Annotated in this window: 58 protein-coding genes and 1 pseudogene; 35 read left to right on the forward strand and 24 right to left on the reverse strand. The window is 71.5% G+C overall.

From position 1 onward, the window contains the following. On the forward strand, nt 1–1,301 hold a 1,301-nt coding region (locus BGO37_RS00005), incomplete at its 5' end, for a response regulator transcription factor (protein ID WP_291750975.1). A 163-nt stretch (nt 1,302–1,464) separates the two neighbouring features. On the opposite strand, the pseudogene BGO37_RS00010 reads toward BGO37_RS00005, so the two are convergent. The 6 genes and pseudogenes from BGO37_RS00010 to BGO37_RS00035 all read right to left on the reverse strand — a co-directional run. Beyond that, nucleotides 1,465–1,748 (reverse strand): annotated as a pseudogene (locus tag BGO37_RS00010) (cation transporter); the annotation flags it as partial. A gap of 10 nt (nt 1,749–1,758) precedes the next feature. After that, nucleotides 1,759–2,418, reverse strand: a complete 660-nt coding sequence (locus BGO37_RS00015) for a cation transporter (protein ID WP_291750976.1) — start codon at nt 2,416–2,418, stop codon at nt 1,759–1,761. After that, nucleotides 2,415–2,771, reverse strand: a complete 357-nt coding sequence (locus BGO37_RS00020; protein ID WP_291750977.1) for a helix-turn-helix transcriptional regulator — start codon at nt 2,769–2,771, stop codon at nt 2,415–2,417. The genes BGO37_RS00015 and BGO37_RS00020 overlap by 4 nt, the downstream gene beginning before the upstream one ends. Nucleotides 2,772–2,842: 71 nt before the next feature. Beyond that, the gene (locus tag BGO37_RS00025) at nt 2,843–4,117 is read right to left on the reverse strand and encodes an MFS transporter (protein WP_291750978.1); all 1,275 of its coding nucleotides are present in this window, start codon (nt 4,115–4,117) and stop codon (nt 2,843–2,845) included. A gap of 44 nt (nt 4,118–4,161) precedes the next feature. Continuing rightward, entirely contained in the window at nt 4,162–5,340 is a 1,179-nt protein-coding gene (locus BGO37_RS00030; RefSeq protein ID WP_291750979.1) for a cysteine desulfurase family protein, read from the reverse strand. Next, entirely contained in the window at nt 5,340–5,693 is a 354-nt protein-coding gene (locus BGO37_RS00035; RefSeq protein ID WP_291750980.1) for a DsrE/DsrF/TusD sulfur relay family protein, read from the reverse strand. The genes BGO37_RS00030 and BGO37_RS00035 overlap by 1 nt, the downstream gene beginning before the upstream one ends. 77 nt (nt 5,694–5,770) lie before the next feature. Between BGO37_RS00035 and BGO37_RS00040 the strand changes: the two genes are divergently transcribed. After that, nucleotides 5,771–6,382, forward strand: a complete 612-nt coding sequence (locus BGO37_RS00040) for a metalloregulator ArsR/SmtB family transcription factor (RefSeq protein WP_291750981.1) — start codon at nt 5,771–5,773, stop codon at nt 6,380–6,382. Between the two features lie 168 nt (nt 6,383–6,550). Here the strand turns inward: BGO37_RS00040 and BGO37_RS00045 are convergent, their stop codons facing one another. The 4 genes from BGO37_RS00045 to BGO37_RS00060 are packed head-to-tail and all read right to left on the reverse strand — an operon-like array spanning nt 6,551 to nt 9,257. Then, nucleotides 6,551–7,342, reverse strand: a complete 792-nt coding sequence (locus BGO37_RS00045; RefSeq protein WP_291750982.1) for a prolipoprotein diacylglyceryl transferase — start codon at nt 7,340–7,342, stop codon at nt 6,551–6,553. Nucleotides 7,343–7,355: 13 nt separating this feature from the next. Further along, on the reverse strand, nt 7,356–7,988 hold the full coding sequence (locus BGO37_RS00050) for a peroxiredoxin (RefSeq protein ID WP_291750983.1): 633 nt from the start codon (nt 7,986–7,988) through the stop codon (nt 7,356–7,358). Continuing rightward, a complete protein-coding gene (locus tag BGO37_RS00055) occupies nt 7,985–8,965 on the reverse strand; it encodes a cytochrome c biogenesis CcdA family protein (RefSeq protein ID WP_291750984.1) in 981 nt (326 codons plus the stop codon). The genes BGO37_RS00050 and BGO37_RS00055 overlap by 4 nt, the downstream gene beginning before the upstream one ends. Further along, nucleotides 8,955–9,257: a glutaredoxin gene (locus BGO37_RS00060; protein ID WP_291750985.1), complete on the reverse strand. Its 303-nt coding sequence runs from the start codon at nt 9,255–9,257 to the stop codon at nt 8,955–8,957. Before BGO37_RS00060 ends, BGO37_RS00055 begins: the two co-directional genes overlap by 11 nt. Before the next feature lie 167 nt (nt 9,258–9,424). On the opposite strand from BGO37_RS00060, the gene BGO37_RS00065 reads away from it, so the two are divergent. The 12 genes from BGO37_RS00065 to BGO37_RS00120 all read left to right on the forward strand — a co-directional run bounded on the left by BGO37_RS00065 (nt 9,425) and on the right by BGO37_RS00120 (nt 18,741). After that, complete coding sequence (locus BGO37_RS00065; RefSeq protein ID WP_291750986.1) at nt 9,425–10,147, forward strand: response regulator transcription factor; 723 nt, start codon at nt 9,425–9,427, stop codon at nt 10,145–10,147. Further along, nucleotides 10,144–11,244 carry an ATP-binding protein gene (locus BGO37_RS00070; protein WP_291750987.1) on the forward strand — a complete coding sequence of 367 codons (1,101 nt, stop codon included), beginning with the start codon at nt 10,144–10,146 and terminating at the stop codon, nt 11,242–11,244. Before BGO37_RS00065 ends, BGO37_RS00070 begins: the two co-directional genes overlap by 4 nt. A 157-nt stretch (nt 11,245–11,401) precedes the next feature. Continuing rightward, nucleotides 11,402–11,638, forward strand: a complete 237-nt coding sequence (locus tag BGO37_RS00075; protein ID WP_291750988.1) for a hypothetical protein — start codon at nt 11,402–11,404, stop codon at nt 11,636–11,638. Next, nucleotides 11,638–11,991 carry a hypothetical protein gene (locus BGO37_RS00080; protein WP_291750989.1) on the forward strand — a complete coding sequence of 118 codons (354 nt, stop codon included), beginning with the start codon at nt 11,638–11,640 and terminating at the stop codon, nt 11,989–11,991. Before BGO37_RS00075 ends, BGO37_RS00080 begins: the two co-directional genes overlap by 1 nt. 210 nt (nt 11,992–12,201) lie before the next feature. Next, nucleotides 12,202–12,474 carry a DUF2892 domain-containing protein gene (locus tag BGO37_RS00085; protein ID WP_291750990.1) on the forward strand — a complete coding sequence of 91 codons (273 nt, stop codon included), beginning with the start codon at nt 12,202–12,204 and terminating at the stop codon, nt 12,472–12,474. A 155-nt stretch (nt 12,475–12,629) separates the two neighbouring features. Next, nucleotides 12,630–12,758, forward strand: a complete 129-nt coding sequence (locus tag BGO37_RS00090; protein WP_291751032.1) for a hypothetical protein — start codon at nt 12,630–12,632, stop codon at nt 12,756–12,758. A gap of 86 nt (nt 12,759–12,844) precedes the next feature. Continuing rightward, nucleotides 12,845–13,075 carry a hypothetical protein gene (locus tag BGO37_RS00095; RefSeq protein WP_291750991.1) on the forward strand — a complete coding sequence of 77 codons (231 nt, stop codon included), beginning with the start codon at nt 12,845–12,847 and terminating at the stop codon, nt 13,073–13,075. A 679-nt stretch (nt 13,076–13,754) separates the two neighbouring features. Beyond that, nucleotides 13,755–16,541 carry a heavy metal translocating P-type ATPase gene (locus BGO37_RS00100; protein WP_291750992.1) on the forward strand — a complete coding sequence of 929 codons (2,787 nt, stop codon included), beginning with the start codon at nt 13,755–13,757 and terminating at the stop codon, nt 16,539–16,541. Between the two features lie 26 nt (nt 16,542–16,567). After that, a complete protein-coding gene (locus tag BGO37_RS00105; RefSeq protein ID WP_291750993.1) occupies nt 16,568–16,846 on the forward strand; it encodes a metal-sensitive transcriptional regulator in 279 nt (92 codons plus the stop codon). 174 nt (nt 16,847–17,020) lie between these two features. Further along, nucleotides 17,021–18,355 carry a prolipoprotein diacylglyceryl transferase gene (locus BGO37_RS00110; RefSeq protein ID WP_291750994.1) on the forward strand — a complete coding sequence of 445 codons (1,335 nt, stop codon included), beginning with the start codon at nt 17,021–17,023 and terminating at the stop codon, nt 18,353–18,355. Between the two features lie 59 nt (nt 18,356–18,414). Then, nucleotides 18,415–18,591: a YHS domain-containing protein gene (locus BGO37_RS00115; RefSeq protein WP_291750995.1), complete on the forward strand. Its 177-nt coding sequence runs from the start codon at nt 18,415–18,417 to the stop codon at nt 18,589–18,591. A 24-nt stretch (nt 18,592–18,615) separates the two neighbouring features. Further along, nucleotides 18,616–18,741 carry a hypothetical protein gene (locus tag BGO37_RS00120; RefSeq protein ID WP_291750996.1) on the forward strand — a complete coding sequence of 42 codons (126 nt, stop codon included), beginning with the start codon at nt 18,616–18,618 and terminating at the stop codon, nt 18,739–18,741. A 288-nt stretch (nt 18,742–19,029) separates the two neighbouring features. Here BGO37_RS00120 and BGO37_RS00125 read toward each other — a convergent pair whose 3' ends face one another. Then, the gene (locus BGO37_RS00125) at nt 19,030–19,413 is read right to left on the reverse strand and encodes a hypothetical protein (RefSeq protein ID WP_291750997.1); all 384 of its coding nucleotides are present in this window, start codon (nt 19,411–19,413) and stop codon (nt 19,030–19,032) included. A 373-nt stretch (nt 19,414–19,786) separates the two neighbouring features. Beyond that, nucleotides 19,787–20,437, reverse strand: a complete 651-nt coding sequence (locus tag BGO37_RS00130) for a DUF3105 domain-containing protein (protein WP_291750998.1) — start codon at nt 20,435–20,437, stop codon at nt 19,787–19,789. Nucleotides 20,438–20,897: 460 nt separating this feature from the next. Here BGO37_RS00130 and BGO37_RS00135 point away from each other — a divergent pair, with 460 nt between their 5' ends. The 11 genes from BGO37_RS00135 to BGO37_RS00185 all read left to right on the forward strand — a co-directional run bounded on the left by BGO37_RS00135 (nt 20,898) and on the right by BGO37_RS00185 (nt 31,709). Next, entirely contained in the window at nt 20,898–21,122 is a 225-nt protein-coding gene (locus tag BGO37_RS00135) for a hypothetical protein (RefSeq protein ID WP_291750999.1), read from the forward strand. 379 nt (nt 21,123–21,501) lie between these two features. Beyond that, complete coding sequence (locus tag BGO37_RS00140) at nt 21,502–22,308, forward strand: M15 family metallopeptidase (RefSeq protein WP_291751000.1); 807 nt, start codon at nt 21,502–21,504, stop codon at nt 22,306–22,308. Nucleotides 22,309–23,132: 824 nt separating this feature from the next. Then, entirely contained in the window at nt 23,133–23,357 is a 225-nt protein-coding gene (locus BGO37_RS00145; RefSeq protein WP_291751001.1) for a heavy-metal-associated domain-containing protein, read from the forward strand. Further along, nucleotides 23,354–23,521: a hypothetical protein gene (locus BGO37_RS00150; protein ID WP_291751002.1), complete on the forward strand. Its 168-nt coding sequence runs from the start codon at nt 23,354–23,356 to the stop codon at nt 23,519–23,521. The genes BGO37_RS00145 and BGO37_RS00150 overlap by 4 nt, the downstream gene beginning before the upstream one ends. Nucleotides 23,522–23,550: 29 nt before the next feature. Continuing rightward, a complete protein-coding gene (locus tag BGO37_RS00155) occupies nt 23,551–25,797 on the forward strand; it encodes a cation-translocating P-type ATPase (RefSeq protein ID WP_291751030.1) in 2,247 nt (748 codons plus the stop codon). 1 nt (nt 25,798) lies between these two features. After that, nucleotides 25,799–26,074, forward strand: coding sequence for a metal-sensitive transcriptional regulator (locus tag BGO37_RS00160; protein WP_291751003.1), 276 nt, complete (start codon nt 25,799–25,801; stop codon nt 26,072–26,074). 20 nt (nt 26,075–26,094) lie between these two features. Beyond that, entirely contained in the window at nt 26,095–28,506 is a 2,412-nt protein-coding gene (locus tag BGO37_RS00165; RefSeq protein WP_291751004.1) for a cation-translocating P-type ATPase, read from the forward strand. Between the two features lie 136 nt (nt 28,507–28,642). After that, nucleotides 28,643–30,064: a hypothetical protein gene (locus tag BGO37_RS00170; RefSeq protein WP_291751005.1), complete on the forward strand. Its 1,422-nt coding sequence runs from the start codon at nt 28,643–28,645 to the stop codon at nt 30,062–30,064. Nucleotides 30,065–30,126: 62 nt separating this feature from the next. Beyond that, the gene (locus BGO37_RS00175; RefSeq protein ID WP_291751006.1) at nt 30,127–30,924 is read left to right on the forward strand and encodes a PspA/IM30 family protein; all 798 of its coding nucleotides are present in this window, start codon (nt 30,127–30,129) and stop codon (nt 30,922–30,924) included. 56 nt (nt 30,925–30,980) lie between these two features. Then, complete coding sequence (locus BGO37_RS00180) at nt 30,981–31,385, forward strand: DUF302 domain-containing protein (protein WP_291751007.1); 405 nt, start codon at nt 30,981–30,983, stop codon at nt 31,383–31,385. A 60-nt stretch (nt 31,386–31,445) separates the two neighbouring features. After that, on the forward strand, nt 31,446–31,709 hold the full coding sequence (locus BGO37_RS00185) for a metal-sensitive transcriptional regulator (protein ID WP_291751008.1): 264 nt from the start codon (nt 31,446–31,448) through the stop codon (nt 31,707–31,709). A gap of 405 nt (nt 31,710–32,114) precedes the next feature. Here BGO37_RS00185 and BGO37_RS00190 read toward each other — a convergent pair whose 3' ends face one another. After that, nucleotides 32,115–32,522, reverse strand: a complete 408-nt coding sequence (locus tag BGO37_RS00190; RefSeq protein WP_291751009.1) for a hypothetical protein — start codon at nt 32,520–32,522, stop codon at nt 32,115–32,117. Nucleotides 32,523–32,571: 49 nt separating this feature from the next. Beyond that, on the reverse strand, nt 32,572–32,694 hold the full coding sequence (locus BGO37_RS00195; protein WP_291751010.1) for a hypothetical protein: 123 nt from the start codon (nt 32,692–32,694) through the stop codon (nt 32,572–32,574). 299 nt (nt 32,695–32,993) lie between these two features. Here BGO37_RS00195 and BGO37_RS00200 point away from each other — a divergent pair, with 299 nt between their 5' ends. The 5 genes from BGO37_RS00200 to BGO37_RS00220 all read left to right on the forward strand — a co-directional run bounded on the left by BGO37_RS00200 (nt 32,994) and on the right by BGO37_RS00220 (nt 36,313). Next, nucleotides 32,994–33,401: a hypothetical protein gene (locus BGO37_RS00200; protein ID WP_291751011.1), complete on the forward strand. Its 408-nt coding sequence runs from the start codon at nt 32,994–32,996 to the stop codon at nt 33,399–33,401. Nucleotides 33,402–33,434: 33 nt separating this feature from the next. Beyond that, nucleotides 33,435–33,707: a YgaP-like transmembrane domain gene (locus BGO37_RS00205; RefSeq protein ID WP_291751012.1), complete on the forward strand. Its 273-nt coding sequence runs from the start codon at nt 33,435–33,437 to the stop codon at nt 33,705–33,707. Further along, nucleotides 33,704–33,988 (forward strand): hypothetical protein, encoded by a 285-nt coding sequence (locus tag BGO37_RS00210; protein ID WP_291751013.1) that lies wholly within the window; start codon nt 33,704–33,706, stop codon nt 33,986–33,988. Before BGO37_RS00205 ends, BGO37_RS00210 begins: the two co-directional genes overlap by 4 nt. Before the next feature lie 73 nt (nt 33,989–34,061). Further along, nucleotides 34,062–35,006, forward strand: coding sequence for a DMT family transporter (locus BGO37_RS00215; protein WP_291751014.1), 945 nt, complete (start codon nt 34,062–34,064; stop codon nt 35,004–35,006). Next, the gene (locus BGO37_RS00220; protein ID WP_291751015.1) at nt 35,003–36,313 is read left to right on the forward strand and encodes a M23 family metallopeptidase; all 1,311 of its coding nucleotides are present in this window, start codon (nt 35,003–35,005) and stop codon (nt 36,311–36,313) included. The genes BGO37_RS00215 and BGO37_RS00220 overlap by 4 nt, the downstream gene beginning before the upstream one ends. 21 nt (nt 36,314–36,334) lie before the next feature. On the opposite strand, the gene BGO37_RS00225 is transcribed toward BGO37_RS00220, so the two are convergent. Genes BGO37_RS00225 through BGO37_RS00235 form a run of 3 tightly spaced genes read right to left on the reverse strand, consistent with a single transcriptional unit; the run spans nt 36,335 to nt 38,596 of the window. Then, a complete protein-coding gene (locus BGO37_RS00225) occupies nt 36,335–37,096 on the reverse strand; it encodes an amino acid ABC transporter ATP-binding protein (protein WP_291751016.1) in 762 nt (253 codons plus the stop codon). After that, complete coding sequence (locus BGO37_RS00230) at nt 37,083–37,751, reverse strand: amino acid ABC transporter permease (protein WP_291751017.1); 669 nt, start codon at nt 37,749–37,751, stop codon at nt 37,083–37,085. The genes BGO37_RS00225 and BGO37_RS00230 overlap by 14 nt, the downstream gene beginning before the upstream one ends. Before the next feature lie 11 nt (nt 37,752–37,762). Then, entirely contained in the window at nt 37,763–38,596 is an 834-nt protein-coding gene (locus tag BGO37_RS00235) for an amino acid ABC transporter substrate-binding protein (RefSeq protein WP_291751018.1), read from the reverse strand. 447 nt (nt 38,597–39,043) lie between these two features. On the opposite strand from BGO37_RS00235, the gene BGO37_RS00240 reads away from it, so the two are divergent. Next, a complete protein-coding gene (locus BGO37_RS00240) occupies nt 39,044–39,244 on the forward strand; it encodes a hypothetical protein (protein ID WP_291751019.1) in 201 nt (66 codons plus the stop codon). A gap of 478 nt (nt 39,245–39,722) precedes the next feature. Here the strand turns inward: BGO37_RS00240 and BGO37_RS00245 are convergent, their stop codons facing one another. Beyond that, nucleotides 39,723–40,901 carry an NRAMP family divalent metal transporter gene (locus BGO37_RS00245; RefSeq protein ID WP_291751020.1) on the reverse strand — a complete coding sequence of 393 codons (1,179 nt, stop codon included), beginning with the start codon at nt 40,899–40,901 and terminating at the stop codon, nt 39,723–39,725. A gap of 779 nt (nt 40,902–41,680) precedes the next feature. Between BGO37_RS00245 and BGO37_RS00250 the strand changes: the two genes are divergently transcribed. Beyond that, entirely contained in the window at nt 41,681–41,884 is a 204-nt protein-coding gene (locus BGO37_RS00250) for a DUF2752 domain-containing protein (protein ID WP_291751021.1), read from the forward strand. Nucleotides 41,885–42,081: 197 nt separating this feature from the next. Continuing rightward, nucleotides 42,082–42,825 (forward strand): response regulator transcription factor, encoded by a 744-nt coding sequence (locus BGO37_RS00255; RefSeq protein WP_291751022.1) that lies wholly within the window; start codon nt 42,082–42,084, stop codon nt 42,823–42,825. Between the two features lies 1 nt (nt 42,826). On the opposite strand, the gene BGO37_RS00260 is transcribed toward BGO37_RS00255, so the two are convergent. The 4 genes from BGO37_RS00260 to BGO37_RS00275 all read right to left on the reverse strand — a co-directional run bounded on the left by BGO37_RS00260 (nt 42,827) and on the right by BGO37_RS00275 (nt 45,472). Continuing rightward, nucleotides 42,827–44,035, reverse strand: a complete 1,209-nt coding sequence (locus tag BGO37_RS00260; RefSeq protein WP_291751023.1) for a cell wall metabolism sensor histidine kinase WalK — start codon at nt 44,033–44,035, stop codon at nt 42,827–42,829. A gap of 52 nt (nt 44,036–44,087) precedes the next feature. Beyond that, nucleotides 44,088–44,339 (reverse strand): SHOCT domain-containing protein, encoded by a 252-nt coding sequence (locus BGO37_RS00265; protein WP_291751024.1) that lies wholly within the window; start codon nt 44,337–44,339, stop codon nt 44,088–44,090. Between the two features lie 270 nt (nt 44,340–44,609). Then, complete coding sequence (locus BGO37_RS00270) at nt 44,610–45,146, reverse strand: sulfocyanin-like copper-binding protein (protein ID WP_291751025.1); 537 nt, start codon at nt 45,144–45,146, stop codon at nt 44,610–44,612. A 77-nt stretch (nt 45,147–45,223) separates the two neighbouring features. Beyond that, on the reverse strand, nt 45,224–45,472 hold the full coding sequence (locus BGO37_RS00275; protein WP_291751026.1) for an SHOCT domain-containing protein: 249 nt from the start codon (nt 45,470–45,472) through the stop codon (nt 45,224–45,226). Between the two features lie 323 nt (nt 45,473–45,795). On the opposite strand from BGO37_RS00275, the gene BGO37_RS00280 reads away from it, so the two are divergent. Further along, nucleotides 45,796–46,353 (forward strand): DoxX family membrane protein, encoded by a 558-nt coding sequence (locus BGO37_RS00280; RefSeq protein WP_291751027.1) that lies wholly within the window; start codon nt 45,796–45,798, stop codon nt 46,351–46,353. A gap of 482 nt (nt 46,354–46,835) precedes the next feature. Here the strand turns inward: BGO37_RS00280 and BGO37_RS00285 are convergent, their stop codons facing one another. Further along, nucleotides 46,836–47,513: a metalloregulator ArsR/SmtB family transcription factor gene (locus BGO37_RS00285; RefSeq protein WP_291751028.1), complete on the reverse strand. Its 678-nt coding sequence runs from the start codon at nt 47,511–47,513 to the stop codon at nt 46,836–46,838. 24 nt (nt 47,514–47,537) lie between these two features. Between BGO37_RS00285 and BGO37_RS00290 the strand changes: the two genes are divergently transcribed. Then, nucleotides 47,538–47,891 (forward strand): DsrE/DsrF/TusD sulfur relay family protein, encoded by a 354-nt coding sequence (locus tag BGO37_RS00290; RefSeq protein ID WP_291751029.1) that lies wholly within the window; start codon nt 47,538–47,540, stop codon nt 47,889–47,891. A 507-nt stretch (nt 47,892–48,398) separates the two neighbouring features. Here the strand turns inward: BGO37_RS00290 and BGO37_RS00295 are convergent. Beyond that, nucleotides 48,399–50,750: a DEAD/DEAH box helicase gene (locus BGO37_RS00295; RefSeq protein WP_291751031.1), complete on the reverse strand. Its 2,352-nt coding sequence runs from the start codon at nt 50,748–50,750 to the stop codon at nt 48,399–48,401. Nucleotides 50,751–50,934 lie beyond the last annotated feature (184 nt).

Here is a 50,934-nt window from a genome sequence, read left to right on the forward strand (position 1 = left end):
CCCGCGTGGCGATCGCAGCCTCAGTCATGGACGCGACCTTAGGGATGGCCCGATGGGAAGAACGTGAGAGACGTCAGCCGTTCCACAGGCGTCGGAGCATCTCCGGCGTGGCGCCCGGTCCCGCGGGCGATCTGGGTCGCGTCGGCGGCGCGGTCAACGAAGTCACGGGCGGCCGTGGAGGTTCACCCGTCGAAGTCCGCCAGGAGGTTCCCCCGCCGCTCGGTGTTGGCCCGCTCATCCACCCGCGCGGCGGCCCCGCCACCTCAGCGAAGGCTCGCGTGGCCTGCGGCGACCGGCCGCGCTCGGCGTCGTTGGCCGACCGGTCGAGCAACGGCGCATCCGGCGCATTGGTTCTGGCACCTCGCCGGACGCCGACCGGCATGGCGAACACCACCGAGCTCCACGTTCGCGCAGCTCTTAGGTGTCGACCGCGTCCCTGGGGCCTTGATGCGCGCAGCGGTGTCGGCTGGCGACGGCGCCGCCCGAATCGCGCGACGCCATATCACTCGCCTGACTCGGGTTGGACCGACGTCAGCAACGCCGGACGGAACCCGACCACGGGGCTACGGGCCCTCAGCCTCGACGACCATAGTCCCGTGCTGTGGCCAGTCCGGCAGCGGATGCTGCGGGGGATGAACCCGGCAGATCGCCCGCCGCTGCGGGTCGCGGTGGTGGAGGACCAGCCGCTGTACCGCGCCATGCTCACCCGCACCCTGGCCGAACACAGCGACCTACAGGTGGTGGCCTCGGTCGGTACGGCTGCCGAAGCGCGCGACGTCCTGCAACCGGGAGTGGTCGAAGTCGTTCTGCTGGACTTGGACCTGCCCGACGGCAACGGCATCGCCCTGGGCGTCCAACTGCGCCGCACCCAACCCCGCCTCGGCATCCTGCTGCTGTCGGTTCACGACGCCATGGACCTGCTACTCGACCTGCCTCGGGATGTCTCGCGGGGTTGGGGCTACCTGTCGAAGACCACAGCAACCAGCGAACCCATGCTCCTCGATGCCCTGCGCGCGGCGGCTCGTGGCCAAGCCGTCCTTGACCCAGCCCTGCTGGACAGGCTGCGACCGAGACGAGGCACCGCCATGTCGCGCCTGACCGATCGGCAGTTCGAAGTGCTGCGGCTGCTGGCCCAGGGCTTGTCCAACGCGGGCATCGGCGACCGGCTGGTGATCACCGAAAAGTCCGTGCAGAACCACGTCCGCGCCATTTACGCCACTCTCGGCATCGACGCCGACCCCGACCACAACTCCCGCGTCCAAGCCACCCTGCGGCTATTGGCCGACACAGGACCGGCGTGACCCACCACTCGAGGACTCGACCAGCGCGGGCCGGGTGCGTGCCTGGCGGTAGGGGACCCTCACGCCGGTGTTGATGATGTGGTTCTTCTGGGCGAACACGAAAGACGTGCGGATGAGGAAACGAGTCGTCGGTCCAGGCAGGAGGTAGGAGTCGACGTCCTCCTGCTGACAGTACGGGCAGCCCGCCGGCGATCAGGGAGGCATGGATGTCGTGAACCACGCGCACGTGCTCGTGCTCGAGCTCGAGCTCGAGCAGGTGGGGCGGACGTCGTCGAGGTGAGGGCCCAGGGTGGGTCGATTCCAGGAGCACCGACGTCGTTTCCCGCAGCAGCTTGGCAGCGCGGGGCAAGATCAGAAGCCAGATGAGCAGGCCTGCGATCGCGTCGGGCGCTGACAGCCGGTCGTGGCGATGACGATCGCGGCGACGGAGCCGAGGGCGTCGTTGAGAGATCATGGCTCATCGCTCGGGCCCGGGCTCCCCGTCGAAGTTCTGGAGGACCCCGAGCGGTGTCTCCAGCTCTCCGCCCCAGGCCTCGAGGCCTTCGCGTGCGGCGAGTGCGGCGACGACGAGCGCTGCGACGGAGTCGGCCCATTGCCATCCGAACACGAGGTTGGCCAGGAGCCCGATCAGGACGGTGCCCGACAGGTAGGAGCACAGCAACAGCTGCTTTGCGTCGGCCTGCACCGAGCGGGAACCGAGCTCGCGGCCGGTGCGGATCTCCCACTGTGCCAGGGCGGGCATGATCAGCAGGCTCGCTGTGGCGATCACGATGCCGAGGGGGCTGTGATCCACCTCGCCGACGCCGGCCAGACTACGGATCGCCTCGACGCTCACCCACGCGGCCAGGGCGAAGAACGCGATCGCGATGGCCTTGACGGTGACCTTCTCCCAACGTTGCGGATCGCGCCGAGTGAATTGCCATGCCACGGCCGCGGCCGAGGCGACCTCGATCACAGAGTCCAGCCCGAACCCGATCAGCGCGGCCGACGAAGCCATCGACCCCGCCGCGATCGCCACGACGGCCTCGATCACGTTGTACGTGATCGTGAACGCGACGATCAGGCGAACCCGCCGGTGCAACACCGCCCGCCGCTCGGGCCCCACGACGGCGCTCATGCCACGCAATGCCCATCGCAGCCCGGCGTCGGGCACGCCGCCGGCAGGCACGAGGCGTCCTCGCCGACCGCGAGGGTGACGTCGATCAGCATCGCCAACGCACGTGCCAGCCGCGGCTCAGCGATCTCGTACCGCGTTCGGCGACCTTCCGGCTCGGCCACCACGATCCCGCAGTCACGCAAACACGTCAGATGGTTCGACACGTTCGATCGCGTCAAGCCCAGCTCGGTCGCCAGGAGCGCCGGGTACGACGGAGCCGCCAGCAAGCTCATGAGAATGCGCGACCGGGTCGGGTCGGCCATCGCCCGGCCCAACCGGTTCACCACGTCCAGACGGGAAGCAAGAGTCAGCACACACTGAACATACAGTCATGGCTGACCAATTCGTCAACCAGCCACGTCGGCCGGCTCCGGCGCGCTCCCGGTCAGTGCGACGCGGGACGGCCCGCCCCACCCTTCGGCGATCGGGGTGCACTCGGCGGGTGTGTCTCGTACATCCGGGCCAGGACGGTCAGGCCGCTGGCGAGGGACAACCCGGCGGCGACCCAGACGGCGGCGGAGAGTCCGAGGGCCTCGGCGACGAGGCCGCCGAGGAGGGCGCCGACGGCGTATCCGAGGTCGCGCCAGACGCGGTAGATGCCGATGGCTTGGCCGCGCCAGCTGGGGTGGGCGACGTCGCCGACGGCGGCCAGGAGGGTGGGGTAGACCATCGCGGTGCCGAGTCCGAGCACGACCGTCCCGAAGGCCCATCTCTCGGCCGTGCGAGAGGCCGCGATGACGGCGAGGGCGCCGGCCTGGACGAGCATGCCGGCCGTGACGAACGGTTTGCGGCCCCATCGGTCCGACAGCCATCCGGTCAGCAGCTGGCCGGCGCCCCAGACGGCCGGGTAGAGCGCGACGAGCAGGCCGATCTGGGCCACGCCCAGACCCGCGGTGGCGAACAGGAGGGGGAACACGCCCCAGGACAGGCCGAAGTTCAGGTTGTTGACCAGTCCGGCCTGACTTGCCGCCGACAGGGCCGGTTCGCGCCACGTGGTGGTGGCGATGATGGTCCACCGAGATGCGTCGCTGACCGGCAGGGTGCTTGCTTCGAGGCGGGCGTGGTTGCGCGTCTCGCGGATGGTCAGCGTCGAGATCGCCAGCGCCACGACGCTGTAGGCGATGCCCAGCAGGAACGGTGCGGGGCGCAGGCCGTAGTGGGCGGCCAGGTCGCCGGCCAGCAGGGAGGTCAGGGCCACTGCCCCGTAGCCGGAGGCTTCGTTCAGGCCCATGGCCAGTCCGCGTTGGCGGGGTCCGACGAGGTCGACCTTCATCATCACCGTCGTGGACCAGGTCAGCCCCTGGTTGACGCCGAGGAAGAAGTTGGCCAGGACCACCCATCCCCAGGTCGGTGCCCCGATGATGAGCAGCGGCACGGGCAGCGCGAACAGCCATCCGCCGACCAGGACGGGCTTGCGGCCGAAGCGGTCGGCGAGGGCGCCGGCGACGTAGTTGGTGGTGGCCTTCGTGATCCCGAAGACCGCCACGTAGGTGAAGATGAACGCGTATCCGGTCAGGTGGAACGTGCGCTCGGCCAGCAGGGGCAGGGTGGTCTGCTGCTGGCCGACCATGCCGCCGACGAGGGCGTTGACGGCGACCAGGAGCGTGAACTGCGCGGCGTTCTCGCGCAGTCCCAGACGCACCGCCGGACCGTTATCCATCAGCTGTCGACGATCTCGTTGTCGCACGGTGGCGACTCCAGGTGTCAGGCCCGGGTGGCGGCCGAAATGCGTTCGGCGGCCTGGTCGGCCTCTGCGCTCGTGGACCAGCGACCCAGCGACAGCCGCAACGCCGAGAGGGCCTGTTGACGGGGGACGCCCATCGCGGTGAGGACCGGGGAGGGCGTGTCCTGCCCGGAGTGGCAGGCCGATCCGGCCGAGACGGCGGCCCCGTCGAGCCGGTCGAGCACGTTGAGGGCGCGGACACCGTCGATGCTGAGGTTCAGGGTGTTGGGCAGCCGGTCGGTGGGGTGGCCGTTGAGGTGGACCCGGCCCGGCAGGAGCTCGTCCAGTCGGGCGTGCAGCTGGTCGCGCAGTCCAGCCAGCCGGGTCGTCTCGCCGGCGGCCAGCGCGGCGACGGCCAGCTCGGCGGCGCGCCCGAGGCCCACGGCGTATGGCACGTTCTCCGTCCCGGCTCGCAGGCCGCCCTCCTGGCCGCCTCCGCCGACGACCGGGCGCAGGGCAACGCCGGGGGCCACGTACAGGGCCGCAACTCCCTTGGGGGCGTAGACCTTGTGACCGACGACCGTGAGCAGATCGACCCCCAGGGTGCCCGCGTCGACCGCGATCTTGCCCGTGGATTGGGCCGCGTCGGTGTGCATCAGCGCGCCGTGGGCGTGGGCGATCCGGGCGATCTGGGCGATCGGCTGGATCGTGCCGGTCTCGTTGTTCGCGTGCATCACCGACACCAGGACCGTGTCCTCGTCGATGGCGTCCTCGACCGCCTGCGGGTCCACGGTCCCAGTCGCGTCGACCGGGAGCACGGTCACGCGCACGCTGTGCAGCTCGCGCAGCTCCTCGCAGGCCGCCAGCACCGCCGGGTGCTCGGTGGCCTGAGTGATGACGCGGGCGCCGTGGCCCAACCGGGGTGAGGCGAGCACCGCGCCCCGGATCGCCAACGCGTCGGCCTCCGACCCGCTGCCGGTGAACACCAGGGACGAATCGGCCGCTGCGCCGAGCAGCGCCTGGACTTGCCGGCGAGCGGCGGTGAGAGCGCCGTGGGCGGTCAGGCCGTAGGCGTGCGAGCTCGACGGGTTGCCGAACTCTCTGGCCAGGTGGGGCCACATCGCCGCCAGCACCGCCGGATCGACCGGCGTCGTGGCGTTGTAGTCCAGGTAGACAGGCCCGCCTTCGAGTCCAGGGTGGGGTGCCACGAGGGTGCCCATCAGAACACCAGCACCTTGTCCGCGGCCAAGGTGACGTCAGCCAGCTCCTCCATCGACGAACGCCGCGCCCCGGGCAGCAGCATCGCCTCGCCGATCCCGCGAGCGTCCAGGCACGTACCGCAGCACAGGAGCCGGCCGCCCGCGCGTGCCACGCCGCCGAGCATGCGGTCCAGCTTGTAGTACCCGTCCGGGGTCTGCTGCCCGCTGATCGCCGCGGTCACACCATCGCCCATGAGGAACACGGTGACGTCGACCGTGTCCCGCTTGGCCAACGTCACCGCCAGACGCACCGCGTTGTAGGTCACATCCGAGCAGTACGCCGCGCCGTTGACCACCATCAGTACCTCCGTCATGGTCTCACCGTATCCTCTAGTCCATGAAACTCGGGAATACGACGAAGGCCGAGGTCTTCGATGTCCTCGCGACGCTGGTGAAGGCCTTGGGCAACGGCCGCCGCCTGGAGCTGCTCGAACTGCTGGCGCAAGGGGAGCACTCGGTCGAGGACCTGGCACGGATGTCCGGCATGGCGCTGACGACCACCTCGGCGCACCTTCAGCGGCTCAAGGCGGCCAGCCTGGTGCGCACCCGCCGCGAACGCACGAAGATCTACTACCGGCTGGCCGGCGACGACGTGGCCGAGCTGTTCGTCACTGCCACGCGGGTTGGCCTGGCGCGTTCGCCACAGCTGCGCGAGATCGCGCAGCGGTACCTGACCGTTGCCGACGCGCCGAATGACCGCTCGACGATCATGCCCACGGCGATCGACTCGGGTGCCACCATCATCGACGTGCGTCCAGCTCACGAGTTCGCTGGTGGCCACCTTCCCGGCGCCTGGTCGATCCCGCTCGCCGACCTCGGTGACCGAACCGGCGAGATCCCGGCCGGCCAGCCCGTCGTGCTCTACTGCCGCGGCGCGCTATGCCGCCTGGCCCGCCAAGCCGCTCACCAGCTGCGCGAGCAGGGCTTCGATGCGGTGGCGATGGACGAAGGTGTCCTCGAGTGGCGCGCCCGCGGCAGCGCCGCCCTCGAAGGGGCCGCGTGACGCCTCATCGAGCAGTCGGCGAACCAGGGGCCCGCCGGCGAGGCTAGGAGGACCGAGGCCCAGGCGTGCGGATCTGACAAGGGCGTCCCCCCCTCAGGTTCGAGAACGGCCAGGTTTGGACCGGTGGTTCAGTCCCGCCGGGACGTCTGCCGTGTGGTGGACGTCGGATCAAGCCCCGGCGAGGTTCTGGGCCGGAGGGGCCACGATCTCCGGTGCGCCCGGGGCGTTGCGCGACCGCAAGCGCCCTCGGACGATGATCGCGGCGCCGACGATGACGCTGGCGAGCCCCCACAGCTGTGGCTGGGTCAGACCGAGCAGGACGCGTGTGTTGATCCGGAGGATCTCGACGAAGAACCGTGATGTCCCCGAGAGGATGAGGTAGGCGCCGAGGATCTCGAGCGGTGGCCGTGTGTGGCGCTGCAGCGCCCAGAGGATCGCGGCCATCACCAGTGCGGCGAGGAACTCGTAGAGCGGTGTGGGGTGCACGCGCACGACGGTAGGCACCACGCCGTTCGGGAACGCTTCGCCCCAGGGCAGCGATGTGGGCTTGCCGTACGTGCCGTCACCGGCCAGCCAGCATCCGATCCGGCCGATGCCGTAGGCCAGCGTCAGTGGGATGGCGGCGGAGTCGATGACGAGCGCCGCGGGCAGGTGCCGTCGCCGGATGATGACCAGGAACGCCGCGATGCCGCCGATGAGCCCGCCGTACCAGGTGAACCCGGCGCCACCGAGGTGGTGCCACGAGAACTGGTCGGTGTGTTCGAGCAGGAAGTAGATCTTCCCGCCGACGAAGCCCCAGATGGTCGCCCAGATGACGAGGGAGTAGGCGTCGTCGTCCTTGAGTCCGCCCCGCCGGAAGGAGCGGCCGAGCAGCCATGCGGCGACCAACGCGGCCAGGGCCTTGCTGAGCCCGTAGGACTGGACGTGGATGCCCAGGAAGGAGAACAGGATGGGTCGCATGGTCGGCCGCGGCCTACAGGCCGAGCTTGCCCTTGACGATGGTGAGCAGCTGCTTGGGGTCGATCCACATCGACGGGTAGTCGCCCTTCCACACCTGCTTGCCTGACGCGTCGACGAGCACGAATCCATGGCCCGGCAGATCGGCGTGCATGCCGGTGCCGAGGGTGCCGTACTCCCTGGAGACGGTGCCGTCGTCGAGCAGGAACGGGGTCTTGGCGCCAGCGGCGGCGGCGGCCTGCGTGATGTCGGCGGCCTTGTCCATGACGATCGGCCAGACCGTGATGCCGGCGGCGGCGAAGCCGGGTTCCTTCTCGTCCTGCGCCTGCTGGACGATGCAGGACTGGCAGCCGGCGCCCTCGGAGAAGTACAGCAGGACCGGGTGGCCGCGCTCCGCCGACAGGGTGTGAGTGACCCCGGCGGTGTCGGACAGTGTGAAGTCGGGGGCGACGCGGGTGGCGGTGTCCTGCTTGGGCTTGGAGGTGATCAGTGCCCAGCTGACGAGGGCGACGACTGCCAGCAGGAGACCGAGGCTGAGCGAGCGGACGAGGATGCGGCGCTTGCGCCGTGCTGCGTGCTGTCTGGCTTTGATCTCGTCGAGGATCTCCTGGCGTTCCCTGGCGCGCTTGATGGCTGATCCGGAGGTCATGATGCGGTCCTCGATGAGGTCGGGTCGGAGGTGGCGGCGTCGCCCACGACGGCGCCAGGCGCGGTGTTCGAGGCAACCGCGGGGTCGTCGTCCTTGGGGGCGCGGGCGACGACCCCGCGGCGCCGGCCTGTGAGCGTGGCCGCGACCAGCCCGGCGACGACGACGAACAGGAGGAGGGCCTGGAGGACCTCGGGCACGGGCGAGGCCCACTCCTGGATGCGCAGGAACACGCTGGTCAGCCGTTCGGTGAACCAGGTCTGGACCGCAGTGCCGCGGTCCATGTTCTTCTGGTTAGCCAGCGCGATGATGGCGATGCCCATCGCGGTGAAGCCGATGGCGACGGCGAGATTGACGGTGTTGGTCACCACCAGGCGCCCGGCGACGCGGAGGCGCACCACCTTGGCGCGCAGGAAGCGGCGCTCGTTGAGGCGGGCCTTGTCCCAGAGCAGGGCCATGGCGAACAGCGGGAACGCCATGCCGAACACGTAGGCCAGGCCCAGGACGGTCCCACCGGCGGGACTCGCCGACAGCGCCGAGAGCGTCATGATGCCGACGAGCACGGGCGCGCAGCACGAGGAGGCGATGCCGGAGAACACGCCGAGGGCGAAGAAGCTCGCGCTGTCGGCCCGGGTGGTGTCCGGGGCGCGGACGAAGGAGGGCAGGGACCACATCCGTCCGGACAGCGCGAGGACTGCCAGGCCAATCATGAGCGCGCCGCCCGCGTAGTAGAGCGGCGCATGGAACCGCGCGATCGCGCCGGCCAGCAGGCTCGCCCCCAGCGTGAGCGGCAGGAGCACCAGGGCGAGGCCGGCGGCGAAGACGAAGGTCAGTGGCAGCAGCCGCCAGCGGCGGCTCTTGACGGCGGCGGCGAGGTAGCTGGGCGCCAGGAAGACGATGCAGCACGGCGCGAACAGCGCCACGCCGCCGGCCAGGAACGCGGCGACGACGCTGCCCGTGGTCAGCAGGTCAGGCCCCATCGACGCTCACCGCCTGCCGCCGTGCGCCTAGCTGGGTGAGCAGCTGGACGAGCTTCTTGCGAGGCAACCGGCCGGCGCTGAAGTACTCCCCGTCGACGAGCACCAGCGGGGTCAGTGCGGGCCGGTGCACTGCGATGAGCCGCCGGCCTTGTGCGCTCTCGGCCGGGACGTGCTCGAGGTGAAATGTGAACGTGCCCGCGAGTTCGGCCAGGGCCTGCTCGGCGTCCTCGCAGAAGTGGCACGCCTCGGCGGGCACGATCGTCACCTGCACAGTGCCTGAGGGGGCTGTCACGATGTCTCCGATCTGAAGGCGGCGCAGCCTGGCGGACCGGCACCGCTGTCGATCCTCGGGCCGCCGCCCTGCGAGACCCGTTGCGTTTCGGTCAAGGTTCGATGAAGCCGCCGGTCCCGGGCCTGCCGAGTGCCGCACGGGTCGCCAGCGGCCGTCACACTGGCCGCATGGACGCATCGACATCAACCGAGCGGCGCGCGCTCGTCGTGGACGACGAGCAGCCCCTCGCCCGCCTCGTTGCCGGCTACCTCGAACGTGAGGGCTTCGTCGTCGACCTCGCGTTCGACGGGCCCGAGGGGGTGCGTCTGGCCCGCCAGCACGACCCTGAGGTGATCGTCCTGGACCTGGGCCTGCCGGGCCTGGACGGCATCGAGGTGTGCCGACAGGTGCGCACCTTCTCCGAGGCGTACGTCCTCATGCTCACCGCGCGCGCCGAGGAGGTCGACACCCTGATCGGGCTTTCGGTGGGGGCCGACGACTACATGACCAAGCCGTTCCGCCCGCGCGAGCTTGTGGCACGCATCACCGCGTTGTTGCGCCGGCCGCGCCGGACGACGTCGCAGCCCGCACCCGTGCCTGAGGCGGCCCCCATGGTGTTCGGTGCGCTCCGCATCGACCCGGTCGGGCGGGAGGTGTTCCTGGGTGAGAGACCCGTTGGGCTCACGCGCATCGAGTTCGACCTGCTGGCCACGCTCGCGGCCAGCCCGCAGCGGGCCTTCACCCGCCGGGCGCTGATCGGCGCCGTGTGGGGTGACGAGTGGGTCGGTGACGAGCATCTTGTCGACGTCCACCTGTTGCACGTGCGGCGCAAGCTGGCCGACACCACCACGGAGCAACGCTTTGTCCGGACCGTGCGTGGTGTCGGATATCGGATGGGAACCGGCTCGTGAACCGGCTGGCGCGGGCGGGGATCGCCGCTCGGCTCATGACGGCGATGGTGCTGGTGGTCGTCTCGGCCGCGCTGACCGCGTGGCTGGTCGGCGGCGCTGTCGGCCCGGCCCTGTTTCACCGGCACATGCTGCGGGCGGAAGGTTCCCCGGGGACGGTTGTCGAGCACGCCGAGCGCGCCTTCGCGTCAGCCAGCGCCCTGACGATGGCCGTGGCGTTGACCGCATCGGTGCTCACCGCGTTGCTGGCCAGCATGGTCCTGGCGCGGCGGATCGGCGCATCCCTGGGCAGCATGTCGGGGGCGGCCGGCGAGGTCGCCTCCGGCCACTTCGATGTGCAGCTGGCGCGCCCGCGGGTTGGAGCGGAGTTCGACGAGCTGGCCGATGCGTTCAACGCGATGGCCGCCCGGCTCAACGCCGACGAGGCGCTGCGCCGCCGGCTCATGGCCGACGTGGCCCACGAGCTGAGGACCCCGGTCGCCACGATCACCGCTTACCTTGACGCCCTGGAGGACGGTGTCACCCAGCTGACACCCGAGACCATGGACGTGCTGCGCGCCCAGGCCTCCCGGCTCGCCCGGCTGGCGACCGACCTGGCCGCGGTGACGCAGGCCGAGAGCGGCGCGCTGAACCTGCACCTGCATGCCGCGTCACCGATCGAGCTCCTCCAAGCCGCGGCTCTGGCCGCACGGGCGCGCGCTGAAGGATCCGGCGTGCAGCTCGTCGTCGAGGCGGACTGTGCGGCCGCGCAGGTCTGCGTCGACCGCGACCGGTTCGCCCAGGTGCTGGGCAACCTCGTCGACAACGCGATCCTTCACACGCCGCGTGGGGGCACGATCACGCTGGCGGCCTCCGAGGCCGGCGCCCGTGTCCGGCTCAGCGTGATCGACACCGGCGAGGGCATCCCCGCCGAGCACCTGCCGCACGTCTTCGAGCGGTTCTACCGGGTGGACCTCGCGCGTGACCGCGTCCACGGCGGCTCGGGGATCGGCCTGGCAATCGTCCGGGCGCTGGTGCAGGCGCACGGCGGCACGGTGTCGGCTCGCAGCGACGGCCTCGGCGCGGGTTCGAGGTTCGACATCGAGCTGCCCGCCGCCTGAGCGTTCGCGGCCACGCCTGCCGTGGGCCGGCGCATCTCGTGAGGCCGTGGATCTTCAGCAAGCCTTCATCGAGCGCCACCTGGAAGTTGATCGAGGCCTCGCAGGCTAGGTGATGAGCGGTCCTCATGCGCCGCTCGTCCCGCGGCGAGGAGGGCTCATGGGTCTGTGGTGCAGCCCGATGACGGCCGGCGGCTGGGTGCTGATGGCCGCCATCTGGGCCACCGTGTTCAGCCTCGTCATCTGGGCGGTGTGTCGGCTCTTTCCCGCGCAACGGACGCCCGACACGCGCGCGGCCCTCGACGCCCGCCTCGCCGCGGGAGACGTCGACGTGGACACGTACCGGTGGATCCGCGAGCAGATCGACGGGCACGCGCCCGCGACGAAGGGACTGTGATGAAGCATCACCTCAAGCACATGGCGATCGGCGGCGCGGCCGTCCTCGCCGTCCTGCTGCTGCTGCGGGTCGACCTGCGCACGGCGCTGACCTACGCGCTCCTGCTGTCGTGCCCACTGGGCATGGTCGGGATGATGTTCATGATGAACAAGGGCGGGCATGGCGAGCACGACCACGGTACGGGAGGTGGTCACGAACATTGCGGTGGCGGACACCAACAGGGTGCCGACGCCATGTTCGGCGACACGCAGCAGCACGCCGCCGTGCCGACGTCGGGGGCGGAGCACGAGCACGAGCACCGCACGCTTCCGCAGAGCCCGTTGACGCGCGAGAACCACGAGCGCATCCCCTGACCGGCGCTCCCGATCCGGCGAGGGCGCACCGCTGACTCCAGGCAGCGATGCGCCCTCGCTGTTCAGGTGAGGCTTCGCGGGACCTTCATCGGACCTCGACCAGGTTGCAGTCCAGGGTCCGCACCATGGAGTGGTCGCCGACCACTCAGGTCGCCGCCTCGCCGGGCACGTGCAGCACCCGGGACAGCACCGCGGAAGGAGACCCGCATCATGGCCACGCCACACGCTCCCTCTCCGAAGGTCAACATCACCCGGACCGAACGCTTCTCCCGGGTCATCGTCGGCTCGGCCGGCATCGTCGGTGGCGTGCTGCTGCTGGCCGGTGCCCACTCCGTCCTCGCCGTCGTGCTCGAAGTACTGCTGATCCTGGCCGGTGTGGACCTGCTCGTCACCGGCGCACGAGGGCACTGCCCCCTGTACGCCAAGCTCGGCTATGTGCCGGCCGCCCTAGCCCACCCCATGCCGAAGCGGCCTGGGCGATGAAGCGGCAGCAGGACCGTTCGTCCAGACGTCCGGACCCGACGAACGATCGGACCTCGAGCACCACGCCTGTGCCCGACGGCCGCCACTCGCCAGTCGAACCGCCCGCCACGCGGGGCTCGCACCACGGCCACCGGTGGATGATGCTTGCCTGCTGCGTGCCGATGCTGGCCATCGTCGCAGTGCTGCTGGCCACCGGCGCGGCCGGAACCAGCGCCGTCGTCTTCGCGGCGGCCTGCGTGGGCATCATGACCGTGATGATGCTGGCGATGCCCCGTGATCACTAGGCAGCCGATTCGCCTCGGGCCCGGGTCGTGCCTCTGGGTTGGCGTCGCCACCCATCCGTCGTTCCCCAGCGATCCCGGAGGTCCTCGTGCTCACGTTCCTGGCCAACAACTGGTACTGGTTCCTGTTCATCGGCGCCATGGTCTTCATGCACGCGGGCCACGGCGGGCGCGCCGGCCATGGGCGACCCGGCGGGGCGGTCGGCGGGCACTGCGGCGGCTCGGCCCACCACGGTGACCACCCGCAGGACGCCACCCACGGCACGGCCCACGGCACCTCCACCGAGCACGGCCGGCCCGAAGGGTCGACACCACAGTGACCCGCGCACCACGCTCGGCACAGGGCCAGCGGTTCGGGCGCACCACACCACATCGGCCGACCTCCGGCGGCGCGACACGTCCCGGCGGGCGCGCGCGGCCCGACGATGCCCATCAGCAACCAGGGGAGCGCGAGGCGATGAGCACCAGAGCGTTCGCGATCGCCGGACCGGCCTGCGGGACGTGCCTGGCGGAGCTGATGGAGGCGATTCGCGTCGTGCCGGGTGTCATCGGCGTCGGCGTCACCTTGGTCCACGCGGCGCCGGCGGCGGTCGTGGTCACCGCCCGCGGACCCGTGCCCGTCGAGGCGGTCGCCACAGCCGTGAGCGCCGTCGGCTTCGCCCTCGCACCCCAGGTCGAACCAGGACCGGAAGGGCTCGCCGACGACGCGAGCCGAATCCTGACACCCGTTCCACCTGCGGCCGGGACGAGGCCGCGCCAGGCCCCGAAGACGGGCGCCACGTCTCCGGCTGCCCGACCTTCCGCGGCGGCCTTCTTCATCGAATCTCCATCGGCCCGCAAGGTCGGCGCAGCAATCCCGGACCTACCGTAGGCAATACCCCCACCGGGTATCGGGTTCGACGGTCACGCCGCAGTGGACGGCGGAGGCGGCGCTGGACCTGATCCCGTTGGGGGGCCAGCCGCCGCCCGGCGGGAGTGAGCCGAAGGAGACAGGGAGCCATGGACGTCGTCGTCGTCGCGGTCGCGGTGGTGCTGACCGGGCTGCTGGGGTGGTACTTCTTCGGTCCGCGCAGCTCGCACCGGGCCACGGTCGAGCAGGGCAGGCAGTCTCTGACGGTGGCGGTGAAGGGCGGGTACACCCCGGACGTCATCGAGGTGGTCGCCGGCGTGCCGGTGCGCCTGCTGTTCGACCGGCAGGAAGCCGGCGACTGCTCCTCGCGGGTGGTCTTCCCGGACTTCAAGGTCAACCAGAACCTGCCCGCGTACGCGACCACCGCCGTGGAGTTCACGCCCGAGCAGGTCGGTGAGTACGGCTTCGCGTGCGGGATGAACATGCTGCACGGCACGGTCAGGGTCGTCGCCGGCTCCGGACGCGCGGGATCGTCGGCCACGGCCGTGCTCGAGCGTCCGGCGCCGCCCCCGGCGCACGTCCCGGGGCACGACGACCACGGCGGTTCAGGCATGCACGCGGCGGCCGCACCGCACGGTCCGCACGACGAGCCGGGGGACGCCGAGGCCGCCGAACGCGCCGCCGAGATCGCGGACCTGGCGCGCCGTGTCGTCGTCGGCGCCGTGCTGACGTTCCCCGTGCTGCTGGCCGTCATGGCGACGTCGCTGTTCGGTGCGACCTGGGTGCCGGCGCTGCTCATGGAACGGTGGTTCCAGCTGCTGCTCATCGCGCCGGTCATGGTCTACACGGGCTGGCCGATCCACCGCACCGGCTGGCTGGCGCTGGCGCACCGCACGGCCGACATGAATTCCCTGATCACGCTGGGGTCGATCGCCGCCTTCGGGTACAGCCTGGTCGCGACGTTCGCCCCTGGGCTCCTGCCCGCCAGCTCGCAGGAGGTCTACTACGAGGCCGTCGGCGTGATCCTCACGCTGATCCTGCTGGGCCGGCTGTTCGAGACGAAGGCGAAGGCGGGCACCGGGGAGGCGATCCGGGCGCTGATCGGGCTGCAGCCGCGCACGGCGCGGGTGGTCCGCGGCGGGGAGGAGTTCGAGATCCCCGTCGAGGGCGTCGTCGTCGGAGACATCGTCGCCATCCGGCCGGGGGAGAAGCTGCCGGTCGACGGGACCGTGACGGACGGGCAATCGCCGGTCGACGAGTCGATGGTCACCGGCGAGCCGATCCCCGTGGTCAAGCGCGCGGGGGACACCGTCATCGGCGCGACGATCAACCAGACCGGTTCCCTGCGCTACACGGCCACCAAGGTCGGCGCCGACACGATGCTGTCCCAGATCATCAAGCTGGTGCGCGAGGCGCAGGGCTCCAAGGCGCCGATCCAGCGACTGGCGGACAAGGTGTCCGGCTACTTCGTGCCCGCGGTCATCACGATCGCGATCTGGACGTTCGTCGTCTGGTGGCTCGTCGGGCCCCCGCCGGCCGGGGTGTTCGCCCTGGTCGCCGCCGTGTCGGTGCTCGTCATCGCCTGCCCGTGCGCGCTGGGCCTGGCCACGCCGCTCTCGATCACGGTCGGCACCGGCAAGGGCGCCACCTCCGGGATCCTCATCCGCTCGGCCGAGGCGCTGGAGACCGCCCACAAGCTCACGACCGTGGTGCTGGACAAGACCGGCACCATCACGCAAGGCGCGCCGGCGCTGACCGACGTGCGCCCCGCCATGGGTTTCGACGCCGACGACGTGCTCGCGGTCGTCGCCGCGGCCGAGCGGGACTCCGAGCACCCGCTTGCTTCCGCGATCGTCGCCGGAGCGCGGGCGGCTGGGCTCGCCATCCCGGCAGCCAGCACGTTCGAGTCGGTCACCGGGCAGGGCGTGCGTGCCCGCGTCGACGGCGTCGACGTGCTCGTCGGCAACCAGCGCCTGCTGCGCGCCGCGGGCATCGACCCTGCCGGGCTGCTCAAGGCGGCCGACGAGCTGGCGGCCGACGGCCGCACGCCGATGCTCGTGGCCGTGGACGGGCGCCTAGCGGGCGTCGTCGCGGTGTCCGACCCCGTCAAGGAGGGCTCGGCCGCCGCGATCGCCGACCTGACCGCCCGCGGCATCGACGTGGTGATGATGACCGGGGACAACCGGGCCACCGCGGCTGCCATCGCCCGCCAGGTCGGCGTCCGGCGCGTCGTCGCCGAGGTCCTGCCGGAGCACAAGGCGCGCGAGATCAAGCGGCTGCAGGCCGAGGGCCGCATCGTCGGGATGGTCGGCGACGGCATCAATGACGCCCCGGCGCTGGCCCAGGCCGACGTCGGCTCGGCGATCGGCACCGGCACCGACGTGGCCATCGAGTCCTCCGACATCACCCTGATCTCGGGCAACCTGGGCGGCCTGGTCACCGCGATCGACCTGTCGCGGGCCACGATGCGCAACATCCGCCAGAACCTGTGGTTCGCGTTCGGCTACAACGCGATCGGCATCCCCATCGCCGCCGGCCTCTTGTACCCGGCGTTCGGCCTGCTGCTCAGCCCGATGATCGCGGCCGTGGCGATGGCCATGTCGTCGCTGTCGGTGGTCACCAACGCCAACCGGCTGCGCCGGTTCGCCCCCAGGCCGCCCATCGCGCATCCGATGATCCCGACCACCAACCCGGTGGTCGAGCTGGCAAGCGAGCACGACGAAGGACAGGAGAACCCCATGCACGACCACCAGCACCACGACCACACCGCCACGACGACGGTCGTCGACCCCGTCTGCGGGATGTCCGTCGACCCGGCGAGCGCCGCCGCCACCCGCGAGCACGACGGGACGACGTTCTCCTTCTGCTCGCCGGGGTGCGCCGCGGCGTTCGACGCCGACCCGCACACGTACGGCCACCCGCACCCGGCGCACTGACGCCACAACGGACGGGAGGCGACCGGATGAGCACCGGACCCGACCGTGACGAGCTCCTCCTGCGGCTGCGCCGGGTCGAGGGCCAGGTGCGCGGGATCGCCCGGATGGTCGACGAGCAGGCGTACTGCATCGACGTGCTCACCCAGGTCTCCGCCGCCTCCCGCGCGCTGCAGTCGGTCGCCCTGGCGTTGCTCGACCAGCACCTGCGCCACTGCCTGTCCCAGGTGGCCCAGGTCGGGGGAGAACTGCACGAGGAGAAGGTCCACGAGGCGTCGGCGGCGATCGCCCGTCTCGTCCGCAGCTGACGCGGGCGGAGCGCGGCCGGCCCATTCGACGCCGGGCCGGCCGCGCGCAACACGCGCCGCCGGCTGGTCGACGTTCACCGCGTCCCCAGCGGACGCGATAGATCCAGGGGTGGGGCTGACGCGCAGCTCGACCGGCATGCGGCCGGGTACGGCCGCGATCTTGGGGAGGCACTGATGGCACAGCAGAAGAAGCGTCCTGGCACGGCTCGTGCCCATCCGCAGTCTGGCGGGCAGGCGAGCCGCCCCGGCCGCCTGCGCGAGCAGTCGCTGGCGGAGCTGCTCGAGCTGGCGGCCGCCCGGACCGCGCCGGCCGAAGCCGCACCGGCGACGCCGCCTGTTCCCCACAGGCGAACCACCCGGGTGGCCACTGCGCCGGCCCAGCCCATCGATGCGCCGGCCCTGGCCCGGATCGCCGGGTCGCGCCGTCCGGCGGCCACCCGTCTGGAGTTCGTCACCAACCCGTTCCACGCGCTTGCCGACCTCGGCCCCCAGTCGCTCGGCGTCAGCTACTGGTTCACCGCGCCCGACGGCCAAGCTCCCCACCGGGTCGACGTCCGGTTCACCGGGCATCGCCTCGACGTGACCGCGGCACGGAGCCCCGCCGACGACTTCGTCGTGACCGCGGCCGCGACCGACGTCGCCCCCAGGGGCGGCCCGATCGCGTTGACCCAACGAGTGACCGGGGTGGCCCCCGGACGCTGGTCCGTCACGGCGGAGGCGTACGCCACGCCGAACGGCGGGGACCGCGCCGCCGCGATCCGCCTGCCGTCGGCGACGGGGATCGGCCAGTCCGTCTACGCGCTTATCGCCGCCTTCCGTGCCCCGGGTGTCGTGCTCGGCGCCTGGCCGATGATGGTCTCGCTGGGGTTCGCCCTGGGCCTTCTGGTGCAGGGCCTGCTGGCCCGGGTGCACGGCCTGTCCGGCGGCCGAGTGCTGCTGCTCGCGCTGCTGGCAGGCATGCTGGGCCTGTTCGGCGCCAAGGCGTACTACCGGCTCACGCACCTGCGCGAGGCGCCGGCCCCATGGTTGGCCGGCCTCAGCGTGCAGGGATTCGTCCTGGTGTCGACCACCGTCTTCGTGCTGGGCGGCTGGTGGTGGGGCATACCGGTCGGCCACCTGCTGGACGCCTCCATACCCGCGTTGCTGGTGGGTCAGGCCGTGGGACGGCTCGGCTGCCTGCTGGCGGGCTGCTGCGTGGGACGACCGACGACGAGGCATTGGGCGGTGTGGTCCTCCGACCGGACCATCGGTACCCGCCGCATCCCCGTGCAGATCCTGGAATCCGCATCGGCCGGCGCCCTCGCCCTGATCACCGGGTCGGCCGCCTGGCTCACGCCGCCGGAGCACGCCGGATCCCTGTTCCTGGCCGGGCTGGCTTCGTACGTGCTTGTGCGCCAGGTTCTGTTCCCGCTGCGCGGGTTGCCGCGTGCCACACGCTACGGCCGGGCGGTCATGCTCGTCCTGGCCCCAGCCGTCCTGGTCGGGGCGATCGTCGGAGCGATTGCCTGATCTATACCCCTGGGGGGTATGGTGGTCGGTTCAGCAAGCCCCTCGAGAAGGAGACCGCGATGTCCCTGTTCCGCCGCCAGTCTGCCGACGTCCGCGCGATCGATCCGGTCTGCGGGATGACGGTGGAGCCGGCGAGCGCCGCCGCCAGTCGGGAGTTCGAGGGGACCACGTACTCCTTCTGCTCGAAGGGCTGCGCGGCCGCTTTCGAGGTCGATCCCCGCCGATACGTGAGGTAGTCCGCCACGTCCGCACGCACGGTGGTGCCTGACGTCGGGGACCTGCACCGGGCCACCTCGCAGCCGGTCATCGAGCGGCAGCTGCGGCGCAGGCCGGGTGTCCTCGATGTCGCCGCGAACACGGTCGCCCAGACGGCGACCGTGACCTAATACTCCGCGTCGACCTCCTTTGCCGACCTGACGGCGTGGGGTCGCGAGTGGGGCTACCACTGCACCGGCCAGGCGGTCCCCGAGCACGTGTGAGACCCGACCGCCGAGCCCGTCGAAGGCCCGAGTGCCGCGATGGCCCCGAGCCACGAGCACCACGGCGTTTCGCACGACGAGCACGCCGGGCACCAGCACGGAGCGGCCGCCACCACCACCCTCGGGCCCCGGGCACGCCGCGATGGCCGGTGCGCCCGGTGCGCGCGAGGCGATGGGTCACGGCGGTCACGGCGGTCACGGTGGGTCGATGGCGGACATGGCCCGCGGCATGCGCAACCGGTTCGTCGTGGCGGCGGCGTTGTCGGTGGTCGTGCTGCTGTGGTCGCCGATCGGGCGCGACGTGCTGCACGTCGGTGTGCCGGCGCCGTCGCCGTCGCCGTCGGCGCCGGCTGGCTGTACAGCGTCGTCGTCACGCTGACGGGTGGCGGGGAGGTCTTCTACGAGGCCGCCACCGTGCTGACGACGTTCGTGCTGCTGGGGCACTGGCTGGAGATGCGCGCGCGGGGTGGCGCGAACGAGGCGTTGCGGACCCCGCTCCAGCTGGCTCCGCCGCGGGCCGTGGTCCTGCGCGACGGCGAGGCCGTCGAGGTGCCAACCGACGAGGTCAAGGTCGGCCACCTGTTCCTCATTCGGCCCGGCGCGAATCGCCATCGGCGCCGGGCACGGACGTGGCGATCGAGACGGCGTCGGGCGCGCGACCGTCCGCAAGGAGCACCAGAACCTCGGCTGGGCGATCGGCCAACGCCCTGGCCCTGCCCATCGCCGCGGGCGCCCTGTAGGCCTGGCTCGGGTTGTGGCTGCGCCCCGAGATCGCCGCCCTGACCATGTCCGGCTCCACCCTCATCGTCACCGCCAACGCCCTCCTGCTGCGCCGGCTGCGCCTGACCCCGCCGGGCTGACCCCGCCGGGCTGACCCCGCCGGGCTGACCCCGCCGGGCTGACCCCGCCGGGCCCGCCCGGCGAGAACCGCGTGCGAAGCCCGGCGTCCCTGTTACGGCGCGTCGGGCGTGCCGATCCCACCGGAGCAGGCGGCGCCCGGCTCGGGGGTCTGGGGTCCGTTGGCGTACTTGGCCACGAACGCCGCCAGGCGCGGGTCGTCGACCGACGAAAGCTGCAGCTGGACACCCCACGCCGAGGCGACCACGGGTGTGGGCAGACCCGCGCGCGGGGTCACGAGCACGTAGGCGTTCTTCGCTGCCACGCCACGCAAGGTCGCCAGCTGCGCCGCCGGAAGGTTGGCGTCATGGGTGATCCAGACCGCGCCGTGCTCCAGCGAGTGCACGGCGTTCTCGTCGGCCACCGGCGCGGAGTAGAAGCCGCAGTTCTCGTCCACCGCGGAGTGGTCGCCGCCGACGGGCGGGTCCTGGGCGTAGGCGACCGTGCCCGTCACATGGTTCCGCGACAGGCCCGTGAAGGTCTTGACGCCCGCGATCGGCGCCGTTGCCGCGGCCTGAACGCTGGCATTGTGCTGGGCCTGCTGCACGATGACAGCTGCGGTGGTTCCGATCAGACCGAGCGCCACCACCCCGGCGATCGAAGCGATCAGGATGGTGCGCCGGCGCTCCGTCCGCTTCTGGGCGGCCTTGACGGCCGCCAGGCGCGCCTGACGCTGGGTCGGCGCGGGCTTGTGCTTGCTGTTCACGCGTGCGGTGCCCTTCGAGGACGGTGTTCGGCATGCCCGACGGCCGAGCCGGAACACGAGGTCGGATCTGGTCGGACGGCCGCGCGGTGGCCGCCCACCCACCAGGATGACAGACGGCGCCGAACCGACCCCTGCCAGCCGCGGCGGGGATCGCCACCCGCCGTTGGCGAGACTTCGCGGGACCTTTATCAGACCTCGATCAAGCCCACAGTCTGCAGCGGCGACGATTGATCCCATGACCGACACCTGCGCCCGGCTCGGGGAACTCGCCACGGCACCCGAGCCCGGGTCTCGCCGCGGACCCGAGGCGAGTCCGGGACACCCAAGGGACCGACCCAGACGCAACTCCCTGCGGGCCATCACCAGCACCATCGCTGATGGGACGGCTGCTCTGCGCACGCCCTCCAGGCGGCGTGGCACGCCTGGCGCTCAGCCGACGGGACGAACAAGGACGCGACGCATGAACGCCATGACGAGCACTCCACCACAGAAGTCGTTCGCGCCACTCGAGCCGCCGAACGGAGTGGCCTCGGGCCTGCTCGGCGTGGTCGTCGACGCCATCCTTGTGGCGGGTGCGGCGCTGCGCTTGGCACTCGTCGTCGCATCGGTCGCGGTCAGGAAACTCTTGCCGGTCCTTCGTCACCTTCGTCGCCGACGACAGGACACGGCCGTCGGTACTTGGTGAATGACCACTTGTGGCCAGAAATCGAGCTGCCACCGGCGTCAGTCCAGCAAGGCGACGGCCCGCTCGCCGGGATGTGGCGGTGGGAACCTCCTTCCGGCGCTGGTGCCCCGCACCGGTGTGTCTTCATCGAGGCTTCATCCGTCCCCAGTCGGGACTTGACGAACGCCGCCGAGGCTGGAGGGCGAAGCGGTAGTCCGAGGGCGCGGCCCGCACCAGGTCCAGCACGGGAAGAAGTGGCGATGAACCACCGCAGTGAACGTTCCACCCCTGAACCGCGACCGGCCGGCGACGCCCGCAGGTCGATGGTCTGACGGGTCAGCGGGTCTCGTCGGCCGACCGTCGTCGACCGACCGGACGCGCGCCTTCCGCCAGTAGCAGCATGGGACGACACTCCACCACCGACGACGCCGCCGCGGCGCGCCCCGCCCGCCTGCCCTTCACCGTTCGCCGTGCAGCGCGTCGACGGCTCGTGGTCGCCTCCGGCCGCGTCGTCGTGGCGGTGGTGCTGCTCGCGACGACGACCGCCTCGGCATGGGGTGCCGATGCGCGTGGCGCGCAGTCGGGTTCCGGGATCACGACGATCGAGGCCCTGACGGCGAACGCCGTCATCCCGTCCCCGCCGGCCGCGCTCCTGCCCCGTGCCACCGCCAGCAGTCCGGCATCACCCCCCACGTCCACGCAGAGGACCTCGCGTTCCCTGCCGCGAGCGGAGTTCCGCACGGACGACGGCAGAACGGTTGTCTGTTCCGGTCTCGTGCCCGACATCGGCACGAACGGCCACGTCCCCGACGCCTCGATGTGTGACCTGTGGCAGGCGCCGTACCGGGATCGGGCAGACGCGGTCGTGACCCTCACGCAGCTCAACGACATGTACACCGCCAGGTTCGGCGAACCGATGTGCCTGACGTCGGGATATCGCACGCTGGAGGAGCAGGCGGCGCTCCGACGCAGGACGCCGCAGCTCGCGGCTCCCGTGGGGCTGTCCAACCACGGCTGGGGGCTGGCGGTGGACTTCTGCAAGGAGACCTATACCGGTGCGCGCGGCGCGTGGCTGAGGGCGAACGGCCCCATGTTCGACTGGGACAACCCGGCGTGGGCTCGAACGGGCCGGGGCGGCCCGTTCGAGCCGTGGCACTGGGAGTACGTGCCGGGTGTCAAGGCGCTCATCGCGGCCGGGCTGGAGTAAGGCGATTGTCGTTCGGGTGTCCGCGCGCTGGGCGCTGGCCTGGTACTACAACCGCTCGGAGCGGTGGCGCTCGTTGCCGCGGGGCTGGTGGTCCTCCGCGCGGCAGTCGGCCACCTGAGGGGGCGCTGGCTCGGGGTGGACGTCACGTTGAGTCGCCGGGTGGCGCGGGGACTGTACGTGTCGATCTGCGTGGCCCTCCTGGCGCTGGATGTCCGCCAGCAGGTCATCGCCGATGTCCTTCGGTGATGGCGCAGGTGCCGTTCGGCCGTTGCGAGGCCGGAGCCCTACCGTGCGGCGGTTGAGGCGGTGGCGGGTGTGACGGTGCTCGACGAGCTGAGCGGCCACCCCCACCAGGCCTACATGCGCCGCCAGCTGATTGACCGGGTCTGGCAGTTGGACTGGGTCGGCGAAGAGGGACTGGCGCCAGCGCTTCGCCAACTCGTCGAGGGCGCCGCCCGGGATTCTCCCGCGGGCCTGCGGTTACCACCGGAGAGCCGGTCGTCCGGCCGGCGGTGGACGTCCCGAGTAGGCGGCAGCCTGAGGATCGATTCCCGGGAGGGCCGAGGAACGACCCCGTGCACCTCGTTCTGCCTCTGGCGACACCTGCCGTCGACGACCTGGCCTGAGGGACGCCGCGCCGAGGGAACGCGGTTGGCCGTTGCACCTGGCGGTCTGCGTCGCGTCCCGCCGCGCCACCCGCGGGATCAAGGTTCGATGAAGATAGTGACTGACCCCTATATACCCCTACCCCGGAGGGGTATAACTGACGAGGTGCAGGTCCGGGGCTATTCGCGGACCGACCGGCAGAAGGGGAGGGAGTCGTCATGACGATCACGACCTATGGGGTCACGGGCATGACGTGCGCGCACTGCGTCGGGGCGGTGTCCCGCGAGGTGACGCACGTCGAAGGCGTCCGTGACGTCCAGATTCATCTGGTTCCCGGGGGTGTGTCGCTCGTCGTGGTCGAGTCGCTGGCTCCGCTGGACGAGCCGGCCGTGGCCGCGGCCGTGGCGGAGGCCGGGTACGAGCTGACCGGGGTGCTGGCATGAGCGACGGCGCGCGCCTGGTCGGGTTCGGCGCGGTGCTCGCGCTGGCCCTGGCGATCGGGCTGGGTATCGGTGCAGCCGTCGGCCCGCTGGGGTCGGGCGACGGCGCCCACCAGCAGAGCACGACGAACAGCGCCCCGGCGGCGGGGACGGAGGTGACGCGGTGAGCGAGGCGATCCAGCTCGAGATCGGCGGGATGACGTGCACCTCCTGCGCGGCACGGATCGAGAAGCGGCTCAACCGGCTGGAGGGCGTGCAGGCGACGGTCAACTTCGCCACGGAGCGCGCCAGCGTCCAGCTGCCCGAGGGCACGAGCGTGGCGCAGGCGATCGCGGCCGTGGAGGAGACCGGTTACACCGCGTCCGTGTACGACCCGAGCCCGGTCCGGTCGCGGGACGAGGCGGCCCCGGACGAGGAGGACGAGGCCGACGTCGAAGCGCGTGCGCTGCGCCGCCGGTTGGTGATCAGTGCGGTGCTCGCGGCGCCGGTGCTGCTGCTGTCCGCCGTCGAGCCGTGGCAGTTCCAGCACTGGCAGTGGGCCTCCCTGACCTTGGCTGCGCCCGTGGTCGTGTGGGGTGCGTGGCCGTTCCACCGTGCGGCCTGGGTGAACCTGCGCCACGGCGCGGCGACGATGGACACGCTCATCAGCGTGGGTGTCGTCGCGGCCTTCACCTGGTCGCTGTACGCCCTGTTCTTCGGACCGGCCGGCGACCCCGGGATGCGGATGGGCTTCAGCCTGGTCCCGCGTCGCGGTGGGGGCGCCGGGGAGATCTACCTGGAGGTCGCCTCCGTGGTGACCGTGGCGATCCTGCTCGGCCGGTACTTCGAGCTGCGGGCCAAGCGGCGTTCGGGAGCGGCGCTGCGGGCGTTGCTGGCGATGGGCGCCCGGGATGTCGCCGTGCTGCGGGACGGGGCCGAGGTCCGCATCCCGGTCGACCAGCTGGTCGTCGGCGACGTGTTCGTGGTGCGCCCCGGGGAGAAGGTGGCCACCGACGGGGTGGTCACGAAGGGAGCGTCCGCTGTGGACGCGTCGATGCTCACCGGTGAGCCGGTCCCGGTCGAGGTGGGGCCCGGTGACGAGGTGGTCGGTGCGACCGTCAACGCCGGGGGCAGGCTCATGGTGCGGGCCACCCGGGTGGGAGCGGACACGCAGCTGGCCCAGATGGCGCGGCTGGTGGAAGAGGCACAGAGCGGCAAGGCACCCGTGCAGCGGCTGGCCGACCGGATCTCCGGGGTCTTCGTCCCGGTCGTCATCACCACGGCCGTGGCAACCCTCGGGTTCTGGATCGGCGCCGGGGGCGGCGTCGGGCTTGCCTTCACCGCCGCCGTGGCCGTGCTGATCATCGCGTGCCCCTGCGCACTGGGCCTGGCCACGCCGACCGCCCTGATGGTCGGCACCGGCCGCGGCGCGCAGCTCGGCATCCTCATCAAGGGCCCGCAGGTGCTCGAGTCGACCCGCCGGGTCGACACCGTCGTGCTGGACAAGACCGGCACGGTCACCACCGGCCGGATGGTGCTCGCGAACGCCATCCCGGCCGACGGGGTCGAGGAGGCCGAGCTGGTGCGCCTCGCCGGCGCGCTCGAGCACGCCTCTGAGCACCCCATCGCCGCAGCGATCTCCGCCGGCGCCCGCGAACGCGGCGGTGACCTGCCGCCCGTCGAGCAGTTCGTCAGCAGTCAGGGTCTCGGGGTCTCCGGTGTCGTCGAAGGGCACGCCGTCGCTGCGGGGCGTCCGACGTGGCTGGCGGCCGAGTGGAACGTGGAGCTGGGCGGCACGTTGCGCTCGGCGCTGGACGTCGCCGAGCAGCAGGGCCGGACCGTGGTCGCCGTGGCATGGGACGGGGCGGTGCGCGGCGTGCTGGTGGTCACCGACACGGTGAAGCCGACCAGCGCGGAGGCGATCGCCGGCCTGAAGCAGCTGGGCCTGCACCCGGTGCTGCTGACTGGCGACAACGAGCGCGCCGCCCGGGCGATCGCGGCAGAGGTGGGCATCGACGAGGTGATCGCGCAGGTGCTGCCGCAGGACAAGGTGGCCGTCATCCGGGACCTGCAGGCTCGTGGCCGGGTGGTCGCGATGGTGGGCGACGGGGTGAACGACGCCGCCGCGCTGGCACAGTCCGACCTCGGCATCGCCATGGGCACCGGCACGGACGTCGCCATCGAGGCGAGCGACCTGACGGCCGTGCGCGGGGACCTGCGCGCGGCGGTGGACGCCGTCCGGCTCGCCCGCCGCACGCTCGCCACGATCAAGGGCAACCTGTTCTGGGCCTTCGCCTACAACGTGGCCGCGATCCCGCTGGCGGTGGCGGCCCTGCTCAATCCGTTGATCGCCGGAGCGGCGATGGCGTTCTCCTCGGTGTTCGTCGTGAGCAACAGCCTGCGGCTGCGGCGGTTCCGTGCCGTGTCCACCACGGCCCCGGTCGCGGCGGGCTCGGCAGGCTGACGTGGCCACGGAGACGGCCGAGGCCCAGCTGCGACGGTTGCGCCGCATCGAGGGGCAGGTGCGCGGGATCGCGGGGATGGTCGAGTCCGGTGCCTACTGCATCGACGTCCTCACGCAGGTCTCGGCCGCCTCCCGTGCCCTGCAGGCGGTGGCGCTCGGGTTGCTGGACGATCACATGAGCCACTGCCTGGTGGAGGCGGCACGGCACGGAGGCGAGCTGCAGGACCGGCGACTTCGTGAGGCCTCCGAGGCGATCGCCCGCCTCGTGCGCAGCTGACAGAGCGAGAGGACGCAACGATGGCAGACCAGACGATCACCCTGCAGGTGGCCGGCATGCACGCGAGCGGCTCGACCGGAACGGTCGAACGACGGCTGGCGGCCCGGCCCGGGGTGCGGGCGGTGACCGCGAACGCCGTCGCTCAGACGGCGACGGTGACCTACGACGCGGGCACGACCTCGGCGGCCGAGCTGGAGCAGTGGGTGCGCGAGTGCGGGTTCCACTGCGCGGGTCAGTCCGTCCCGGCGCACCTGTGCGACCCGCACGGTGAACCGGGACACCCCGGTGCACCGGTGCACGACACTCACGCGATGCACGACGCCCACGCCGCGTCCGGCCCGCGCGAAGGCCACGGGACGACGCCGACCATGTCGCCGCACGAGGCGATGGGTCACGGTGGTCACCACGGCGGCATGTCGATGGCGAGCATGGTCGCGGACATGCGTCGACGCTTCCTGGTCGCGGCGCTGCTGTCGGTGCCGATCGTGCTGTTCTCGCCGATCGGCCGGCAGGTGCTGGGGTTCTCCGTGGCGGCGCCGTTCGGGCTGCGGGACGACGTGGTGGCACTGCTGCTGTCCCTGCCGGTGGTGTTCTACTCCGCCTGGATCTTCTTCGACGGGGCCGTGTCCGCGCTGCGCGCCAGGACGCTGGACATGATGGTCCTGGTCGCCGTCGGCGTCGGCACCGGATGGGTCTACTCCGTCGTCGTCACCCTGACCGGCGGCGGGGACGTCTTCTACGAGGCGTCCACGGTGCTGACGGCATTCGTGCTCCTCGGGCACTGGCTGGAGATGCGCGCCCGCGGCGGCGCGAACGACGCCGTCCGAACTCTCCTCGAGCTCGCCCCGCCCAAGGCGGTCGTGCTGCGCGACGACCAGGAGGTCGAGGTTCCCACCGACCAGGTGCAGGTCGGTGACCTGCTGCTGATCCGCCCCGGAGCCAAGGTGCCGGTGGATGCCGTGGTCGAGCAGGGCCGGTCGGAGCTGGACGAGTCCATGGTGACCGGCGAGAGCCTGCCGGTGGCCAAAGACGTGGGAGACGCCCTGGTCGGCGCGTCGATCAACACCACCGGGGCGCTGCGCGCCCGGGCCACCAAGGTCGGGGCGGACACGGCGCTCGCGCAGATCGTCAAGCTGGTCCAGGAGGCGCAGAACTCCAAGGCGCCCGGCCAGCGGCTGGCCGACCGGGCCGCGTTCTGGCTGGTGCTCGTCGCGTTGATCGGCGGCGGCCTGACGCTCGTCGTGTGGCTCGCGGCCGGTGCGGGGCTGCAAGCCGCGTTGCTGTTCGCCATCACCGTCGTGGTGATCACCTGCCCTGACGCCCTGGGCCTGGCGACGCCGACCGCGATCATGGTGGGCACCGGCCTCGGCGCGCACCGCGGCGTGCTGTTCAAGAGCGCCGGCGCCCTCGAGCAGCTGGCCCGGGTGCAGGCCGTCGTGATGGACAAGACCGGGACCCTGACGCTCGGTTCTCCAGCCGTCACTGACGTGCGGGCCTACGGCTTGGACGCGGACGCGGTGCTGCGTCTGGCCGCCGCTGTCGAGCGCGAGTCCGAGCACCCGCTGGCCCGCGCCGTCGTGGCCGAAGCGGAACGCCGCGGTCTAGCCGTGCCGGTGGCGACCGCCTTCCGGGCGGTGCCCGGGCACGGGGCGGCCGGCCAGGTCGACGGCCGTGCCGTGCTGGTAGGCAGCCGCAGGCTGCTCACCGACGAGGGCGTCGACCCCGGCCCCGCCGCAGCCGACCAGGGCGAGCTCGCCGGGGCAGGGCGGACGGCGGTGCTGGTGGCGGTGGACGGGCACCCGGCCGGGGTGATCGCCATGGCCGATGCCGTGCGTCCCACATCGGCGGGAGCCGTCCAGGCCCTGCACGACCTCGGGGTGCGCGTGGTCATGCTCACCGGTGACAACAAGGCCACCGCGGACCGGATCGCCGCGGAGCTGCGGATCGACACCGTCGTCGCCGAGGTGCTTCCCGGCGACAAGGCCGCGGTCGTCGCCCGCCTGCAGGCGGACGGCACTCGGGTGGCGATGGTGGGCGACGGGGTGAACGACGCGCCCGCACTGGCCGGCGCGGACGTCGGCATCGCGATCGGCGCCGGAACGGACGTGGCCATCGAGACCGCCGACGTCGTCCTGATGCGCTCCGACCCGATGGACGTCGCCGTGGCGCTGCGGATCGGGCGGGGCACGCTACGCAAGATGCGGCAGAACCTCGGCTGGGCGATCGGCTACAACGCCGTCGCCCTACCGATCGCCGCCGGCGTCTTCGCCCCCGCGTTCGGGCTGGTGCTGCGGCCAGAGATCGCCGCCCTGTCGATGTCCGGCTCCTCGCTGATCGTCGCGACCAACGCCCTGCTCCTCAAGCGGTTGCGGCTGCCCCGCACCGAGGCCGGACCAACCACGCCCCTCACCGTTGCGACGATCGCTCGGTGAAACTTCGTCGGATCTTTAGGGTCCCGGTGCCGAACGCTCGGTACAAGTACCCCAGTCTGGTTGTCGGGCGCTTGGCGAACGTGCCGGCCTCGAGGAAGGTGGGGGTCGAGATGCAGGGTTGGGGCTCCGTCCACGCATGAGCATCGGAAGCGGTGCAATCGGTCTCACGCCGGTCCTGCTGGTCGCGGTCGCTGCCCTCGCGGGCGCGCTGGCGTGGATCGGCCTGCGTGCCCTGGCACGGCGCCGCGCCGCTGACCACCGGAGCAGGCGGCGGATCGGGTCCTCCAACGAGGTGTCCGATCTGGCGGCCCAGGCGAGCGCCTCGCTGGTGGCGACGGACGAAGCGATCACGGCCTCCCGTGAAGATCTCGGATTCGCCCAGGCTCAGTTCGGGCCGGAGGCGACCGCCACCTTCGAGGCCGCGCTCACCGCCGCCACGGCGTCCCTGAGCCGGGCGTTCGTGCTGCGCCAGGAGCTCGACGACACGTCCCCCGACAACGAAGCGCACATCCGCGCGACGGCCGTCGAGATCCTGCGGATGTGCGCTCAGATCCGCACCGATGTGGCAACCCACGCTCACGAGTTCGACGCGCTCCGAGACCTGCAGGCCCGCGCCCCTGAGCTGCTCGACGAGGTGACTCGACAGGCGGCCGACGCCGGCGAACGGGTACGCGCAGCACGCCTCACCGTGACCGGGCTGTCCGGGTCGTACTCGCCCGCAGCCTTGGCGTCGGTCTCCGGCAATCCGGACCTGGTCGAACGGCTCGTCGAGGGCATCACATCGACGGTGGGCGTCGGTCGGGTGGCGCTGGGCGCCGGCGACAGCGCTGCCGCGCTGGCCGCGGTGCGTTCCAGCCAGGCGGCCGTCGCCCAGGCGGCGAGCCTGCTCGACGCCGTCGATCAGGCCGGGGAGCACCTGGCCGCAGCCGCAAGCCAGCTGGCTGACAGCATCGCCGCCCTCGAGCAGGACCTGGCCGATGCCGCGCACCTGGCCCCGACGGACCCGCAGGTCCAGGCCCAGGCGGCGGTCGCCACCGCCACCGCCGCACAGGCGCAGCGCGCCGGCGCGGACCGGGACCCGGTCGCTACCCTGCGCGCGGTCGCCCACGCCCAGAGCGAGCTCAGTGCACGCCTTGCTCCCTACCGCGACCAGGCCGAACGCGTGGCGGCAGCACGTCGCCAGCTGACCGACGTGCTCGGACACGCGACGGCCCAGATCGGCGCGGTCGGGGAGTTCATCGATGCCCGGCGCGGTGCCGTCGGACCCGAGGCCCGCACCCGCCTGGCCGACGCCGCCCGCCGTGCGCGGCAAGCCGAGGACCTCTCGGACTCCGACCCGGTCGCGGCGCTATCGGAGGCGAGGCAGGCCGACCGGCTTGCGGGCACCGCCCAGAACCGGGCCCAGCAGGACGTCGCCGACTTCGACGAGCAGCAACGCGGCGGAGGCGGTGGGGTCCTGGGCGGTTCAGGCGGCGCGGTGCTCGGGGGGCTCCTGATCGACCAGCTCCTCCGCGGCCACGGCCGCGGCTTCGGCGGCTACGGGCGGGGTGGGTGCTGACCGCATCGACTCCCCCGTCCGCACCATCCAGGTCCGACACCCGACCGATGAGAGGAACCACCATGGCAAACAAGCAGACGGTCCTCGGCCGCATCACCCAGCTGGCCAAAGCCAACATCAACGCGCTCCTGGACCATGCAGAGGATCCGGCTGTCATGATCGACCAGCTCATCCGGGACTACACGAACAACATCGCGCAGGCCGAGGAAGCGGTCGCACAGACCATCGGCAACCTCCGCCTGGCCGAGCAGGATCACGCGGCCGACCTGGCCGCGGCCGCGGACTGGGGCCGCAAGGCCGCCGCAGCCTCGGCCCGCGCCGACCAGATGCGGGCGACGGCGAACCTGGCCGACGCGGAGAAGTTCGACAACCTGGCCAAGCTGGCGCTCGGTAAGCAGATCAACACGGAGGGCAGCGCCGCCGAGGCCGAGCCGCTGATCGCGTCGCAATCCCTCGCCGTGGACAAGCTCAAGGCCAACCTGGCAGCGATGAAGGACAAGCTGACCGACCTGAGGACCAGGCGCGATTCGTTGGTGGCCCGGCAGCGGACCGCCGAGGCACAACTACGGCTTCAGGATGCGAAGTCCCGCGTCAGCGCGCCCGACCCGTCGAGCGAGATTTCCCGGTTCGAAGAGACCGTGCGCCGCCAAGAGGCGTACGCCGCCGGGCAGGCAGAGATCGCCAGCTCCTCCCTGGAGGCGCAGTTCGCCGAACTGGGCGAGCCCAGCGAGAGCCTCGAGATCGAGGCCCGGCTCGCAGTCCTCAAGGCGGGCACCCCGTCGCCCGGCGGGCCATCCGCGGCAGTCGACGGGGGCCAGGGCGCCCGACCGACGCTGCTCGACACGGAACCACGAGCCTGACCTCGCTGCACAGTGCGCGCCGCACCGAGCCGCACCCGATCGAAAGGACCGACGTCATGAGCTACGGCATCAGCACCACCCTGGACCGACCGTTCCAGGAGACCCTGGCTGCAACGCGGGAGGCACTGATCGCGGAAGGGTTTGGAGTCATCACCGAGATCGACATGGCAGCCACCCTGAAGGTCAAGCTGGATGCCGACATCCCACCGCACGTCATCCTCGGGGCCTGCAACCCCCAGCTGGCGCATCGCGCCTTGCAGGTCGAGGCGTCGATCGGCCTGCTCCTGCCCTGCAACGTGGTGGTCCGGGCGTCCGCCCCGGGCCGCACCACGGTGGAAGCCCTGGACCCGAACGTCATGGTCACCGTCACCGGCAACGGCGAGCTCGGCGCCATCGCCGCTCAGGCTGCCTCCCGGCTGGACGCCGCTCTGCGGAGCCTCGGGCCCACGACGACGGCATGACCGGTGACCTTCGCGACGAGCGTGGCCCCCGTTCGAGAGCACGAGACGAAGCGAGCAACGATGGAGATCGACCCGACCGAGGTGGCCAAGGTCGTCAACCGCCTCAAGCGCACGCAGGGCCAAGTGGGCGGCATCGCGCGAATGCTCGAGGAAGGTCGCGCCTACGAAGACGTCATCACTCAACTCGCCGCCGCCAGCCGGGCGCTGGATCGGGCAGGCTTCGCCCTCACCGCCTGCGCGCTCAAGCGCTGCCTGTCCGAGCCCGGGAGCGAGGAGTCCGCGCAGATGCTGATGGTGGAGGAGGTCTTCCTCTCGCTCGCCTAGGAGTCTGCTGAACAAGTTGTGTTCTGAGCGGCCGCGCAGTAGGCGGCGGGCGGATCGCCACAGGGTTGGCCGTCTGTGCGGCGTTGTGAAGTCAGCACTCAAGGGTGCGACACGTAGGTCGGTCCGCCCGCCTGGATCCATCGTGGGCGGGGTGTGGGCCGTTGTCCACGGCCTTCGGGCCCGGCCCGGGCTGTCAGGCCAGGGCCCACGCTCCGTCGGTGAGTGTGGATCCGGGCTCAGAGGTCGCGGTCCTGGGCGTCTCGGTCTTTCGTCACTGCGCAGGCGGTGGCGGCTGATCGCGGTCGCCGGATCTGACCCGGCTACCGCTCCCGACCCAGCACAGGGTCGTCCGCAATGGCCTGGCGGAGTCGGGCGCGTGCTGCACGGACTGCTGGCGCGGTGGAGTCAACGGCGCGGGCGGGCGAAGCGGCGCCGTGCGCCAATCCTTGGTCGCGCGGCAGTTCTCATCGGCTCGTTGGCCGCGTTCACGACGTCGAGCCCGGCCAGCACGGGGCTGGCCCGGACGGTCGTCAAGAGGAACTCCAGCACCGTCGCGAGCACGTCCTCGGACATGCCGAGCCCGCCGCGGTCAGGGGCGTTGGCGATCACGCTCTCGAGCTGCTGGGCAGCGGCCAGCATCTCGCCGACGGTGAGGTCCCCTCGCGCGCCCCACGAGCCATCCGCGCTCCACGCCACTCGCGGGGCGACGTCGCTCCACAGGAACTCACCCCGGGCACGGCCTTCCGGCACCGCGAAGCAGGCGCGGGCGAGTTCTCGCGCCTGCTTCGCGGCCTCAGCCGGATCGAGCCGCACCGCGGGTTCGGACCACAGGAACCCAGATGCCGTCACGCCCCGGTTCTCCCTACCAGAGGTAGATGTCCTGCCAAAGGGCCGGTGAACTGACGCAGTCGTAGAGCGCTCCGGTCACGTAGATGTACCCCGTCACCTGATGCTCCCCGCCGTACGACGCAAGCTCCATGATCATGGCCGGCCCGTGGACCTAGGCCATCGCCTGCTACCTCACTTGTTCTACGTCACCTGCCTCTACGTCGCCAGCCGCCGAACAGCGCACCAGCAGCCCGCGGCGAGGGAGTGTCCGGCGAACGGTGTTTGGGCCGACGAAGGAGCTTCGCCCATCCCGGCGCACTGGCGTTGCTCGGTGTCGACGTGCGCACGCTGGCCATGCACGGACCGGCCGGGTGCCGCGCCCGTCGTGGGGAAGGCTTCGGCGGACCTTCATCCAACCTCGACCAGGTCGCAGCCAACGGTCCGGACGATGGAGGCATGACCGACCAGCTGCAGGCCGCCACCACGGCGAGCGCCCCGAGCGTGCGGCGTGGACCGCTGCGCACGGTGTGGACCGCGATGAGCGGCGCGACCGGCGTCGTGGTCGGCCTGGCACCCCATGTCCTGCACCACATCGGCCCGCTGGTCGGCACCGCACTGGTGGCCGGCGCCGGCGGCACCGCCCTGTTCGGCGTCCTTGGGCTGGCGGCCTCGGTGCCGATGCTGCTCAAGCTGCACCGCCGGTTCGGCTCCTGGTGGGCGCCCGGCGTAGCGCTGGCCGTGTTCGTCGCGGCGTTCGTCGTGTCCACCACCGTCCTCGGCCCGCTGATCCGCGGCGAGGACAACGCCCCGACACCCGCCCCGGGACAGGTCCAGCTGCCCGCCGGGCACGACCAGCACCACTGACCCGCTGACCCACTGACCGAAAGCTGAACCCCTATGGCAACGCCACACGCTCCCGCACCGAAGATCAACATCACCCGGACCGAACGCGTCGCCCGGGTCGTCGTCGGGGCCGCCGGCATCGTCGGCGGGGTGCTGCTGCTGGCCGGCGCCCACGCCGCCGTGGCGGTGGTGTTCGAGGTGCTGCTCGTGCTGGCCGGCCTCGATCTGCTGGTCACTGGCGCCCGGGGGCACTGCCCGCTGTACGCCAAGCTCGGCTACCTGCCGGCCTCCCTGGCCCACTCGGTACCAGGACGGGCCACCCGATGACGCCACAGGACCCGTCGGCCGAGCGGCGCGACCCGACGAACGGGCAGGCCCCGACCACCTCCCCGGTCACCGGCCACCATCACCCGCCCGTCGACCAGCCGTCCAGCCAGGGCTCGCACCACGGGCACCGGTGGATGATGCTGGCGTGCTGCGTGCCGATGCTCGTGATCGTCGCCGTGCTGCTGGCCACCGGCACCGCGGGCACCGGGGCGATCGTCTTCGCGGTCGCCTGCGTGGGCATCATGACCGTGATGATGCTGGTCATGCCCCGTGGCCACTAGCCCCTCGACTGCAGTGATCCCCACCTCGCCGACCGGTCCCGGCCGGCGCCCCAAGACCGGGCGGATGGTGTGGGTGACGCTGGTCTGGGGGGCCTGCTTCGTGGTCATCGGCTGGGGACTGCCCGACGCCCCGGTGCTGTGGTTCGCCGCGTTGCGGGCGCTGCTGGCCGGGGTCGCGCTGGTCGCCCTGGGCGGCGTGCAGCATCGCCCGCTGCCCCCCGACTCCCGCTCCTGGGCGCTGATCGCCGTCTTCGGGCTCGTCGACGTGACCGCCGGCCTGGGCGCCATGTTCGCCGGCGCAGCCGGCGCCGCCAAGGGCACCGCGGCGGTGCTGGCCAACGCCCAGCCGCTGCTGATCGTGCTGCCGGCCTGGTGGTTCTACCGGGAACGCCCCACCCGCGCGACGACCGCCGCCCTCATCCTGGGCTTCGCCGGTCTGGGCCTGGTCGCCTCCGCCGACGGCACCAGCTCAGGCCCCTGGCTGTCCCTGGGCGCAGCCGCCGCGGCCGCCGGCGGCACGCTGCTGGCCCGCCGGCTGCGTCACGTCGACGTCCTGGTGGCCAGCGGATGGCACCTGCTGTTGGGCGGGGTCGTGCTGGCAGCCTGGGCCAGCGCCACCGAAGGCATGCCCCACATCCGCTGGAGCCCGTCGTTCATCGCCGCCCTGGCGTTCCTCGCCCTGGCCGGCACCGCAGCAACCTCCGTGGCATGGTTCACCGAAGCCCGCCGCGCACGCCTTGACCAGCTGACCGCCTGGACATTCCTGGTCCCCGTCGTCGGCCTGGGCCTGGCCGCCGCGCTGCTGGGCGAGCGACCCACCGGGCGCACACTCGCCGGGCTGGGCGCGGTGCTGGTGGCCCTCTGGCTCACCCAACGCCCCCGGCGCACGCCCGCCCCGCCCGCGAACCCAGCCCGCCGATCCGCGCCGGACGTCGCCGGCAACACCGCCGTGCCCACGGCCCGCCCGGCCGGCCCCATCCGAACAGTCGGCGACCTTCGAGTCCAGGACGTGACATGACCGCCACCTTCCGGCTGACCGCGATCCTGCTCGCCGGCGGGCTGCTGCTCGGGGCGAGCACCGGGCCCGCCGCCGCCGACGACGACCTAGCCCACAAACGCTCCCAGCTGCAGTCCCAGCTGGCCGCCACAGCCCAGCAACGCGACGACCTGGAGTCCGCGCTGGAGGACCTGTCCGGCGAGCTGGCACAGACGCAAGCCGACCTGCAGGCCGTTCAGCAGCAGATCCCCGCCGCCCAGACCCGGCTCGCCGACGACGGCGCGGCACTCGACAACGCGCTGCGCGCCCAGCAGCAGATCGCCGACCAGCTCGACGACGCCCAACGCCGGCAGGCCCAGATCACCGCACAGGCCGCCGATGACGCCGCCACCCTGCAACAGCTGCGCCAAGCGATTGCGGCCACGGCCCGGACCGCCTACCGGGACGCCGGCGGCCTGTTTACCCTGTCGCTGCTGCTGGACGCCAGCAGCAGCGACGACTTCGTCGACGCCTACGCGACGGCGGCCACCGCCCAACGCATCCAAGCCCAAGCCTTCGAAAGGCTGCGCCAGGCGCAAGCCGACGCCGCCAGCCAGACCGCCCGCCTGGGCGCGGTGCGCCGCACCATCACCGAGCTGAAGCAGCAAGCCGACCAGAAGGTCGCCCAGGCCGACCAGGCCCGCGCCGACGCCGCCGCCGCCAAGGTCCGGCTCGACGACCTCCAGCGGGAGGAACAGGCCAAGGAAGCGACCGTCCGGGGCCAGATGACCGAGGCACAGCGGCAGGTCGACGCGGCCGACGCGTCGACCGCCGCGATGCAGACTCAGCTCAAGCAGGTCATCGACGCCCAGCGGCAGGAGGTCGCCGCCAAGAAGTCCACCGCCGCCCCCGGGACCGCGATCGCCGGCGCGCTGTTCGCCAACCCGACCGCCACCAGCCCGATGTACGTCACCAGCGAGTACGGGATGCGCCTGCAGCCGATCCTGAAGATCTGGCGACTGCATGCCGGCATCGACCTGCGGGACTACTGCAACCAACCCGTCTACGCCGGCCGGGACGGCACCGTCGTGTGGGCCAAGTACCTGTCCGGATACGGCAACCAGGTGATGGTCGACCACGGCTGGGTCGACTCGTCGTCGTTGATGTCCAGCTACAGCCACCTCAACAAGTCCGTGGTGGCGCCAGGCCAGCAGGTCAAGGCCGGCCAGGTCGTGGGGTACGCCGGGCAGACCGGCGGCGTCTCGACCGGGTGCCACCTGCACTTCGAGGTGTACGTCAACGGTGCGACCGTCAACCCGCGCGCCTCTCTCGGCCTGCCTCCCGCGTAGGGGCGGGTGTTTAGTCCCCGCTCACAGAGGGTGCAGCAGTCGGCGCACGAACTGTCGGGTGCGTTCCTGGCGTGGGTCGCCGAGCACCTGGCTCGGTGGTCCGAGCTCGGCTACGCGGCCGGCGTCGACGAACGCGACCTGGTGGGCCACGTCCCGGGCGAACTGCAGCTCGTGGGTGACGACCACCATCGTCCAGCCCTCCTCGGCCAGGTCCCGCATCAGCCTCAGGACGTCGCCGACGAGCTCGGGGTCCAGTGCGGAGGTCGGCTCGTCGAACAGCAGTAGCTGGGGGCGCAGCGCGAGCGCCCGCAGGATGCCGACGCGCTGCTGTTCGCCGCCGGACAGCTGATGAGGGTAGGCGCCGCGTCGGTCGGCCAGTCCGACCCGGTTCAGGAGGGTCAGCGCTTCGGCTTCGACCTGGGCGCGGGGGCGGTGCTGGACGACCTGGGGGCCTTCGGTGATGTTGTCCAGGACGGTCTTGTGGGGGAACAGGTTGTGGTGCTGGAAGACCATCGCCGAGCGGTCCCGCAGCCGACTCAACGCGGCAGGGGACGGGCGGGCCGTGAAGTCGACCGTCACGTCGGCGATCTGCACCGTGCCAGCCTCGGGAATCTCCAGGCCGTTCAGGCACCGCAGCAGCGTTGTCTTGCCGGACCCGGACGAGCCGATGACCGCCAGCACCTGCCCTTCGGCCACGTTCAGGTCGACCGAGGTGAGCACCTGCCGTGCCGCGAAGCCCTTGGTTAGGTCGCGCACGCGCAGCAGCGAGTCAGTGGGCGACATAGCGGTCCAATCGTCTCTCCAGCCGGGTCTGCCCGACCGACAGCGCCAGGCAGATCACCCAGTACACGAGGGCTGCCTCCAGGTACAGGAGCATGAACTGCTGGCTGAACGCGGCGACCTGCTGGGCGCGTCGGAACAGCTCGGTGACCAAGATCAGCGAGGCCAGTGAGGTGTCCTTGACCAGGGCGATGAACGTGTTGGACAGCGGCGGGACCGAGACCCGTGCGGCCTGCGGCAGCACGATGCGGGTCAGGGACTGCCGGTGCGACATGCCGATGACGTGGGCGGCCTCCCACTGGCCCTTGGGCACCGACAGGATCGCGGCGCGCACGATCTCGGCGCCGTAGCCGCCGACGTTCAGCGAGAACGCGATGATCGCCGACGGCCACGGGTCGATCACCAGGCCGAGGGACGGCAGGCCGTAGAACACCACGAACAGCTGGACCAGCAGCGGGGTGCCGCGGATCACCGACACGTACGCCCGCCCCGCCCCGGACAGCACCCGGTGACGTGACAGGCGGGCCAGGGCGACGCCGACCGCCACGAGCATGCCGGCGGCGAACGAGACGATCGCCAGTGGCACGGTGCCGCGCACCGCGCCGAGCACGATCGGTCCCAGCGATCGGGCGGCCAGGTCCCAGTCGACCGGGGGCATCGACGCGCCCGCTAGTGGGAGACGTCCTCGCCGAAGAACTCCGTGGAGATCCGGGCGAGGGTGCCGTCAGCGGCCAGCGCGTTCAGCGCCTGGTCGACCGCATCCGTCAGGCTGGTGTCGGACTTGCGGAAGGCGAACGCGGACAGGGACTTCTCGTCGGTCTGGGCGGCGATCTTCAGCCCGGCCGCGCCGGTCTGCTTCTTGTAGTCCAGGAACGTCAACTTGTCGTTGATGGTGGCGTCCACCCGCTTCTGCTGTAGCAGCGCGACCGCCTGTGCCCACCCCTCGACCCCCTGCACGTTCGCCCCGGAGCTCTGGGCCAGGGAGTACCAGTTGCTGGTCAGCGACTGGGCGGTCGTCTTGCCGGCCAGGGACGCGAACGAGGTGATCGAGTCCTCGTCGTCGCGCACCACGATCACCCCGGTGGACACGGTGTAGGGGCTGGAGAACAGGTAGGTCTGCTGCCGTTTGGGGGTGATGGACACCTGGTTGGCGATCATGTCGAACCGGCTCGCCTCCAGGCCGGCGAAGATCGCGTCCCACTGCGTCTCCTCGAACCGGACGTCGACGCCGAGCTGCTTGCCGACCGCACGCGCGACCTCCACGTCATAGCCGGTCAGGTCACCCGACCCGTCCGCGTGGTAGGAGAACGGCCGGTACGTGCCCTCGGTGCCGACGACCAGAACGCCGGCAGCTTGGACCCTGGCCAACGACTGGTCGGCTCCGGTGGTGGTGGTGGCGGCGGCGGTCGGAGCCACGCCCGCCGCCCCGCCGGCGCAGGCAGCCAGCACCAAGGCGGCACCGGCGGCAAGGGCAGCCGAGACGAGCAGACGTCGAGAAGTCATGAACGTGCCTTTCAAGCAGGACAGAACGGAAGGGGAGAGGCAGGCGCGGTCGGCACACGCTTCGGCACTCAGGCGTGGGCCAGGCGTGCAGGGTGAGGGTGTACGCCCCGTCAGCTGCCACCGGAGCGCAACGCTGCGCCCACGGCGGGCCGGGTGGTCAACAGCAGCGCAGAGGAAGGCGACGACAACACCGCGTCGCGCTCGCGGCGTTCGCGGGCATCGTCGGGGTGGAGGTCACGCGCACGACGTCCATGCAACCACAAGGCTGAGGGGACCCACGACGCCGCAGCCGTCCCCGAGCGGAATCTTGATCGAGTCTTCATCACCACGGTCGCCGGCGGCTTCATCAAACCTTCGTCGCCACCGGCATCGGACCTTCACCCGGGGGGCACCAGCATCGGGGGGCGGCCGCAGAACCACTGCAGCACCCGGGCGGCGGAGACGACGATGATGGGCTGGCTGGGATGGGGTGTCCCCACGATGTGGATCGGCATGGGCCTGTTCTGGGTCCTGCTGATCGCTGCGATCGTGTGGCTGGTCGTCGAGATCGACCGGCCCAAGCACTCCCACCAGCCGCCGACCCCGGCGAACGGCTTCGTGCCCGGCGGGCCGATCGGCGGATCGCCGCTGGAGGTACTGACCTCGTGACGGCGGTCTGGTGCGACAAAGCCGACGGTACCGGCGCGACCTGGGCAGCACAGGCGGTCCGTTCACGGCGACGCCTCCGCTGGGGGCGGCCCGGGGCGCTGATCTGTTCGACGGTCACCGGCACGAGCACACGGGGCCGACGCCCCGATGAAGACCAGCGCAGTACAGCCGAGCCGGCCCGGCGGGCCACGGCGCACCCTGCCCAGGTGTGCGAGAGGGCTTGTCTAGTGCGGTGCCGTCGCCGACGCTGTCGGCCCTGCGTGTCGGGGACTGAATCCCACGATCCTGTCAGTGAGCTCGTCGGCCACTGGGGCGGGTCGCTGCCGGTGCGAGGCGACGCCGTGGGCGGTGCCGAACAGCCAGGCGGCCGTCCGCCGGAGCGCCGAGATCGCGGGCGCGACGTCTGACGCCGTGACCCGCCCAGGTGGCCCTCATCGAGCACGGATGGTGGTCCACGCCGTGGGCGGGGGCACGGCGCCTATGGCACCAGCGCCTCGACCGCGGTCACCAGGCCGAGGACGATGACCAGTCCGGTCAGCGTGTAGGTCGTGGCCTGGCGAACCCCGCGCATGCGGTACTCGGCGGGCAGCGCCCGGCGTTCCAGAAGGAGCAGGAAGCCCAGCACCACCGGCAGCAGGATGGCGTTCATGACCTCAACGTCCAAGGACAGCCCGACCAGGTTGGGGATCAGCAGCGCCATTAGTGCACCGGCGAGGATCGCGGCCAGCGCGAGGGCGTAGAAGCCCTTGGCCTGCCGGGGTGAGTCGTTCAGGCTGTGCCGCAGGTCCAGCACCTCGGCCATGCCCCAGGCCCCCGCCAGGGAGGCCACGAGTGCGGCCACCGTCGCTGCGCCGAGCATCCCGAGCCCGAACAGGAGAGCCGCACTGCGTTGTCCGAGGAACGGTGTCAGCGCGGCGGCGATCTGGCCGACGCTCTGCAGGTTCGCGCCGGGGCGGGTGGCGCCGATGGTGGTGGCCACCGCGACGAGGACCGCGATCATGACGACCTGCGTGGCAACAGCGCCCAGGGCCGTGTTCCGGCGCGCCGAGCGCAGCACCGTGTTGACGTCGCGGCCGTGCCTGCCCTTGTCGATGACGGCCTCCTGCTGGTAGAAGACCATCCACGGCATGATCACGGCTCCCACGTTGGCCGCGAGCAGCATCAAGAACTGGCTGTTCGTTTGCACCGGATGAATCAGGCCGCTCCACAGCGCGGCGGGCGCTGGCCGGGCGAGCAGGGCCGCGGGGATGAACAGCAGCTCGAGCGCGCCGATCGCGATGCCGACCGTTTCGATGCGCCGGTACCGCCCGAGCAGGATCAGCACCGCCAGGGCCACCGCCGGAACCATGATCGACACGAGCCGGGGCACGCCCACCATGGCGCCGACGCCTGCCAGTCCGGCGAACTCGGTGACCAGGGCTCCCAGGCAAGCCAGGAAGAGGGTGCCTGCCGACAGCAGGGCCCACCGGGCGCCGAAGGTGCGACGGATCAGTGCGCCGTGGCCTTGGCCGGTCAGCAGTCCCAGCCGGGCCGTGATCTCTTGCACCAGATACAGCACGGGGATCAGCACGATCTGCGCCAGGATCAGCTGGTAGCCGTAGCGCGCCCCGGACTGAGCCGCAGTGACGAGACTGCCGGCGTCGGTGTCGGCGAGCATGACCATCAGGCCAGGACCGAGCAACACCCCCAGCCACCGGAGGCGTCGACGCCGCGCAGCCGGCGCCGGGACTGGGCGTGCCGCAGTCTCCACTTCGACCGAACGAAGACTCATGGACCGCGCCCGTCTCTCGACTTAGCCGAGGCTTGCCTTACTAGCCAGGCCAGGTTGCCAGTCCGACGCCGGCCGTTGGAGGACTTAAGACCCGCTGGCGGCACCGGCTCCAAGGCGTGGGCCCGGGCCTTTTCGTGGACGCCACGCGGACGTGGAACCGAGCCGCGGCGCATCGCCGGTGAGCCGAGGCACCGAACTGGGCCGGATGGCGACTGCAGTTCGGGACGCGGACGGCGTTCGCGGCCGTCAGCACGATCCTCAGAACGGGTCGCGGAAGCCGACGAGGGTGCGGGCGACCTCATTGGCCCCCCTAGGGGCGCTTGGCGCCGACTTGCGCGCAGTTGGGAGCCGCGCCGACCGGCCCCCGCCACCCGCAGGTGTCGCGCGTGATCACATCTGCTTTCAGCAGTCGCGCCCGAATCGGTGCGTGGCTGAGGGCGAATGGCCCCATGTTCGACTGGGACAACCCGGCGTGGGCTCGGACGGGCCGGGGCGGTCCGTTCGAGCCGTGGCACTGGGAGTACGTGCCGGGCGTCAAGGCGCTCGTCGCGGCGGGGCTGGAGTAGCGGTGCGGTCGTCGGTCCGGCTGTCCTGGCGGCCGACCGACCAGTACCGCGGGCTCAGTTGGGCCGGCCTTGGCGGGGTGACGGGTGCCGACAGCGGCCATGGCTTTGTGGGGACTGCCGCCGGTGGATCTGCACGGTCCGCTGCACCGGCTCGGGATCATGGACCCGGTGTGCGGTGGGACGCGGTCCGCATACTTCGCCGTGACCGCGCGCTGGGCGCTGGCCTGGTACTACAACCGCTCGGAGCGGTGGCGCTCGTTGCCGCGGGGCTGGTGGTCCTCCGCGCGGCAGTCGGCCACCTGAGGGGGCGCTGGCTCGGGGTGGACGTCACGTTGAGTCGCCGGGTGGCGCGGGGACTGTACGTGTCGATCTGCGTGGCCCTCCTGGCGCTGGATGTCCGCCAGCAGGTCATCGCCGATGTCCTCCGGTGATGGCGCAGGTGCCGTTCGGCCGTTGCGAGGCCGGAGCTCTACCATGCGGCGGGTGAGGCGGTGGTGAGTGTGACGGGCGGCCAGGGGGCGCGCTTCCGCGCGCTCGTGGTGGACGACGAGCCGAGCCTGGTGCGCGCGGTCGTCGGCTACCTGGAGCGCGACGGCTTCCTGGTCAGCTCCGCGGGGACCGGGGAGGACGCGCTGGAGCTGGCCCGCCGCGAGTCGCCGGACGTGGTGGTGCTCGACCTCGGACTTCCGGGCATCGACGGGATCGAGGTGTGCCGCGCGCTGCGGACGTTCTCCGACGCCTACGTCGTCATGCTCACGGCCCGGGCCGACGAGGTGGACAAGCTCGTCGGGCTGTCGGTGGGGGCCGACGACTACGTCACCAAGCCGTTCAGCCCGCGTGAGCTCATCGCCCGGATCCGCACCATGCTGCGCCGCCCCCACATCGGGGTGCGTACGACGGCGAGCGAGGCACCTGCGTCGATCACCCGCGAGCCCGCGAGCGACGTCCGCCGGTTCGGCGCCCTGACCGTCGACCCGGTCGCCCGGGAGGTGGCCGTCGAGGGGCGCGCGGTCCACCTGACCAAGACCGAGTTCGACCTGCTCGACGAGCTGAGCGGCCACCCCCGCCAGGCCTACACGCGCCGCCAGCTGATCGACCGGGTCTGGCAGTCGGACTGGGTCGGCGACGAGCACCTGGTGGACATCCACGTCGGCAACGTGCGCCGCAAGCTCGGCGACGACCCGCGGGCCCCGCGCTACATCCGCACTGTCCGCGGTGTCGGCTACCGGATGGGACCCGGCTGACTCACCGCGGCACGGGCAGCGTCAGGGTGAACGTGGCACCGCGGCCGGGGCCGTCGGAGCGCGCACTGATGGAGCCGTGGTGGGCCTCGACGATTGCGCGGGCGATGGTCAGCCCGATGCCCGAGCCGTGCCGGCCAGGCCCGGACACCGCCTGCCCGCTCGTCGGCTCGCCGGCCCGGTAGAAACGCTGGAACAGCAGCGGCCCCTGCTGCGGATCGAAGCCCTCGCCGTCGTCCGCGACGACAAGGGCGACCAGCGCCCGGTGCGGCTCGTCCGGGTCCGGCCTCGGACCGTCCAGGCGCACGACGACGTGGCCGCCGGCGTGCGTGTGCCGCAACGCGTTGTCCAGGACGTTGAGCAGGGTCTCGACGATGCGGTCGGCGTCGACGACGACGGTAGGCCCCGGGTCGCTCGCACGGACCTCCAGCCCGACGCCGGCGGCGCGGAACTGCGGGAGCAGCACCGCCGCGGCCCGCCGGGCGAGGTCTGCCGCCGCGGCGGGTTGCGGGTCCAGGGCGAGCTGACGCTCCTCCGCACGGGACACCGACTCGATGTCCGCCACCAACCGGTGCAGCCTGCCCACCTGGTCGGTAAGGGTGGCCAGGGTGTCCTCGTCCACCGGCAGGACTTGGTCGCCGATCGCCTCGACCGTTGCCTCCAGCGAGGCGACCGGGGTGCGCAGCTGGTGCCCGAGGTCACTCAGCAGCCGCCGACGCGTGTCCTCCGAGGTTGCCAGCTGGGCGGCGAGCTCGTTGACCGACGTGCCGAGGACCGCGAACTCCGGGCCGAGGCGAGGGTCGACCGCCCGCACGTCGTAGGTACCGTTCGCCAGCCGGCCGGTCACCAGCGCGAGGTCGGCGACCGGCGTGGCGATGCGCCGGGCGACCAACCACGTGACCAGGCCAGCCGCGATCACCGCCGTGAGCGTGCCCGTGCCGAGCGAGACGAGTGTCGCCTGAGTGAAGGCCTCGTCGACGTGCGTGGTCACGACCGGGGTCAGGTCCGGCGCTCCCGCGCGGCTCAGGTGGTCCATGAACACCGCGGGCGCCACGAGCAGCGAGACGACGAGCAGCGTGCCCGCGCCCGTGGCCACCACGAGAGCCATCGCGGCGAACAGGCGCCCCCCAAGGCCCAGGCGCGACCAGGTCGAATTGGGACGGCCCGTCGCCGTCGCGGGCGCCGGGCCGACCACCACCGGGGTGACGCTCATCCGGCATCCGCGGTGTCCGCGACCGCGATCAGCCGTGAGCGCGGAACGGGGCTCACCGGTCGCCTCGCATCTGCCGGAGCACCGCCCGCTGGGCCTGGTAGGTCTCGAGGTCGATGTCTCCACGGGCGAACCGCCGGTCGACGATCTCCTCCGGTGAGTCAGGGTCGCGATCTCGCCGGCTCGACCCGCCCGAGGGCAGCAGCCGTACGACCGCGTACAAGATCACGCCCAGCAGCAGCAGCCAGAACAAGCCCATCCCCAGCCAGGCGCCCCAGCCCATGCCCGCGCCGTACCAGCCCATCATCGCTGCGCTCCCTCCGTCGTCCCGGTCCCCAGCGGGATGTCCACCGGGGCACTTCCCCGGCCACGGCACCAACCATCACCTGTCCGTGCCCACGTCGACCCGGGCGAACGACGAAGGTTCGACGAAGGAAGCAAGACCGGCGCCGGCCCGCGCCAGACGGCCTCGCCCCGCTCCTGCCTGACCCCAGGTCGCCGCCTTGATCCCGGAAGCCCGGACGCAGGACCCCAGCGACGGGGATGTCGCCGTCCGCGCCCGGGCAGGCCGGAGGGGTCAGGAGACGGTGAGCTCGGCGTACATCCCGGCGGCGTAGTGGCCAGGCTCGTTGCAGATGAGCTCGTACCGACCCGCCGGCAAGTCGAGCGTGGTCCAGCCTGCCGCTCCGGGTTGGATGCCATCTCCGGCGCTGGCGCCGCCGCTGCGAGAGGCCTCGCCGAGGCTGCCGGACTCGTCGACCTTGCCGTCGGCGCCGACCGGGCGGGTACCTGCCTGCTGGCCGGCGGGCAGGGGTAGCACAACGAGCTCGTGGGTGCGCAGCCCGGCATTCGTGAGCACCAGCGAGACGGTGCCGACGGGTGCCGAGCTGCGATCGAGGACCAGGCGCATGGGGCCGTTTCCGCCCATCATCGCGCCCATGTCGACCGCGGTGACGTGCACGGTGGTCCCGGCCAGCTGTGGGGCGGAGGCAGCCACCCGGCCACCCGTCATGCCGCCCCAACCGGCGCCGTACGCGGCGGTGCCCGATCGGCCCGAACCTGCCCACGCGACGGTCGCCGCCACCGACCCGCCCAGCAGAACCACGGCCGTCACCAGAGTGACCACCAGCCAGGCACGCCGTCCCCGTCGTGGCACGTTCGGGCCCACCGCGCCGGTGGCCATCGGCGCGGTCACCGGGCACCCGCGTCGCCGAGGATCGCCCGCTGCGCCCGGTAGGTCTCGACGTCGATCTCCCCGCGCGCGAACCGCCGGTCGAGGATCTCCGCCGGGGACTCGGCGCTGCGGCCTCCATCGCTGGACCGACCCGATGGCAGCAGCCGAACCACCGCGTAGAGAATCACCCCTAGCAGCACGAGCCAGAAGAGGCCCATACCCAGCCAAGAGCCCCAGCCCGTGCCCATGCCGTACCAGCCCATCATCGCGGTGATCTCCTCTCAGGCGCTGAGCGCCGCACCGACGTACCAGCGCGGTTGTCCCCAGCCCCAACACGACAACCCTCCATCGGACACCTATGGGTTCCCTCTGGTGCTTGCCTCACGTTTGACGAGGGTTGGGGGCGCGAATGCTCGCGGGAAAGTCCAGGCGGCGGTGGCTTAATCAAAGGAACATCAAAGATTCGCGGTTTCGCCACCGGTCCGCGGCTGTCGAGGCGAAAGGTCGTCGTCAGATCGCTCTGCACGAATCCCGCCCGGGTCCCCACCACCCGAGCAGGCTTGGATTCTTCGATTCGAGGAGGCATGTCGTGGCCGTGAGAGACAAGGGCGTGGTCGTGTCGCGGGCCGGCGAGGGCCACTGGCCCACGGCGGCGCTGAGGGTGGTGTTCGGGATCGTCTGGCTGATCGACGCCATTCTGAAGTGGCTGCCCGGCTTCCGAGCGGACTACATGAGCACGATCATGGCCCAGTCCGACGGCCAGCCGCGGTGGTTGCAGCTCTGGTTCCGGTTCTGGATCGATCTGCAGCACCCTGACGTGCCTCTGTTCGCCTACTTGGTGGCTGTCATCGAGACTGTGATCGCCCTCGCGCTGATCATGGGTTTCGCCCAGAAGCTCACCTACAGCGCGGCACTCGTGTTCAGCATGTTGATCTGGTCGACCGCGGAAGGCTTCGGTGGCCCGTACACCTCCGGCGCGTCGGACGTCGGCACTGCACTGATCTATGCACTGGTCTTTGCCGCACTGCTGCTGTTCAACTACTACCAGGCGACGGACCCACTCACGGCCGACGCATGGCTCGAGCGGCGCATCAGCTGGTGGCACCGCGTGGCGGCCGTCGGCCATCGGGGCATCAGCGCCCCGTGAAGCGTCTCGGGAGTTGCGCCGTCGTCAATCGATTGCATGACGCAGTTGGCGTGGGCGTCGCTGATCGTGCCGATCGAGGCGGCGATGCTCTTCCAGAGCCAGCGTTCGGTGAACCGCAGCGCGGTGTATTGACCGGATGACGAGCTCGTCGTAGCGGGTGGCCGGTCCTCGCCACTGCCCTCACCGACGCCGCGGCTTGACATCCGAACAACCTGGGATGTCTGTGTCCTGCTCGGGACGGGTCGTCGAGCAGGCCGTGTGCAGCCGGCTCCGGTCGGGCGCCGCAGTTGCCTCATGGCGCGCAGCCCGCGTGGCCTGCCTGTGGGGCCACGTGCGCGTGCCAGGCGCGACCGCGGCAGGAGCACCGCGTAGGTCCCGCCTGAGCCGTGGCGTCGGCGTCAACGCCGCCCCGGTCACCTGTGCCTGCGGGTCTGCCTTCCGCCAGCGCAGCGCACGTCACTGACGGCCGATCGGCGAGAGCGTCAGGCCGCGCCGTCGAGGTCTACGGTGCCATTCGCCCGCCATTCGAGGACGCCTTCGTCCATGGCACGGGCGTCGAAGCCGTGCTGGCGTAGCTGGTGGGCGGCCTGGCGGGCCAGGCGGCACAGCTCGCCGCGGCAGTACGGGACGACGGGCCGGTCCGGGGGGATCTGGCCGGTGCGCTCGGTCAGGTCGGCCAGGGGGATGGACAGGGCACCGGGGAAGTGTCCGTCGGCGTACTCCTGGGCCGGGCGAACGTCGACCACTGTCATGTCAGTGGTGACGGCCGCCGCGTCGATCGTCGGGACGCCGCTCAGCCCGACGGTGGACCCGTCGGCGTCGGTCAGGTACTGGTGCAGGGTCTCGCGCAGCTTGGGGGAGCGGGTGAGGCCGACGCGTTTGGCGGTGACGAACAGTTTGGCCACGTCGTCGCCGGCCAGCCGGTAGTGGATCGTGGTGCGCTCCCGGCGGGTACGCACCAGGCCGGCGGCCTTGAGGGTCCGCAGGTGGGCCGAGGTCGTCGTCAGTGCCATCCCCGACATCCGGGCCAGGTCGTCGACGGAGTGCTCGCCCTGGGCGAGCAGCTCGACCAGCTCGAGGCGCCGGCCGTTGCCGAGGGCCTTGACCAGTGTCGCGAGGGCGTCGAAGACGTCGGCCTTGATCGTGTTCCCGAAGTGCATGGAATAGAAGATACGGTGATCGGCATGACGAGTGTGCTCATGGTGATCAACGGCGCGGCGTACGGGTCGGACGCGACGTACAACGCGGTGCGCCTGGCCGGAACGCTGGCCAAGCGCGACGCGGTGGAGATCACGGTGTTCCTCATGGGTGATGGGGTGACTGCGGCGATCGACGGACAGCGCACCCCGGACGGGTACTACAAGCTCGACCGCATGCTCGGCGGGGTGGTCCGCGCGGGTGGGCGGGTGCTGTGCTGCGGGACCTGCATGGACGCCCGCGGGATCGGCGAGCCGGTGCTGCTGGGCGGGGCGCGGCGATCTTCGATGGACGAGCTCGCCGACGCCACGCTGGCCGCCGACAAGGTCGTGGTGTTCTGATGCGGCCGGCGTATCTGGACTACAACGCCACCACGCCGGTGGATCCGGCCGTGCTCGAGGCGATGCTGCCCTACCTGGCCACAGAGTTCGGCAACCCCTCCAGCGCGCTCGCTCCAGGTGTCCAGACACCGTCTCCCGGCACAGCCCGAACCGTCGCGCGAGCACATACGTCGAATCGCCGGCCCGGTACGCATCAACCAGCTCGCGGGCTTGCGCGGCGCTCAGTTGCCTCACAAGACTCTGATATCGCTCATATGCGTGTCCAGGTGATGCAGGCAGCCAGGACGACGGCGGTGCGGTAGGTGATGGCGAGCTTGTCGTCGCGGGTGCCCAGTTCTTCTGGGAGCTGAGCGTCGACGTCGAAGCGCTGGGATGGCCTCGGGCTCCAGGCGACGAACCGCCGGACCTGGGCACGCCAGCGACCGATGTGGCGTACTCAAGTGCCGCGAGGAGGTGCCGCGGAGATCGCCGGTTCGTGTCTGGGACAGCGACGCGTGGACGGGTGGGTCAGCGCAACGGCTGGAACCTCAGGGCGCGGTAGCCGGGCATCCGCCGTTGCAGGGAGGCCGCGAGGACAGGTACCGCTGCGTCGTGGTAGTCGTGGACCTCGGCGACGTCCTTGCCAGGGAAGGACCTGACGATCCGGCCCGCGCACTGGACGAGCAGGCCGGCGAAGGAGATCGGGGCGGCGAGGAAGAGGGCGTCGAGTGCGGGGGCGTCGAAGCCCTCGCCGATGAACGGCGTCGTGCCGATGACGAGGATGCCGGCGCCGGCATCGGCGGCCGCGAGGGTCGCGACCGCGGCGCGCCGGTCGGTGGTGGACATGCCACCGTGCATCACGATCGGTTGGAACCCGCGGGCGGTCAGTCGCGCCGCCAGCGCCTGCAGGTGGGAGACGCGACGGGTCAGGACGAGGCAGTTGCGACCGCGGCCGAGTGCGGCCGTGATGTCGTCGACGATCTGGGTGTTGCGAACCTCGTCGGCGACAAGTGCGCGGTGGATGGCGGCGAGGGCGCCCGGCGAGGACGGGTCCACGGAGTTGTGGGTGAAGACGGTGTCGTGCACGTGCAGCACGCGGCGTGGTCCTCCGTGTGCCGACCAGGCCGCGTCCAGCGTGCCCGGCGCGGCGTCCGTCACGGTGTGGCGGATCGGGCCGAGGTGCCAGTTGACGAGGTCGCCGAGCCCGTCGCGCCGTGTGGGCGTGGCGGTCAGGCCGAGCCAGAACTGCGCGGCGATCTTCTTCACCGAGTGGTCATACGCGGCCGCGGCAAGGTGATGACACTCGTCGACGACGACCTGGCCGTACGGGGCGGTCAGCTCGGCCACATCGTCGCGGCGGGCCAGCGACGGCATCATCGCGATGTCGACGACGCCCGTGAGCTTGCGACGGCCGGCACCGACTTGGCCTGGGGGAACCCCGAGGAACTCCTCGATCCGGCTGCGCCACTGCTCGGCGAGTGCCTTGCGGTCGACGAGCACCAGCGTGGACGTGGCCCGTTCGGCGATCAGGGCGCAGGCGATCACGGTCTTGCCCGATCCGGGAGGGGCGACGAGGACGCCGTCGTCGTGCGCGAGGAGGGCGTCCACAGCGGCGCCCTGGCTGGAGGTGAGGTCGGCCGTGAACGTCACGTCGATCTCCTGCCCCGTGTTCCGAAGGTCGGTGACGACGAGCCTGGAGCCCGCGTTGTCCACGATGTCGGCCACGGAGTGGCGCAAGGCTCGCGGTAGGACGAGTCGGTCGTCGAGGGTGACGTCGTAGCCGCGGATGAACCGTGGTGTGTCCCAAGTGGACTTCCGCAGCCGCTCGCGCTCGTAGAACAGCGGGTTGGGCATCGACGCCGCGTGCTTGAAGGTCGACAGCGCGGCCGGTGTCAGCTCGGAGGACTCCAGCGTCAGGCCCGCGCCAAGCTCGGCGTGCACGACCGGTGGGAGATGAGGCCGGACCTTGGTCGAGCTCGAGCGGCTCAGCTGGCTGACGTCCTGGCCGACGAACGTGCGGCCCGCCGCGCGTGCGACTCGCGAGGCGTCGCGTGGGCTGAGGCGATCGAGCGTCGACAGGTAGTTCCACTGGTCGTCGTACGGCTCGAGCGTGGCGAGATCGAGGAACAGGGTGAGCCCGTCCTTACGGCGCTGCCCTTGGAGTGGCGCAGCGATGAGGTTGCCGAACCCGCCGTCGGGCAGCACGTCCTGGTTCGGGAACAGCCGGTCGTACGAGCGCAGGTCCATCGAGCCGCGCAGCACTATCGCCTCGTGTACCAGCACGGTGCCGACCGCCCGTGCGGTGCTGGCCGCGGTGTCCTCGGCGAAGAAGGTCCACACGTGCGCGCCGCGGCCTGATTGCGAGATCTCCAGCGCGGACGGCACGCCGTGGGCGCGCGCCGCCTTGGTGTACGCGAGGGCGTCGAGCATCGCGGCGGGTCCGTCGAAGTCGGCGGCGAGGAACCGGCACGAGTTGTCAGGCAGCAGCGGGTAGAGACCCGCGAACACGTCGCCGACGAGGTGGGCGCCGATCACCTCCTTGCGCAGCGGCAGGTAGCGGACCGCTCGTCGGTCCATGCCCTGACGCCAGCCGCCTGCGACGGCCGGTGACCAGCCGGCGCGGCCGGTTCGGGCGTTCTCCCATCGCAGCGCATAGACGTCCGTGCGGGCGCGGAACAAGTCTGTGAAGAGTGCGAGCTTGTCGGCGACGGGCGACGCCATCGTGACCAGGCCGACTGCCGCCGATGCGGCAGTCGGCTGCTCGGGTGCCGGTGTCGTCTCGTGGTCTTGAAGCTCGAGCAACCGTGAGAGCCGCTGGTTCTCCTCGCGAAGGCGCTCGAGCTCGCGCCGGAGCTGCAGGACCTCGTCACCGTAGGTCATGGGCACGCTGCGCATCGTCGCACGCGGGCGGGAAGGTGAACCGCCCGGCGCAGGCACTGGTCATCACGACCGGTCGCCCCCCGGTTCATGCCCGTTGGGCGGGGCTGGGTGGCGGCCCACTGCTGGGAGCGAATCGTCGGCCTGATGGCCTGCCCGGGTGTCTGCTGGCGCCACGGCGGGAGGT

Origin of the sequence: Cellulomonas sp. 73-92 (assembly GCF_001898175.1) — a bacterium.
GTDB lineage: Bacteria > Actinomycetota > Actinomycetes > Actinomycetales > Cellulomonadaceae > Cellulomonas.

Coding starts and splice junctions, on each gene's coding strand:
- BGO37_RS00015 (WP_291750976.1), bottom strand. CDS start 2,418: ATGAGCGCCGTCGTGGGGCCCGAGCGGCGGGCGGTGTTGCACCGGCGG.
- BGO37_RS00025 (WP_291750978.1), bottom strand. CDS start 4,117: ATGGATAACGGTCCGGCGGTGCGTCTGGGACTGCGCGAGAACGCCGCG.
- BGO37_RS00030 (WP_291750979.1), bottom strand. CDS start 5,340: ATGGGCACCCTCGTGGCACCCCACCCTGGACTCGAAGGCGGGCCTGTC.
- BGO37_RS00035 (WP_291750980.1), bottom strand. CDS start 5,693: ATGACGGAGGTACTGATGGTGGTCAACGGCGCGGCGTACTGCTCGGAT.
- BGO37_RS00045 (WP_291750982.1), bottom strand. CDS start 7,342: ATGCGACCCATCCTGTTCTCCTTCCTGGGCATCCACGTCCAGTCCTAC.
- BGO37_RS00050 (WP_291750983.1), bottom strand. CDS start 7,988: ATGACCTCCGGATCAGCCATCAAGCGCGCCAGGGAACGCCAGGAGATC.
- BGO37_RS00055 (WP_291750984.1), bottom strand. CDS start 8,965: ATGGGGCCTGACCTGCTGACCACGGGCAGCGTCGTCGCCGCGTTCCTG.
- BGO37_RS00065 (WP_291750986.1), top strand. CDS start 9,425: ATGGACGCATCGACATCAACCGAGCGGCGCGCGCTCGTCGTGGACGAC.
- BGO37_RS00075 (WP_291750988.1), top strand. CDS start 11,402: ATGGGTCTGTGGTGCAGCCCGATGACGGCCGGCGGCTGGGTGCTGATG.
- BGO37_RS00080 (WP_291750989.1), top strand. CDS start 11,638: ATGAAGCATCACCTCAAGCACATGGCGATCGGCGGCGCGGCCGTCCTC.
- BGO37_RS00085 (WP_291750990.1), top strand. CDS start 12,202: ATGGCCACGCCACACGCTCCCTCTCCGAAGGTCAACATCACCCGGACC.
- BGO37_RS00100 (WP_291750992.1), top strand. CDS start 13,755: ATGGACGTCGTCGTCGTCGCGGTCGCGGTGGTGCTGACCGGGCTGCTG.
- BGO37_RS00105 (WP_291750993.1), top strand. CDS start 16,568: ATGAGCACCGGACCCGACCGTGACGAGCTCCTCCTGCGGCTGCGCCGG.
- BGO37_RS00110 (WP_291750994.1), top strand. CDS start 17,021: ATGGCACAGCAGAAGAAGCGTCCTGGCACGGCTCGTGCCCATCCGCAG.
- BGO37_RS00115 (WP_291750995.1), top strand. CDS start 18,415: ATGTCCCTGTTCCGCCGCCAGTCTGCCGACGTCCGCGCGATCGATCCG.
- BGO37_RS00135 (WP_291750999.1), top strand. CDS start 20,898: ATGAACGCCATGACGAGCACTCCACCACAGAAGTCGTTCGCGCCACTC.
- BGO37_RS00140 (WP_291751000.1), top strand. CDS start 21,502: ATGGGACGACACTCCACCACCGACGACGCCGCCGCGGCGCGCCCCGCC.
- BGO37_RS00145 (WP_291751001.1), top strand. CDS start 23,133: ATGACGATCACGACCTATGGGGTCACGGGCATGACGTGCGCGCACTGC.
- BGO37_RS00150 (WP_291751002.1), top strand. CDS start 23,354: ATGAGCGACGGCGCGCGCCTGGTCGGGTTCGGCGCGGTGCTCGCGCTG.
- BGO37_RS00155 (WP_291751030.1), top strand. CDS start 23,551: ATGACGTGCACCTCCTGCGCGGCACGGATCGAGAAGCGGCTCAACCGG.
- BGO37_RS00165 (WP_291751004.1), top strand. CDS start 26,095: ATGGCAGACCAGACGATCACCCTGCAGGTGGCCGGCATGCACGCGAGC.
- BGO37_RS00170 (WP_291751005.1), top strand. CDS start 28,643: ATGAGCATCGGAAGCGGTGCAATCGGTCTCACGCCGGTCCTGCTGGTC.
- BGO37_RS00175 (WP_291751006.1), top strand. CDS start 30,127: ATGGCAAACAAGCAGACGGTCCTCGGCCGCATCACCCAGCTGGCCAAA.
- BGO37_RS00180 (WP_291751007.1), top strand. CDS start 30,981: ATGAGCTACGGCATCAGCACCACCCTGGACCGACCGTTCCAGGAGACC.
- BGO37_RS00185 (WP_291751008.1), top strand. CDS start 31,446: ATGGAGATCGACCCGACCGAGGTGGCCAAGGTCGTCAACCGCCTCAAG.
- BGO37_RS00195 (WP_291751010.1), bottom strand. CDS start 32,694: ATGATCATGGAGCTTGCGTCGTACGGCGGGGAGCATCAGGTGACGGGG.
- BGO37_RS00200 (WP_291751011.1), top strand. CDS start 32,994: ATGACCGACCAGCTGCAGGCCGCCACCACGGCGAGCGCCCCGAGCGTG.
- BGO37_RS00205 (WP_291751012.1), top strand. CDS start 33,435: ATGGCAACGCCACACGCTCCCGCACCGAAGATCAACATCACCCGGACC.
- BGO37_RS00210 (WP_291751013.1), top strand. CDS start 33,704: ATGACGCCACAGGACCCGTCGGCCGAGCGGCGCGACCCGACGAACGGG.
- BGO37_RS00220 (WP_291751015.1), top strand. CDS start 35,003: ATGACCGCCACCTTCCGGCTGACCGCGATCCTGCTCGCCGGCGGGCTG.
- BGO37_RS00225 (WP_291751016.1), bottom strand. CDS start 37,096: ATGTCGCCCACTGACTCGCTGCTGCGCGTGCGCGACCTAACCAAGGGC.
- BGO37_RS00230 (WP_291751017.1), bottom strand. CDS start 37,751: ATGCCCCCGGTCGACTGGGACCTGGCCGCCCGATCGCTGGGACCGATC.
- BGO37_RS00235 (WP_291751018.1), bottom strand. CDS start 38,596: ATGACTTCTCGACGTCTGCTCGTCTCGGCTGCCCTTGCCGCCGGTGCC.
- BGO37_RS00240 (WP_291751019.1), top strand. CDS start 39,044: ATGATGGGCTGGCTGGGATGGGGTGTCCCCACGATGTGGATCGGCATG.
- BGO37_RS00245 (WP_291751020.1), bottom strand. CDS start 40,901: ATGCTCGCCGACACCGACGCCGGCAGTCTCGTCACTGCGGCTCAGTCC.
- BGO37_RS00250 (WP_291751021.1), top strand. CDS start 41,681: ATGGCTTTGTGGGGACTGCCGCCGGTGGATCTGCACGGTCCGCTGCAC.
- BGO37_RS00260 (WP_291751023.1), bottom strand. CDS start 44,035: ATGAGCGTCACCCCGGTGGTGGTCGGCCCGGCGCCCGCGACGGCGACG.
- BGO37_RS00265 (WP_291751024.1), bottom strand. CDS start 44,339: ATGATGGGCTGGTACGGCGCGGGCATGGGCTGGGGCGCCTGGCTGGGG.
- BGO37_RS00275 (WP_291751026.1), bottom strand. CDS start 45,472: ATGATGGGCTGGTACGGCATGGGCACGGGCTGGGGCTCTTGGCTGGGT.
- BGO37_RS00285 (WP_291751028.1), bottom strand. CDS start 47,513: ATGCACTTCGGGAACACGATCAAGGCCGACGTCTTCGACGCCCTCGCG.
- BGO37_RS00290 (WP_291751029.1), top strand. CDS start 47,538: ATGACGAGTGTGCTCATGGTGATCAACGGCGCGGCGTACGGGTCGGAC.
- BGO37_RS00295 (WP_291751031.1), bottom strand. CDS start 50,750: ATGACCTACGGTGACGAGGTCCTGCAGCTCCGGCGCGAGCTCGAGCGC.